Raw genomic sequence first — 57155 nt, 5'->3', positions numbered from 1 at the left:
TCCTCCAAGGCTAAATACTACTGACTGACCGATAGTGAACCAGTACCGTGAGGGAAAGGCGAAAAGAACCCCGGAGAGGGGAGTGAAATAGAACCTGAAACCGTATGCGTACAAGCAGTGGGAGCCTACTTTGTTAGGTGACTGCGTACCTTTTGTATAATGGGTCAGCGACTTATATTCAGTGGCGAGCTTAACCGAATAGGGGAGGCGTAGCGAAAGCGAGTCTTAATAGGGCGTTTAGTCGCTGGGTATAGACCCGAAACCGGGCGATCTATCCATGGGCAGGTTGAAGGTTAGGTAACACTGACTGGAGGACCGAACCGACTACCGTTGAAAAGTTAGCGGATGACCTGTGGATCGGAGTGAAAGGCTAATCAAGCTCGGAGATAGCTGGTTCTCCTCGAAAGCTATTTAGGTAGCGCCTCATGTATCACTGTAGGGGGTAGAGCACTGTTTCGGCTAGGGGGTCATCCCGACTTACCAAACCGATGCAAACTCCGAATACCTACAAGTGCCGAGCATGGGAGACACACGGCGGGTGCTAACGTCCGTCGTGAAAAGGGAAACAACCCAGACCGTCAGCTAAGGTCCCAAAGTCATGGTTAAGTGGGAAACGATGTGGGAAGGCTTAGACAGCTAGGAGGTTGGCTTAGAAGCAGCCACCCTTTAAAGAAAGCGTAATAGCTCACTAGTCGAGTCGGCCTGCGCGGAAGATGTAACGGGGCTCAAACCATGCACCGAAGCTACGGGTATCATCTTATGATGATGCGGTAGAGGAGCGTTCTGTAAGCCTGTGAAGGTGAGTTGAGAAGCTTGCTGGAGGTATCAGAAGTGCGAATGCTGACATGAGTAACGACAATGCGAGTGAAAAACTCGCACGCCGAAAGACCAAGGTTTCCTGCGCAACGTTAATCGACGCAGGGTTAGTCGGTCCCTAAGGCGAGGCTGAAAAGCGTAGTCGATGGAAAACAGGTTAATATTCCTGTACTTCCAGTTATTGCGATGGAGGGACGGAGAAGGTTAGGCCAGCCTGGCGTTGGTTGTCCAGGTTTAAGGTGGTAGGCTGAAATCTTAGGCAAATCCGGGATTTCAAGGCCGAGAGCTGATGACGAGTTGCCTTCAGGCGACGAAGTGGTTGATACCATGCTTCCAAGAAAAGCTCCTAAGCTTCAGATAACTGGGAACCGTACCCCAAACCGACACAGGTGGTTAGGTAGAGAATACCAAGGCGCTTGAGAGAACTCGGGTGAAGGAACTAGGCAAAATGGCACCGTAACTTCGGGAGAAGGTGCGCCGGCGAGGGTGAAGGACTTGCTCCGTAAGCCCATGCCGGTCGAAGATACCAGGCCGCTGCGACTGTTTATTAAAAACACAGCACTCTGCAAACACGAAAGTGGACGTATAGGGTGTGACGCCTGCCCGGTGCCGGAAGGTTAATTGATGGGGTTAGCGCAAGCGAAGCTCTTGATCGAAGCCCCGGTAAACGGCGGCCGTAACTATAACGGTCCTAAGGTAGCGAAATTCCTTGTCGGGTAAGTTCCGACCTGCACGAATGGCGTAACGATGGCGGCGCTGTCTCCACCCGAGACTCAGTGAAATTGAAATCGCTGTGAAGATGCAGTGTATCCGCGGCTAGACGGAAAGACCCCGTGAACCTTTACTATAGCTTTGCACTGGACTTTGAATTTGCTTGTGTAGGATAGGTGGGAGGCTTTGAAGTGGGGACGCCAGTTCTCATGGAGCCATCCTTGAAATACCACCCTGGCAACTTTGAGGTTCTAACTCAGGTCCGTTATCCGGATCGAGGACAGTGTATGGTGGGTAGTTTGACTGGGGCGGTCTCCTCCCAAAGAGTAACGGAGGAGTACGAAGGTGCGCTCAGACCGGTCGGAAATCGGTCGTAGAGTATAAAGGCAAAAGCGCGCTTGACTGCGAGACAAACACGTCGAGCAGGTACGAAAGTAGGTCTTAGTGATCCGGTGGTTCTGTATGGAAGGGCCATCGCTCAACGGATAAAAGGTACTCCGGGGATAACAGGCTGATACCGCCCAAGAGTTCATATCGACGGCGGTGTTTGGCACCTCGATGTCGGCTCATCACATCCTGGGGCTGAAGCCGGTCCCAAGGGTATGGCTGTTCGCCATTTAAAGTGGTACGCGAGCTGGGTTTAGAACGTCGTGAGACAGTTCGGTCCCTATCTGCCGTGGACGTTTGAGATTTGAGAGGGGCTGCTCCTAGTACGAGAGGACCGGAGTGGACGAACCTCTGGTGTTCCGGTTGTCACGCCAGTGGCATTGCCGGGTAGCTATGTTCGGAAGAGATAACCGCTGAAAGCATCTAAGCGGGAAACTTGCCTCAAGATGAGATCTCACTGGGATCTTGAATCCCCTAAAGGGCCGTCGAAGACTACGACGTTGATAGGTTGGGTGTGTAAGCGCTGTGAGGCGTTGAGCTAACCAATACTAATTGCCCGTGAGGCTTGACCATATAACACCCAAGCAATCTGCTACGCAGATTGTGGTGGTGAAGACGAAAGACCCGAAAATTCGTGCTTTACACAAGAGCTTCGCAAATATCGCATATCCGAATTCGCTGGGCTGTCCATCTGGACATTCTGGCAACAGAATTTCTTGACGACCATAGAGCATTGGAACCACCTGATCCCATCCCGAACTCAGTAGTGAAACGATGCATCGCCGATGGTAGTGTGGGGTTTCCCCATGTGAGAGTAGGTCATCGTCAAGATTCATTTCGCAAAACCCCTATCTGCGCATGCAGGTAGGGGTTTTGTCTTTGGTGGGCAAAAAAACTGGAACTGCTCGAATCACTGCGGGAGCGGAGATGGCACCGGCGTTGCCGGTGTTCGCGGGTAAACCCGCTCCTACAAATCATGAAATGTGCGTCATTTATACCTGACGAATGACAGCGTAATGCTACGCTCGCGGAAATACTCAGCACGGATACTTACCATGGAAATGAACTGGCATCAGGCCCTGCAAGAGAGCCTAAGCTGGCTGGCAATCGCCTCGTTCATCACCCTTGTCAGCTTCACTGCAGCCGCAACTCTGGCCGTGCGTTTTACACGCTGGGGCAGCCAGTTCTGGCAGCTTGCCGGGCCCTATTTCAGTTTCAGGCGCAGTTGGCGGCCGTTGCTGGTGTTTGCCCTGCTGCTGGTCCTGACGCTGTTTTCGGTTCGCCTGAACGTGCTGTTTTCGTTTTGGTACAACGGCTTCTACAGCGCCTTGCAGGGCCTTGACCAGGCGGCGTTCTGGTACCTGCTCGGCGTCTTCGCGGTACTGGCCACCATCCATGTGCTGCGCTCGCTGTTCACCTTCTATGTCAGCCAGGCATTCAGTATCAAGTGGCGGGTCTGGCTGACCGAGCGCCTGACCCACGACTGGATGCAGGGCGATGCCTATTACCGTGGCCAGTTCCTTGCCGAGCCAGTGGACAACCCTGACCAGCGTATCGAACTGGACGTTAACGCTTTCGTCACCAACTCAGTCAGCCTTGCCCTGGGCGCAGTCAGTGCGCTGGTTTCACTGGTGGCGTTCACCGGCATCCTCTGGGGGCTGTCAGCACCGTTGACGGTGGCCGGCGTGGAGATCCCTCGGGCGATGGTATTTGCCGTTTACCTGTATGTCATCATCGCCACCTGGGTCGCCTTCCGCCTCGGGCGCCCACTGATCCGGCTTAACTTCCTCAACGAGAAACTCACCGCCAACTTCCGTTACGCGTTGATGCGCCTGCGTGAGAACGCTGAGAACATCGCCTTCTACCAAGGTGCGCAAGTCGAGCGGGGCACGTTGCTCGGCCGTTTTGCTGCCTTGATCGTGAATGTCTGGGCATTGGTGTACCGGAACCTGAAGTTCAGTGGCTTCAACTTGGGTGTCAGTCAGGTTGCTGTTGTGTTTCCGTTCATTCTTCAGGCGCCGCGCTTCTTCAGTGGGGCGATCAAGCTGGGCGACGTCATGCAAACTTCCCAGGCCTTTGGGCAGGTGCAGGATTCTCTGTCGTTCTTCCGTGAGTCGTACGATGCGTTCGCGCAGTACCGCGCGACCCTTGACCGTCTCACCGGCTTTCTCGATGCCAACCAGCAGGCAAGTGCGTTGCCGCGCGTCACCACCGAAGACCAGGCGCATGCGCTGCAGATCACGGGATTGCAGGTGCTGCGCCCGGACGGACATGCCCTTATCGCCGACCTGGACCTGAGCCTGCATGCCGGCCAGGCGTTGTTGATCAAAGGGCCATCGGGCAGTGGTAAAACCACGCTGCTGCGTGCCCTGGCGGGCCTTTGGCCGTATGCCGAAGGCAAGGTCAGGCGGCCAACGGGCCATCAGGCACTGTTCCTGTCGCAACGCCCGTACCTGCCGCTAGGTGACTTGCGTACCGTCATTGCCTACCCGGCAGCCAGCAACCCCAAGGATGAACTGCTCATGCAGCAGGCGTTGCGCCAGGTCAACCTGGCCCATCTCGCCGAGCGTCTGGACGTCAGCTGTGACTGGTCACACATCCTCTCGGTGGGCGAGCAGCAGCGCCTGGCGTTCGCCCGGGTGCTGTTCAACCGGCCACAGGTGGTGTTCCTCGACGAGTCCACCTCGGCAATGGATGAAGGGCTCGAGCATGCCCTGTATGCGTTGTTGCGTTCGGAGATGCCGAGTGCATTGCTGGTCAGTGTCGGCCACCGCAGCACACTGGCAGCGTTCCACACCCACCGGCTTGAGGTGGATGGGCATGGCGGTTGGTCGTTACTGGAGCAGGAGGCTGTGCTGGCCTAGTTCGGCTTGGGGGTGAGATCGCCATCCGGCATCGCGATTAGCTTGGCCCCTTCACTGCGTGCATTGCCGACATCCTTACTCGAACGCCTTCACCGGCAGGCGGCGCTCCCTGTCCAGACGTTCGGCCTCTGCGGCGGGGGCGTCCGGGTTACAGGATGGAACTGTTCAACCTGCATACGCGGCAGTCGCGAACCGCCAGGTTAGCCAGGTTCAGCGCAGCAGCGTCAGTCCTGCAAGGGTGGTGACGGCAAAACCCGCACCCACCAGGAAGGTGGCCTGGAACCCTGCACGCTCCCACAGCAATCCGGCTACCACGCTGGCTATCAGCAGCGCCGCACCGGTCAGCAGGTTGAACAGGCCGAAGGCGGTACCGCGCAAGTTGGCGGGGGCGCTGTCGGCGATCATGGCAGAGAAGATGCCCTGGCTGAAGCCCAGGTGCAGGCCCCAGGCCGTTACCCCAAAGGCAAGCCCGACCCATCCTGGCAAAAGGGCCAGCAGCAGGTCGGCAGTGATCAGCAGGCCTAGCCCGCCCATCAGCACGTCACGGCGCCCCACTCGGTCCGACAACACGCCGGCAGGGTAGGCCGACAGTGAGTAGGCCATCGCCATCAATACCAGTACCGCCGGCGCCCACAGCGGTGTCAGGCCTATGTTCTGAGCCCGCAGCAGCAAGAACGCCTCGCTGAAACGGGCGAGGGTGAACAACGTGGCCAGACCGATCAGGCGCCAATAGACCGGCCCGAGGCGCCGCAGCTCGTGCAGTGCCAACGGTGAGCGCACCGGATGCCCCATCGCTGGGGCCGCAGGTTCGTGAACGAAGGCAATCAGGATATACACCGCCACGAACGCCGGGATAACAGCTACCCAGAACACGGTCTGGAAATGGCTCGCTGTCAACCACATCAATACGATCGCCAGCAATGGCCCGAGGATAGCGCCTACGGTATCGAGCGCCTGACGCAGGCCGAACGCCGCGCCGCGCAGCTCGACCGGCGTAACATCGGCCACCAGCGCATCGCGTGGGCCCCCCCGAATACCCTTGCCGACGCGGTCGACGAAGCGTGCCGCAGTCAGCCACTCAAGTCCGGAAGCCATGGGAAATACCGGCTTCATCAGCGCACTGAGGCCGTAGCCGAGGACTGTCAGCAGCTTGCGTTTACCCAGTCGGTCGCTGAGGGCACCAGAGAACACCTTGGTGAACGATGCGGTCGACTCGGCGATTCCTTCGACAAGCCCCACCGCTATCACCGAAGCGCCGAGCACACTGACCATGTACAGGGGCAGTAGGGCGTGGATCATCTCCGAGGAAATGTCCATCAACATCGACACGAAGCCCAGCGCCCAGATACTGCGGGGCATCTTCGGCGGGCTTTTGGCAGTGTTCGCGCAGCTGTTGTCATCGCCACGCATCTGGTCTCTCCGCAGCGTTGTACGTCGAAACTGTAGATGCCTGCACACAGGATGCAAACTGGATAGGTGGATAGCAGCAACAGCCTGTGGAGATGACGAAACTTTCCATAAATGCAGGGGTGGTTATTCCGTCAGAGAGTGTCTTCGCCCGTTTCGCGGGTAAACCCGCTCCTACAGGCGACCGCGAAGGCTTATCAAATTTAGGGGGCAGTCCGGCGTGGCTCACAAGCTTCGCTGTGTGAGGAGGTGTTCTGTTTGGCACTAAGAGAAAACAGGCGGGAAGAAGCGGGAAGAAAGCGGAAAAGCCTGGATTCATTGGGCGAGAAGAAAAGAAGCGAGGCCAAAACGGGGCCAAATAGCCGCTAAATGAAAATGATCAGAAAATAGACAAATCGCTGAGCTCTGGCGATTTCGAGCGCGGTCTTTGGCACCAGCCTGGGAGGGGCGGTAAAGCTCCAAGGCCCGATCTTCCTAGGAGGCACCATCCGTAGCGGGTTCGTTTCGCCTCAAGAGAAAACGAAACTCTACAAAGGTACGTTTCGTTTCCCCTACAAGCCTTGATCTATAAGGCTTTCAGGCACTTTTGAAGTGGTGATCGATTGCCTTGGAAAAGAAACCAACACTCCGCTTTAGATCATCCAGCCCCCTGCCCAGACCACCCGGCCGATAACCTGAAGCGAGCTGAGTTGGCTCTGTGGAACGGTGATGACGCGATAAGCTGGATTCGCGCTGATGACTAGGATGCTGCCATCAATCTCGCGCTGTAAACGCTTCGCGTAAAGCAGGTCATCAATACGGATTACGTAAAACGCCTCCCCTTGAAGCACGTTCCGGCTCAAATCCACCATAACGGTGTCGCCATCGCACAAGATGGGCTCGTTTGAGTCTCCGTCAACGCGCACAGCAGCCAGCTTTGCTGGGTCTAAGCCCTTTTTGCGCAGGCTGTAGCGAGTGAACGCAAGCTTTGTGAGTACCTTGAGCCCATCATTCCAGGCGCCGTGCCCCTGGCTCACTCGGGCGTCGTACAAAGGTATGTACGCATAGATGTCATCGTCAATCTGGGGCTGTGCGCCTTCCGATTCATCACCAGTCATCAGCCAATTGAGGCTGACGCCCCCGGCCTTGGCCAAGCTGATCAGATTTGGCCGAGTAGGCTCCCCACCCTTCATGTAGCGCTGCAGCCCTCCCTGGGAAAGCCCGGATGCACGCGCTAAAGCATTAACGCTCCCCACCTTTGCGGCGATATGGCGCAGCCTTTCGATGAATGCTGGATCACTTTCAGCTTTCCCTGGGGAGGCTGAAAGCTGATTTTCGGGCAAATCGTCTTTTTTCATCTTCTGTAAGTCATTGAATTCATTGAGTTTTTCTCTTTAGCACTAACAAATAGCGCTAAGAGAAGCTGAAAATGCTTCTATAGGGGTTGCCTTTCAACTTCTATGGCACTAGCCTATGACGTACATCACGTTAGCTTTCAAAAAAAACGACCCAAAGGCCGTCAGATGAAAACCAAAACTCCGCCCCCTGAAATACCAAGCGATCCCGAGCTCCGGTGGGAATGGATCAAATTCCAGTTGCGCGCTAAGGGTACGTCCTTGGCGAAGGTCGCCCGGAAGATGAACGTATCTATCTCGGCGGTTCTGAACGTTAAGCGCTTGCCTTATCCACGCATGGAAAGGGCTATCGCTAAAGCACTAGGGCTTGAGCCTAACGAACTCTGGCCTGATCGCTGGAATGCCAACGGCACACCGCAGCGGCAACGCCCGAAACGACCTGAGAGTTCGACAAACCCTGAGTCTAACGTTTTATGAGCAAGCACACACCCGATATGACCAGCCCCAAGCTTACCGGCTGGTACACCGCACAGGAGTTGAGCGGACTGCCCGGGCTTCCTGGGACTGTCCAGGGAGTTAACTATCGAGCCCGCCAAGAGGGCTGGTCTTGGCAACCTCGGAAAGCGCAGGGTGGTGGTCGCGAGTTCCTGTTTTCCTGCCTTCCATCAGAAACCCAAGCCGCATTACTAACCCGACTTTCAAGCGAAGGGAATCAGTTGACGGTTCAATCTGATGTCCAGGTCAGTATCAGCACTGCGGCGCTGAATGATAGGCAGCGGACAGTCATGAGTGCTCGTTTAGCGTTTTGCCGTGAGATCGAGCGCATGATGCAGCTCGTCTCTCAAAAGGCGGCAATCGATGCTCTAGTGAAGCATGCTCAGGCCGGAACCCTATCGCCCTACTTGCAAGATCGGGTGGAAATCGCGAATGACCGCAAGACGGCAGATAGGGGCTTATCTGAGCGGACTTTGAAGCGTTGGTTGGCAACCTGGCGGGCGGCTGATCGGAACGAAGCGTCGTTGGCGCCACTTCGTCAGAGAGCAAACCTAGGAATGCCGGAGTGGGCTCCTGCCTTTCTTCGCTGCTACCAGCGCCCGACTAAGCCGAGCGTTGCTGCAAGCTATGCGGAATTCTCGTCAAACTGGACTGGCGACCTGCCCAGTATTCATGCGGTGCAACGCTTCCTGAAAAAGCTTTCACCCGACGTGCTCAATCGGGGTCGTATGAGTCCCCAGGAGCTGAAGGCTCTACAGCCTTTCCGTCGACGTTCGACCAAGAATCTATTGCCTGGTGATGTTTATACAGCGGACGGTCACAAGTTTGATGCGGAAGTAATCAACCCGCTGACCGGAAAACCCTATCGGCCAGAGATCACCACGGTTCTGGATGTGGCAAGTCGGCGAGTAGTAGGGATATCCGTAGGTGAGGCCGAGTCGGCAATCGGGGTTCTGGATGCGCTACGTGGTGCGATCCAGGAATGCATGTTCTCGATTTTCTATGTCGATAACGGTTCGGGCTTCGCGAATGACACTGTTCGCGAGGTGGTGGATCGGCTTGGCGGCACCATGACGCATTCCTTGCCATATAACAGCCAAGCGCGTGGCCTATCCGAACGGGGGCATCAGACGATTTGGGTTCGTGCTGCGAAGAAGCTCACGTCTTATATCGGGGCTGATATGGATAAGCACGCTGGGACCAAAGTGCATCGCCTCGGCCGGAAAGAATTGAGAGAACTCGGAAAGTCTCGCGTGATTCCAGAGTTTGGTGTGTTTATGGCCGGCGTAGAGCATGAAATCGCCAACTACAACAGCACTCCACACCGGGGCCTAGACAAGATCCGCGACCCTGAAACAGGGAAGCTCAGAAACATGAGTCCTGATGAGGCGTGGCAGGCAGCCATCGAAGCGGGATGGGAGCCGATGATTGCTCCAGGGGCGCTAGTGGAGTCCCTGATACGGCCGCAAGTAACGCGAACAACGCGTCGTGGCGAGATTGCTTGGGGCGGCAACAACTATTTCATGGAAGATCTAACGGCCTTACATGGGCAGGAAATACGCGTTGCTTATGACGTTAGAGATGCTAGCCAGGTCTGGGCGTACACGTTAGAAGGCGAATTGATCGGTGCCGCTCAGCTCGACGGAAATAGCACGGATTATATGCCGCGCTCGATGGTTGAAATGGCGCGGGAAAAGCGGCAGCAAGGGCAATTCAGCAGGGCTGTAAACAAGCTGGAAACGCTGACAGGTCATCGAGTGGAAATGATCGCGCCCAGCATTGCGCAGTCTGCGAATTTGTCAACTGAGGCTCTGGAAGAGGCGCGAGAGTACGCGAAAGCGCTTGAATTGCAACAGCCCCAGTTTGTAGTACCAGGCGACGATGTTGCGAGGTATCGGCTGTGGGTTCGGCTGGATCAGCGCAAGAACGCTGGAGAAGGGCTCACCGCAGACGAAGCCAGGTGGCATGAGCGTTATCCAAACCACCCAGACTTCGTTGCGATGAAACAGGTATTTCAACAGCAAGCGGGCTAAGAACGGCCCGTTTTAGGAAGCAGTCGGCGTGCTGCAACACGCCAGACCAACAGGAGAAACACAGTGAGTGTAACCAAAATCGTTCCGTTGACAAATGTCGGTTTGCTGTCAGGTGCAATGAGCCGGGCTCAGGCACGCCCTGCTGGCCTGCCTGGTTTGGTGGCCATGTATGGCCCGAGTGGGTACGGCAAAAGCGCTGCCGCTGCTTTCGCAGCGAATCAGCATCGCTGCTATTACACAGAGTGCCGTGACACTTGGAGCAAAAAAGCCTTCCTCACGGCCATTCTGCGCGACATGAGTATTTTGCCCGAGCGCACTCTCTCAGACATGGTAGACCAAATTGCAGTTCAGCTGTCGACTTCGCGCCGTCCCCTGATTGTTGATGATGTGCAGTATCTCCTTGAGAAGGCCACGGCCAACGTATTGACCGACATCTACAACGCCAGTGAAGGGACTATTGTTCTGATCGGTGAAGAGCGTGTGCCTTCTTCATTGCAGCGCCTTGAACGCTTGCACAACCGTGTTCTGGAGTGGGTGCCCGCCCAGCCAGCCACTATCGAGGATGTGCGCCAGCTCGCAATTGAGAGCTATCCGGAACTTAAGTTCGGCGAGGATCTTCTGGAAGACCTTGTGCGTGTAACAAAAGGGTGTCTGCGCCGAATCGCAGTAAACCTATACAAGGTTCGGTCTGAGGCCGCTGCGATGATGCTAGATCACGTCGGTATGGCTGAATGGGGTAAGCGTTCCTGGTTCACCGGTGAAGCTCCAACCCGGAGGGCTTCCTAATGTCTAAGGTTTCGACTCTCATCGTCACTGGAAAAAAAGAGCCGCGTCAGAAAATGTGGGAAGCCATGCGCCTTCTACGCCCAGGCTTTACAGTGAATGATATTGTTCGGCGGACGGCTGGGCGTTCCGCCGATGTCAGCCGATACATCCAGGCGCTGACAAAGGCTGGTGTTGTCAAATTAGTGGAGACTCCCGAAGGTGAGACCACAAGCCGAGGTAAAGTCTTCGCGCTAATTCGGGACGAAGGCGCAGATCATCCGCGCTTGAACAAAAACGGCGAGCGTACTTTTGAGCATCTGGCCACTGAGAATATCTGGCGGACATTGCGCATCCTCGGCGGTCACTTGACTGTTCAAGATATAGCGAAGACTGCTTCGGCAGGTGGTGTATCCGTCTCAGTGGTAAAAACGCGGCAGTATCTCAACGCCCTCGCTGACGCCGGTTATGTGGAGAAGATCGAGAACGCACCTCAAAATTTTGAAACCTTCTGCTTGGTTGGCAGCAAATACTCCGGGCCGCGTCCACCTGAGATCCGGAAGTTGGATAACCTCCAGGTCTATGACCCCAATTTGAACAAGTTGGTATTTACCAAAACAATCGGTTCGTTTGGTGCTGATCGCAGCTTGGTAGAGCCTGGAGTCGCGCTGTTGCGAACTCGGGACTTGCTTAGTGAGTGGCTAGATCTGGCTCGAGGCGGAAAAACAGTCCAGCCGTCGACTGATCTTGTGCAGCGAACCCAGCTGGAACTTGCTTCCACTGGGGAGTCCGGAGGTCTGCAATGAAACGGGCGGTGAACTTATCGAACTGGGGAGCCGAGCCGCCGCTGTTCGTGCGGCTCCTGGCCAAAGAGGTAGCGGCCACTAGCCGTGCGCAAGCTGCGATCCGTATCAACATGAGTCGAACGGCGGTAAGTCTGGTGCTTGATAACAAGTATCCAAGCCCTACTACCGCAGGTGTTGAGCGCCGAGTGATGGATGTTCTTGGTCGTATTGAGTGCATTGCCATCGGCGACACGCTGACTGTTGAACAGTGCCAGGGGTTCTATCAGCGCCCAGCACCGACTCACAACCCGCAAGCAATGCAGCACTGGCGTGTGTGCCAGCAATGCCACTTCAACCCGAACTGCTCTGGAGGTCGAAATGTCTCTGTGCATTAAAGATAACCAGGTGGAAATCCGCGCCCCGGCTAAAGGGATGGTGCGGCTGTATTGCGAAGGTAAATGCGTTGGTTTCGCTGCGACCCTTGCACGGGCGGTGACGAAGGCTGGCGATCTGCGGGCTCTTTTTAAGCTTCGTGAAAGTTCGGGCGAAAAATTGGCAGTGGAGCAGATTACCAAAGCGACCGCTTATTCCGTAGTGGATGAATCCCCAGTGGTGGCGTCTAGCCCGCAGGTAACGGCATGGGTGATCGACGCATATTGCTGGAATGGGACCAAGTACGCCCCGGTCACAGTAGCGGCCAAGTTTGGTGAGGAAGGCATCAAAGCATTGTTGCTGGGGCTGGAGACATACCACCAGTACAAACCCGAGATCACCAAGCCTGACGAGCTGATGAACTGGCGCGACAAGCATCCACTCGGGGGCAAAGCAGTGCACGCGAAGTACTTCCGTGCTCGGGAAATCCCAATCCTTTCGGGGGTGCACTGATGCGCACACGTTGCCCTAACTGCGGCACCACGCTTTCGCTGGACGCGCTGATCGCACACGACGGCGCATCGCTATGGACGCAAGCATAAACCCCACCACAGGCGACTTGACTGGCCAGCGCATTACGACGCTGGCCAACGCCGTCTACCTCCGTTTGATGACTCCCCTTGGCAGCTACTGGGCCGATCCTGAGTTGGGCTCCCGTCTGCATGAGCTGAAACGAGAGAAGGACAAGGCCCGAGTCAGCACGCTAGCCATTCAGTACGCGCAACAAGCCCTGAAGGGGCTGATTGACGACGGCCGTGCAACTTCGGTGGATGTGACTGCTGAGCAACCTCACAACGGCTGGTTGAGGCTCCTGATCGAGGTCTATGCCCCGGCCGGCCGCCAGACTTTCGAGCACCTGGTGAGCGTGATCTGATGCCATACCAAGCCCCCCCATTTGATGCAATCCGTTCGCGGATGCTGCGTGACATTCGTTCCCAGTTGCCAGACGCTGACATCACCTCTGACAGCGATAACCATGTCCGGGCCAGCTCGGTGTCCGCCATAGCCGAGGGCATCCACCAGCAGGCCGCCTGGACGGCTCGCCAGATCTTCCCCGACAGCGCGGATTTCGAAGAACTCAAGCGGGATGCCGCTACCCGCGATGTTTATCCCAAGCTGGCCACCTCTTCTGGTAGCGGTTTAACCGTAACCGGCAAAGCGGGTGCTGAAGTTCTGGCGGGTTTGCAGGTCAGGCATACATCCACGGGTCGGTTGTTCAGCACTTCCTCGACAGTGATCATTCCCCACGCGGGGGAAATCAGCATTCCCGTAGCATCTGTAGAAGCGGGATCGGCCCTTAATGGCCTAGAGGGCGCCTGTACGTTCATCACTCCGCCGCTTGATGTCGACAGCGCTTGCGTGCTGGCCGAAACAGTTGGCGGCACCGATGACGAAAGCCCCGAGAGCCTTCTTGCTCGCCTCCTGGACGTTATGCGCAACCCACCAAGCGGGGGGAATATTGCCGACTAGGCGCCAAGATCTTTAGATCGATTACGCCGCCTAGGGCGCTGATCGCAGCAGTCAGTCGAATCAGGTAAAGCGTTTCCAGCGGAACGACTGGAGCGATAACTTGCCTGCAAGCGCCCTCCACGGGCTCCTGTAGAGTCTCCAGCGTGTAGCCAGGTGCTGGCTTGACCTTGGCGCTAATGTCCACCGCAACGATCTCGGGCGTAAACACCCAGATGTCGGCACCGGCCGGTGCCACACCTTCGATAAAGCTCTGGCATGCTGCAATAACCGCCGCAGACGACGGTCCGCCTGACGAAGTGATCACCACATCTACAGAGTTTCCGCCACGCCGTTTCGGGATGATCAGAGCCGTTGAAACACCGTTGACCGACATTGCCCAGCGACGATACGGGCAACGTCGTGACAGGCGCAGATCCATCAATAGTTAAATGGGCGCGCTTAGGGTCGGTCCAGCTCCAGTTGCTGGAGGATCAAGCGTGAGCCCCAACTTGTTCGAGCAGTTGCAATCACTGCTTCCACCAGTCTCCTATGACCCATCCGGCACCGTGCTGTCTGCGCAGATGACTGCTGAGGCTAATGCTCTTCAGGCGGCATTGACGCAACTAGAAGGTGTTGAAGCCGCGATTTTTCCCGAGTCTGCTGGCACTTACATATCTGATTGGGAGCGGGTCTATGCCATAACGCCCGCTCCTGGTGCAACTCAGGATCAAAGAGTCCAGGTCGTTTTGGCGGCCATGGCGGATATGGGCGGCCAGTCGATTCCTTACTTTATCGCTTTAGCCAGGCGTCTTGGGATTACAGCAACTGTTGACGTAAACCGCCCGGCGCTTACCCAGATTGCTTCTGTTGGTGATCCAGTTCCGGATGGCGACAAATTAACGGAGTGGCGGGTAAACGCGCCCCTGTCTGCTTATCGCACCGCCTCGCTTGAATCCCTGATTCAGATCCGCCGCCCAGCTAATACCGAAGTAACCGTCGGCTATGGAAAGGCAGTCGCCGTCCGTTTAGCCACTACTGCTGATCGGCTTTTTAACTCAGCTCAATATGTGATACCGGAGTCTATCAATGGCTGAAATTCCAGTCTCGGCCTTAGAGGCGTATGCAGAACTGCTAGAAGCTGCTTCGCGCCGTTCAGACCTAGCGTCAATCCTGCTGCATCTATATGTGAATGGCGGAATTGATACTGACGTAAATACCGAGTCCGGGCCTGTAGCGTCTATTGCCAAACAGGCTCATCTTTATCACCAGGTACTGCCGAACGCTGCCGCCGATCTGAGCAAGCTTGTTGCCAATGGGCGAGTATACGAAACAGTAGCCGAAGCGCTAGCCGACCCTTCTATTATTGATGGCCGTCAGTTTTGGGCGCGGCAGGTCGCCCCAAAGACGGGACAAGATCTATATCGCCGAGCGGGAAGTGTGGCTGTGTACCAGGGCGTCAGTATTGCCGGTACCGCCGAAGTGGATGCTGCGGTACAGCGCCTGACCAGTACGGGCATTACGCAGGTTCCGATGGGGCCTCGTGGAGACCGTTGGGGGTTGCAAATGGGATCGAGTGTTCCATTCCGTGTTGATGGTAAGGGGATTAGCCAGTTGCGACTCGGCGTAGATGAAATGCAGCGAAAAGTACCGTTATCGCCAAAATCCGCGTATGGACAAGCGGAGCTAGGGTTGGCGATGGGAAACATCTTACTCGCCAACCCGGCGCATATTGCTCGTTCAATTAACCGTCCTTTAGGTCCGCGCCTTAAAGAGCCCCTGTTGATGGTTGTTGGCGATGACGTAATTTCACGGATTGACCCGGAGGCCGATGCGAGCCGTGAGGATGCCGCTGCTACTACGTCAACCCAGGTTCAAATTGCCAATAAAGAGTTGCGCGCTTGGGACGAGGTTTCGTGGATCACCAGGGAGACATTGGCGGGCGGAAAAAGTCGCGTTGAAGTGCATGATGGCTTGGTGTGGCGCGCATTGTTCCCTATTACTGACGACTTTACCGATACCGCCCCGCAGGCTACTGGTAGCACCGTTCGATTCCTCAGCGACCGTACCAGTGGAGTTGGCGGTGCATTGACTCCGCATGCCAAACTTAAAACCGGCGAACTGATTGCTGAAGCCCCGGTACTGTGGCACCGCCAAGGTACGGGCCAGTCGCTTTCTTTAGGTAGTCGAGGTTTCGTTATTGGCGCAGATGGCATGCCGCGCTTTGTTGAAGGCGTCTATGGTGAAGTATTCAGCAAGACGCCGTCGCCATTCAAGAACCGTTGCTTGGCATTCAAAGGTTTCGGTGCCCGTGGCTATTACGGTGTTGGCGGCGCAGTCCCGGCCTCGGCCTATACCGACTTTGAACCACTTCAAGAGCGGTATGAGGGTGATGTGCTGGGTGAAACCAACATGTCAGGCTTCGCCAATGGCATGAACCGCTACTTGAATGAGCGCGGGACTGGCATTCGTTACTTGTGCTCGATCTCTGGTGTTGGCGGGCGAGCCTATTCGGGTTTGAAAAAAGGGACTGCCGCATTCACCACGTTGGTGAACATGATGACCGCCGCCCGGCAATTGGCTCAGTCGCAAGGTATGCTTTATCGCGTAGCCCCTTTGAGTATTACGCACGGGGAGTCCGAACCAGCAGGTACATCCCAAGCGACGTATGCCGGCTACCTACGGGAATGGTTGGATGACTATCAAGCGGCGGTGAAGGCGCTTGATTCAACACTGCCCATGCCTTGGGCGTATTTGTCCCAGATGAATCGGGGCGGTGCGGATCTGAACTTTGTTTCCTTGGCTCAATTGCAACTACATGAAAGCGATCCGCAGTTTGTATTGGTCGCGCCTAAGTACACGTACCGCTACCATGATGCTTGGCATCCTTATGCGGAGGCCTATTTTAAAGTTGGCGAATACGAGATGCGTGCGGAGCGCTTCCGTCTTCGCGGCCAGAAGCTGGATTGCTTGCGTCCGCTGTCTGTAACCAGCACTGGCACCACTGTGACCGTCAGTTTCAGCAATACACCATATGGTGATGAGCTGACTCCTGGTCCTGTCGGCAAGCTTCAGGTTAATCCGCTGGCCGCTGATCCTGGTCATTACGGCTTCGCGCTGACCGATTCGGCTGTGTCGATCACCTCCGTAGTGCTTCTGGGCAGCGGTAATCAAATCCAACTCAATCTGAGCGGTATCCCTGCTGCTGGCTCAGCTTTGAATTATGCGTTGGCGAACACTTCGGCTAGCCGGGGCTGCATCAGTGACACCGATATTCGCGATATCTCGGCGTTTGATGGACAACCGCTTCATAACTGGCTTGTTGCGTTCAGCAAGCCAATCACTTTCGTCTAAGGAAAAACCATGGCAACTAATCAGATCATCCAACTGGCCGGCACACTCGATATCCCTGGTATGACCAAGCTTGATGTCACCCCAGACGAAATTGTAATCGCCAACCTGGCATCATTGAAGTTGTGGGCGGCCACAGCTCCATGGGGTGTCCATAGCGACGGTCTCGGCTTTGTTCACCGCGTAACCCGTGAAAAGATCCCGCTCAACGGTGCATCGGTCGCCAGTCGACTTGCGAACGCCTTTGATGGCCAGCCTGCACTGTCGCTGGGTACTTCATCTTCGGTAATCAAGGACTCGACTTTCAACACATCGGGTTCCTTTACAGTGGCTTTCACTCTCTGCCCGCTAAATGATGACCTGGCAGCCGTGGGCGCGAGTAGCGCAGAGTTGGCGGGTGCCGGCCAAAGCTATTGGTTCATTGCATCGAGCGGCGGTAAGTTCCGTATCGGCACCAGCAGCTTGTCCACACAGTTCGCAGACTATGTTGGTCCGGTGCTTAGTAAAACCGCGTGGTTGCGTTTGATCCTCCGCTTTGACCGTGCTACTGGGACCATGACGCTCTATGTAAACGGTGTGCAACAAGCCAAGATCACTAACGATGCTATTAAGACGCTGAATCTTGCGCCTGGCGTGGTATTCGGCGGGTTGGTCACCGGGTCGAGTACACCTGCATCCGCGCCATGCCTGATGCGTTCGCCGATGGCATTTAATGCTGCCATTTCGGACACCGAGCTGGCTCTGGTCGATAAGTACCTTTCGGCCACGTACTACTAGGGGGCGCCTATGGACCGCGTGTCTGCATGGACTAGCTTGTGCACTCCTGACGGTCTTTTCCGTCAGGGTGCGCAGGCGGGAGGGGTGCCAGCCACCCCGCTTACTGCTGGTTGGCTGAACATGCTGCAGGAAGAGCTGGTCGCCGTTGTGCTTGCCTACCAGGGAGAGCTAGACCCGGAGGACTCCCGGCAACTGCTGAAGTCCTTGCAAGCGATGATTGCCAACTTCGCGGTCAAGGCTACTAGCCTGTCTGGCTACGGGATTCTTGACGCGTACACCAAAATTCAAGTCGATGAAATGCTTCGGCAGATCAACGAAGCCTTGGGCACAAAGGTCCCGACAGCCAACTCTTTGGCGGGGTATGGGATTCTAGATGCCTATACCAAAACCCAAGTTGACCAACTGTTCATCACCGCGAGGGAGGAAATTGAGGTTGACCTGGTACAGCGCCTTGCCCTCAAGCAAGACAAGAACACTGCCGCGTTCGGTAGCACGGCGTCCTGGGTTCGAGACGGCGCTACCGGCGCAATTGAGCAGTACGGCTTGTTCTCTTTGAATTCTGGTCCCAGCGAGCAAACCATCACGTTCCCTACTGCTTTCCCCACCGCTTGCAGATCAGTGGTGCTGACCAACTTTGAAGATGCAGCAGCCGAAGGCAACATCGTTCGGGTCCTTCGATGGGACAACAACGGCGTCACCATCCTGAACTCAGGTGGTAATACCTTCACATCCTACAGCTGGGTCGCCAAGGGGAACTGAGCATGCCTTACCTTTTTAGCCCATCGGAGTTGGCGTTTTACCATACCGGCATTCCGTACCCGACGCTGCCAGAGGACGTCAGAGAGATTGCTGATGAAGAGCATGAGGCGATCATGGAGGGCTTGCTGCGTCACGGCAAAGTCCTCCGTGCAAGCCATCAGGGGGCGCCAATGGCGGTTGAGCGCGATGTGGTTGGCAGTGATCAGATCGCGGTGCCAAATACAGCGCAACATGAACACGGCTAGCGAGTGCCAAATCCGGCGCTTCGCGGTGCCAAATCCGGCGCGCGCCTACAAGATCACGGTTCAGCAAAGTTCAGTAACAAACATGTAAACTTCGTAAATAAGATTTACTCGCATTTGCGATTCTCTATATTTACCACCCCTGTTGGCCGCCAAACTGAGTGCGGGGCCGGTGGGCGAGGGCTCCCGGTTTCCGACAAGGATGTGCCTTTTCGCTCATGAATCGCAGGAGATGTACCCATGCAGTGCAGAACTTCACCCAACAGCCTGGCCCTGGCGTTCGTTGCGCTGGCGTCGCCGTCCATGCTGGCGACCGCGGCAGAGTCCGAGGAGCGGCGTGCGGGTGAGGTCCTGGAAGTGCCCGTCGCCGACAACGCTCTGGTGATCCAGGACACCCTGATCACCGCCGAGCGCGAGGCGCGACAGGCCCTGGGCACGTCGATCATCACGGCCGAAGACATCAAGCGCCACCCGCCGGCCAATGACCTGTCCGACATCATCCGCCGCGAGCCCGGGGTTAACCTGACCGGCAACAGTGCCAGTGGGGCACGCGGAAACAACCGGCAGATCGACCTGCGCGGCATGGGCCCGGAAAACACCTTGATCCTCATCGACGGCAAGCCATCCAGCGCGCGCAACGCCGTACGCTATGGCTGGAACGGTGACCGTGATACTCGGGGTGAAACCAACTGGGTGCCGGCCGAAGCGGTCGAGCGCATCGAAATCCTGCGTGGCCCGGCCGCCGCACGCTATGGCTCTGGCGCCATGGGCGGGGTGGTCAACATCATCACCAAGCGCCCTTCCGACGAGCTGAAAGGCAGCGTCAGCCTGTACACGCAGCTGCCGGAAGACAGCGCAGAGGGCGCCAGCCGCCGAGCCAACTTCAACCTCGGTGGCGGCCTGACCGATAACCTGGGTTTCCGCCTGTACGGCGGCCTGGCCAAGACTGACGCCGACGATCTGGACATCAACGCCGGGCATGCCACCAGCGCCCTGGTAGCGGGGCGGGAAGGCGTTCGCAACAAGGACATCAACGGCCTGCTGAGCTGGAAACTGAACGACGAGCACCGCCTCGAAGCCAGTGCCGGCTACAGCCGTCAGGGCAACATTTTTGCCGGCGACACCATGAACAGCAACGGCGGCGGAGATGTCGACTTCGTCTCCAGCCTCTACGGCCACGAAACCAACGTGATGCAGCGCAGTACTTATGACCTGACCCACCTCGGTGATTTCACCTGGGGTACCAGCAAGACCACGCTGGCCTACGAATACGTACGCAACTGGCGGCTTAACGAGGGCTTGGCTGGCCGCACCGAAGGTGCCCCAAGCAACGAAGGGGGAGCCATGTCACGTTTACGCAACACACGCCTGAGCAGTGAGGTGAACCTGCCGTTCGCCATGGGCAGCACAGACCATGTGCTTACCTTGGGCGGCGAGTACCTGTACGAAACCCTCAACGACCAAGGTTCGTTGCGCCCGCAAAGCTCCGACCCCACCAACAATGACGGTCTTGTCGGCTTCGATCGCAGCAGCTCGAAGATGACCGCACGCAGCTATGCGCTGTTTGTCGAAGACAACATCATCGTTGGCGACACCACCCTTACGCCGGGCCTGCGTTTCGACCACCACGAAACCTTCGGCGACAACTTCAGCCCCAGCCTGAACCTGTCGCACAAGCTCACCGAAGCACTGTCGGTAAAAGGCGGCATCGCCCGTGCCTACAAGGTTCCGAACCTGTACCAGTCCAACCCCAACTACCTGCTGTACAGCCGCGGTAATGGCTGCAGCGTGCAACAGACCAACAATGGTGGCTGTTACCTGCAGGGCAACGCCGACCTCAAGCCCGAGATCAGCGTCAACAAGGAAATCGGCCTGCTGTACGACCGTGGTACCTGGCGCACCAGTGCCACCTACTTCCGCAACGACTACAAGAACAAGATCATCGGTGATACCGATGTGCTTTACACCATTGGTACCGGCAGCCGCGTGACGCAGTGGGACAACGCCGGCAAGGCGCGGGTGGAAGGTGTCGAAGGCAACTTCTTCATCGAGTTGGCCCCGAACCTGGACTGGAACACCAACCTGACCTGGATGCTCGATAACGATAATCGCGAAACGGGCGAGCCGCTGTCGGTGATCCCGGAATACACCGTCAACACCAGCCTCGACTGGCGCGCCACCGAGCAACTGTCATTCCAGCTGGCGGGTACATACTTCGGCAAGCAGAAATCGCCGACCTACGACTACCGCACCCAGCAGGACTACGACAAGACCGCCCAGCAGGACGTCGAGGCCTATGGCCTGGTGGACGTGAGTGCCGGGTACAAGTTCAATGCCAACTACGACGTGCGGGTAGGCGTGAACAACGTCTTCGACAAGCAGATCCTGCGCGGCGGCAACGCCAGCAGCTCGGGGGCAAACACGTATAACCAGCCGGGCAGGGCGGTGTTTGCTGCGCTGAATATCAACTTCTGATCCCAAGGGCCGCCCTGCGGCCCAATCGCGGTTCAATCGGGTCGCGAATGGCCGACGACATTCTTGCAGCCAAACGTCTCGCAGCGTGCTAAACCATGCACCCCAGCCCGCTGCGAGAAATGCCTGGTGAAAGCCATCCGCCTGACCCTGATCTGCCATGCCCTGACCCAGGCCCAGAAGAACGGGCGCCTGCACCATACGGATGACGGCATCCTGCCGCTAGCCCATCAGTCAGACGCCGACCGTTCAGGCGTGCAACTGCTGAGTGCGCCAGAGCGGCGGGCTTGCGAGACGGCAGCGTGGTTAACGGGGGCAGTACAGATCGAGCCAGGTTTGGCCGATTGCGACCTTGGGCGTTGGCAAGGTGTGTCGTTGAAGCAACTACAAGCCGAGCAACCGCAGGCGTTGGCCGAATGGCTGCAGGATCCGGCCAGTGCCGTGCATGGTGGTGAGTCGTTCGCTGCGCTATGCCAGCGCCAGGCCGCCTGGCTGGCGGCCTTCGACAGGCCGGGTGACTGGCTGGCGGTGACCCACCCGATGGTCATGCGCGCCATGCTGGTACAGGTGCTTGGGTGTCCGATGAGTGCCGGGCAGTGTATCGACGTGCTGCCGCTGTCACGTCTGCAATTGAGCTTTACCGGGCAGTGGCGGTTGCGCCTGGGCTAAGGCTCAGAACGCCAGCTTGTAACCGATCAGCAGCAGCATCGTTGCCAGGCAAGGGCGCAGCACGCGGTCGGAGATCCGCCCGGTGAGGTGGCTACCCAGGTAGATGCCTGGCAGCGAGCCCAGCAGCAGGTAGCCCAGCAGCGACCAATCCATGTTGCCCATGCCCGCGTGGCCGAGGCCCGCTACCAAGGTCAGTGGCACGGCGTGGGCAATTTCGGTACCGACCAGGCGACGGGTGACCAGGAACGGGTACAGCAGGAACAGCGCCACCGTACCCAGGGCGCCAGCACCGATGGAGGTGAGGGTGACCATTATTCCAAGCACCACGCCGGTCAGCACTGTGAGGATGTTCAGGCTGCGGTCGCTGAGGTGATAGTGATCACCGGCATGGCGGCTGGCGAAGGCCTGCAGGCGCGATTTGAACAGGATGGCCAGGGCGGTCAGGATCAGCACCACCGCCAGGCCTTGCTTGATGATGGCGTTGAGCGCCGAGGTATCGGTGTGCAGGGTGCTGAGGAACCACAGGGTCAGCGCCGCTGCGGGCACGCTGCCCAGGCTGAGCAGGCCGGTGATCTTCCAGTCGATGTTCTTGTTGCGCGCATGCACCCAGACGCCACTGGCCTTGGTGATCGCTGCATACAGCAGGTCGGTGCCGACAGCGGTCGCCGGGTGGATGCCAAACCACAAAAGGATCGGGGTCATCAGCGAGCCGCCACCGACGCCGGTCATACCGACGATGAAGCCCACGACCAGGCCAGCAATGGTGAAACCGAAAGAACCTACATCCATACGCTACTCGACTGCCCAACTTTGCCCGTTATCGGATGCCAGTCAGCATATAGATTTTTTTATAGCCAAATAGACTTGTTCGTTATTAGGTTATAACCAGGCTTGCCTCGGCAGGCGCAGCGGATCAACGATCGGTCATCACTACCATGACATGGGCATCACCACCGTCATCGCTTTCCGACAGGTAGATGTGCCCCACCTGGCTGTCGAAATACGCAGTCTCCTGCGGCCCGATGCTGACCGCTTCTCCGGTCTCGAACTCGATGCGCACGCGCCCGCTCAGCACCAGCGCGAACTCTTGCCCGGGGTGGCGGATAAAATCGTCGAACTGGCCGCGTTCCCGGGCAATGATGCGGGCATAGGCCGGTGTCATGCGTCGTGCGGGGAAATCCCCGGCAATCGGATAATAGTCGTAGGTGCCGGTCGAATAACCCGCCGCTGCGGGCAGTGAGTCGACCACCACGGTCACCGGCACCGGGGCACTGACCGTGCCGCTGGCGCGGAACAGCTGGGCAATATCGACATTCAGCGCCCGCGCAGCAGCGGCCAGTTTTTCATAGCTGACCGACACCTGTGCCAGTTCCATCTTCGACAACGTGGACAGCGGCACGCCACTGGCTTCGGACAATTGCTTGAGGGTCATCTGGCGCGCCTTGCGCACCTGGCGCAGGCGCTGGCCGACGACGGCACGGTCAAGCTGGGGAAGAGCTGCGGGCATTCAGGGATCTCGGCATGCGGCGGTGGTCGGGCATCTTACCTTGGACCCTTGCGCATTTCTAAATTCTCATATATTAGAATTCTCATAAATGATAATTGCCTGGCAGGAGCGTGCATGACCCCGACCTACGACACCCTGATCATCGGTGCTGGCATCGCCGGCGCCTCGCTGGGCTACCGCCTGGCCGGCCAGCAGCGTGTGCTGCTGGTCGAGCGTGAATCGCAGCCTGGCTACCATTCCACCGGGCGTTCGGCGGCCATGTTCATGGAGGCTTACGGCACCCCACAGATCCAGGCACTGACCCGCGCCAGCCGGGCCTTCTACGAAGCGCCACCGCAGGGCTTCTGCGAGCACCCGCTGCTGGAGCCGCGAGGCTGTCTGTATGTGGCCAGCCTGGAGCAGCGGGAACTGCTTGAGCAAACTTTCGCGCAGAACCTGGCCAATGGCACAGAAGTCACCCTGCTGGACCGGGACGCGGCCTTGGCACTGATACCCAGCCTGCGTGGCGAAACCCTGGCCGGCGCGGTGCTTGAGCCAGGTGCGATGGACCTTGACGTACATGCCTTGCACCAAGGCTTCTTGCGTGGTTATCGCACTGCCGGCGGTGAACTGCGCTGCAACGCCGAGCTGATCCAGGCCTGCTACCTGGACGACGTGTGGCAGGTGGAGTTGGCTGATGGCAGCCGCCTGCAGGCCCGATGTCTGGTCAATGCTGCAGGTGCCTGGGCGGACCGTGTGGCCGAGCAGTGCGGGGTGGCGCGCATCGGTTTGCAACCGTGCCGTCGTAGCGCCTTCACCTTCCCTGGTCCGGCAGAGCAGGACTTTACTCGCTGGCCTGCGGTGATTGGTGTCGATGAAAGCTTCTACTTCAAGCCTGATGCCGGCCAACTGTTGGGGTCGCCAGCCAATGCCGACCCGGTTGAGCCCCAGGATGCCGCGCCCGAGGAGTTCGACGTGGCCTTGGGTATTTACAACATTGAAGCCATGACCACCCTGGCGATCCGCCGCCCGAGCCACACCTGGGCCGGGTTGCGTTCGTTCGTTGCCGACGGCGACCTGGTGATCGGTTTCGATGCGCATGCCCCCGCGTTTTTCTGGCTGGCGGCCCAGGGGGGCTATGGCATCCAGTCGGCAGCGGGCGCCTCGCGCCTGGCCGCCGACCTGCTACTGGGCCAGCCGTTGTGTGCCAGCCTTGTCAGCCAGGGCGTGGCGCCCGAGCGCCTGTCCCCGGCCCGTTTCCAGCAACCCTGAAAGGAGCATCCCATGAGCAATGACATTCAGCGTTTCCCCAGCAGCCTGCCGTTCCCGTTTTCCCGCGCGGTAAAGGCCGGTGGCTTTCTGTTCCTCTCCGGGCAGGTGCCGATGAGCGCCGGCGGCGAAGTGGTGCGCGGTGATATCCAGACCCAGACCCGTGCTGCCTGCGAGCGTATCGCCGAAAGCCTGGCGGCCTGTGGCGCGCGTTTCGACCAGGTGGTGAAGGTCACGGTCTGGCTGTCGGACATGCGCCATTTCGCCGGCTTCAACGAGGTGTACAAGGCGTTCTTCGGCGCGGCGCTACCGGTGCGTTCCACCGTGGCCTCGGCGTTGGCCCTGGGCGTGGATGTGGAGATCGAAGTGCAGGCGTTCGTCGGCGACGCCTGACCGGGCAAAGAGCCCGTGTAGAGGCGACCTTGTGTCGCGATGGGCTGCAAGGCCGCCCCTACGACCGGTATGCGACGGCGATGACAAAACAACAATAAATCCAGAGGTTCACATGCAAGAGCAGCTGAAGATCGCCGGCGCATTTGTCGGCGTGATCGTGGGGGCGGGGTTCGCTTCAGGGCGGGAACTGTTGTTGTTCTTTGTCGATTTCGGTGTGTGGGGCTTGGCTGGCGCGCTGGTCAGCGCCGCCTTGTTCACCTTTCTCGGCATGGCGCTGGCGGGGCTGGGCAATCGTCAGCAGGCCACCTCGCACAAGGATGTGATTTTGGCCATCTGCGGCCGTCACCTGGGCATGTTCGTCGACTGGTTGATCACCTTTTTCATGTTCGCCGTCACCGTGGTCATGCTGGCTGGCGGTGGAGCATTGCTGGAGCAGCAGTTCGGCATCCCGGCCTTGACCGGCAGCGTGCTGGTGACGCTGGTGGTGGTCGGTATCGTGTGCCTGGACGTGCGCAAGATGATGCTTGCAATTGGCGCCATCACACCCTTGCTGATCCTGGTGGCTTCGGCGATAGCGCTGTATGCCGTGATCACCCGCGAGCAGAGCTTTGCTGCGCTCGATCAGGTGGCCAGCCAGCAACAGGCCGGCACCCGCCATTGGCTGCTGGGTGCGTTCTTGTATGTGTCGTATAACATCGTCGCGGGTGCGCCGATCCTGGCTATTCTGGGCGGTTCGGCCAAGGGTGAGAAAGCCGCGGTGTGGGGAGGCCTGCTCGGTGGCGCTGCGCTAGGCGGCCTGATGCTGGTGATGAGTGCCGGGCTGCTGTCGCGCCTGGACAGTGTGGCCGACCAGCCGATGCCGATGCTGTCGATTGCCAACGAAGTGTCACCACTGCTGGGGCTGGTGATGTGCCTGATCATCTTCGGCATGATCGTCAACACCGCGGTGGGCACGCTGTTTTCCTTCCTCTCGCGGCTGTTGCCGGCGGGCACGACGAAGTTCCGCTGGGGCTCGGTGGTGACCGGGGTGGTGGCGCTCGGCTGTAGCCTGGTGGGGTTCATCAGCCTGGTGGGTGAGGTGTACCCGTTCTTCGGTTACCTGGGCTTTGTGCTGATGACGGCGGTATTGCTGGCCTGGGTACGGCGGGGCAGGGCTGCGAAGGCGGTGGCGGCATAAGGGGCTGGTACAGGCGACAACAGGCATAGGCCGTTGCCGCCTGAACCCGGCGTTTAAATCCTGAAGCTGCCCACCAACTGCTTCAAACGCCCAGCCTGCTGGGCCAGCTGGTCGCAATGGCGCAGGGTCTCGTTGAGGTTCTCCACCCCCTGCTGGTTCAGGGCGTTGATCTGGGTGATGTCCAGGTTGAGGCTCTCGACCACGGCGGTCTGTTCTTCGGTCGCTGTCGCCACCGACTGGTTCATGCCATCGATTTCGCCAATGCGCTGGGTCACGCTGGCCAGGCGTTCGCCGGCCTGGTTGGCCACCTGCACGGTCTGTTCGCTGGAAACCTGGCTGGTGTTCATGGTATGCACCGCTTCGCGCGAGCCCACCTGCAGGCTGGTGATCATGCGGTGGATTTCTTCCGCCGACTCCTGGGTACGGTGCGCCAGGTTGCGCACCTCGTCGGCCACCACGGCAAAGCCACGGCCGGCTTCACCGGCACGGGCCGCTTCGATGGCGGCGTTCAGTGCCAGCAGGTTGGTCTGCTGAGAAATGCCCTTGATCACGTCGAGGATCTTGCCGATTTCGTCGGTGCTGGCGTTGAGCGTTTCGATCTGCGCGCACGACTCGCTGATCCGTTGCGACAGGGCAGTCATGGCGCTGATGGCTTCTTCAACCACTTCACGGCCACCGTGCGCCTGTTCGCTGGCACCGCTGGCATGTTGTGAAGCATCTGCGGCGTTGCGGGCGATTTCCTGGGTGGCGGCGCCCAGTTCGTTGATGGCCGCAGCGACGCTGTTGGTGCGCATGCTCTGTTCTTCAGACCCGATGATCGACGCATTGGACGCGCTGACCACTTTCTCCGAAAGGTCATGCACCAGGCGGGTGGCCGAGGACACTTCGCTGATCGAGGCATGGATACGTTCGACAAAACGGTTGAACGAGGTAGCCAGTTCGCCGAACTCGTCCTTGTTCTGCACGGCCAGGCGGCGGGTAAGGTCACCTTCACCCTCGGCGATGTCGCGCATGGCGCGGCCCATGGTGGTCAGCGGGCTCATCAGCACCGGAATCAGCAGGCCGAGCAGGCCGGCGATGGCGGCCACGGCAATCAGCATGGCAATGATCGCCGAGGTGCGGAACTGGCTGAGCGCGGCATAGGCCTTGTCCCTGTCGATCGACAGCCCGATGTACCACTGCGCCGAAGGCAGGCCGGCCACCGGGGCGAACGAGATGATGCGGTCCTGGCCGTCGAGGGTGACATCCTGCATGCCGGCGGCCACCCGCAGGTTGCTGCCTGGGTAGATGTCCTTGAGGTTCTTCATCACCTGGTCTTTATTGGGGCTGACGATCACCTGGCCATTGGCGTCGGCCAGGAAGGCGTGACCGATGCCGCCGAAGTCGACCGAGTTGATGATCTCGACGAGGGTGTCGAGGGTCACGTCACCGCCGACTACACCGATCAGTTCGCCATTGCGCTTGCTCTTCACCGGCGTGGCGATGGTCACCATCAGGCCACCGACTGCACCCTGGTACGGGGCGGTCAGCACGGTCTGCCCGGCGTTGGCGGCGGCGCCATACCAAGGGCGCTGGCGCGGGTCGTAACCGGCGGGCATCTGGGCATCCGGGCGCTGGGTGAATTCGCCGTTGGCCTGGCCCAGGTAGGTGAACAGGAAATTACGCGTGTAGGACGGCTGCTCGATCAGCCCTGCCAGGGTGTCGCCGGCGCCTTGCTGGCCGATGTCCTGGGCCAGGTTCTCCAGCACCAGAATGCGCCCGCTCATCCAGTTCTGCACACTGCTGGCGGTCAGTGCACCGGACTGCTGCACCGAGGCTTCGATATTCTGGCGGATGGTATTGCGTTGCAGGTAGTCGTTGTAGAGCGTGAACAGGGCAAATGCCAAAACCACGACGCCGCAGGCGCTGAGCAGGATCTTGTGGCGAAATTTCAGGTTCATGTTTCGAGACCTTGAGCCAATGAGGGGAGGGCGCAGCGCGCTCATGACGCGGTGCGGGGCCTATCGACCGAGATATCGGCTTGAGGGGTAAAAGATTGAAGTGCTTAGGGAAAATTCTTACAGACGTTTCGACGGACGGCAGTCACGGATCAGCCAGCTGCTCGATCAGCAGACGTGCAGCCTGCTGCAGCGGCTGTTGTTTGCGCCACAGGATATGCACGGGCAGTTGCAATTCGTTGCGTGTATTACGGAATTCCAGGCGCACCAGACGCCCGCTGGCCAGCAGCGGGGCGACCCGCGACAACGGCAGATCTCCCCAGCCCAAGCCAGCTTCAACCATCTGCAGCGCCAGGTCGAAGCTGTCGGTGGACCAGTGTGTGGCGCCGATCAGTGGGCGAGGGTCAGCCAGAGGCAGATCGCGGCTGCGCACCAGAATCTGACGCACCTGGGTCAGGTCCTCAAGGTCGTGGATACGCCCCTCACGCAGGGCCGGGTGGGCCGGCGACAGGGTGGCTACCAGCGACTCCATGCCGATGTGCTGGAAGCCGCGGCGGGCATCGACCTGCAGGCCGGCAAAGGCTACGCAGAGGTCGGCACGGCCGCTGTCCAGCAAGTGCAGGGCTTCTTCCTGCGGGGCGCTGAGCAGGGCAATATCCAGCAATGGGTGGCGCTTACCTAGGTTGGCGATGGCCGCCAGCAGCGGGCGGTGATCGATGTCGGGTGCCACTGCCAGGGTCAGGCTGCTCTCCAGCCCTTGGGACAGCTCCAGAGCATGAACCTGCAGCAGCCCCAGTTGTTCGGCAATCAGCCTGGCGTGTGGCTCCAGGGCCAAGGCCTGTGCGGTTGGGCGAACTTCACGCGGGCCACGTTCGAACAGGCTGTAGCCAAGTTCTGCTTCAAGGTTGCCAATGGCCATGCTCACGGCTGAAGGCACGCGCTTGAGGGCGCGCGCTGCGGCGGAAAACGAACCGTGGTCGAGCACGGCCAGAAACAGCTGGATGTTGTCGCTGGAAAAGTTCATGGCAGCCTCCTGTCAGTTGATCTGACAGCTGCTGACTTTTGCTGTCAAGTGCGTTGAAGCATGATCGCCCCCATCGCTTTTTGTCTTTGGAGGTAACCCCGGGTGCAGGGATTGAAACGCAAGTTGGTCTACGTGACGTTCTATGAACTGATCGGGCTGTGCATGTCGACCCTCGGGCTGGCCTACCTGTCAGATACGCAGGCGTCGCATACCGGGCCGCTGGCGGTGATGATCACCACCATCGCCATGCTCTGGAACCTGATCTACAACACCCTGTTCGAGTACTGGGAGAGCGGCCAGGCCAAGCGTGGGCGCAGCGTGGCGCGGCGGGTGGTGCATGCCATCGGCTTCCAGTTGACCCTGGTGGTGTACCTGATTCCGCTGATTGCCTGGTGGCTGGACATGACATTGCTGGAAGCGCTGCTGGTGGATATGGCGTTCATCATCCTGGTGCCGTGCTACACCTTTGCCTACAACTGGGCGTTTGATCGTGTGTTTGGCTTGCCAAGCTCTGCCCTTGCCACAGCTTGATACAGCCTTGCGCTGCGAAAACGCCGGCACAGGCCGCCACTAAGGTGGCAGGCGAATGATCAAAGGCGCCTGCTGCTGCTCGACCTGCTGCTCCACCGGCCGCGGCGCACTGGCCAGCAAGCTGTCCTCAACCTGCCCCGACAGGTAATAGACCCCCGCCATGGCCCCGCTCTGGCGGTTCTCCATCAACTCCTGCCATTCCTGGTTCAACGCCACGTTCAGGATCACCCGCAGTTGTTCGACCATCTGCGGGTGGTCACGGTCATGGGTCATCACCCCGTAACCGGCTGCGGCAATCGAAATCATCGCCCCTGCCACCTTGCCCACTGCCGATGCCACGGCACTGGCGATCCCGCGTGGGGCCAGGGTGGCGCCAAGCTTTTCGCTGGCCTGGGTGGCCACCGAGTTGAGCCCGACATCGGTCCGGCCAGGGCCTTTGCTGGCCTGCTGATGCAAGTGCTGGCGCATGGCTTGCCAGGCCGGCTGCTGGTCCAGTGACTTGGCCCGCAGCAGCTGATACAGGCTGGCATTGCGCGCATCCGGTGGCCCCAGGGCGATGGCGGGGATACGGTTGAGGCGCTGGCTGAACTGCTCGGGCGGCGCGTTGTACCGGCTGATGATCGCCGGCAGTTGCTGGACGAGCAGTTGCAGGTACAGTTCGCAGGCGCGGTCGCGGATGCCCTCGGGGTTGATCTGCTCGGCCACCGGCTCGATCACCCGCGCGCGATACTGCTCCTGCAGGTACAGGGCCAGGCGTTTTTCTGCCGGTTCCCGCCCCTCGCCGCTGTCGAGCTTGTACCAGGCCACCTTGAGGGTGAGCCATTGCTGGGTCCAGTAACCCGTGAACCAGGGGATGAAGTCGCGCTCGGTGCGTTGTTGCACCTGCTCCTTCCACACCCGCATGGAGCGCCGGGCATAGTCGTTGGCCGAGCCGGCGGCACCGACCGAGGCATCGATCAGTTCCTGGTCGATGCGTTGCCAGGCCGCGGGGGTGAGTATTGTGGGCGGCGGCGGGGCAGGGGGGCGCTTGCTCGCACAACCGCCGAGGGCCAGCAGAAGGCAGAGCAACAGGAGGACTCGAGAACTCACGCGACCGCCTCCCTGGTAGAGGCTGGGGGGGTTCTCGAAGTATAGGGTGGGGCTGTTGGGGCTGCTGTGCAGCCCATCGCCCGCTCAGCAGCGCTGCAAATGGTTGCGTGAGCGCGGCCTGCGTCAGAGCGATCGCGTCAGCCTGGTCGGGTTATTCCAGGTCCAGCTTTTCTTCCAGGCGGTCAAGGTGCCTGTGCATCAACTCCAGGGCCGCTTCGGCATCACCTTGCTCCACGGCATCGATGATTGCCGCATGCTCTTCCCACGCGCAGTGATCGCAGCAAGGCGATTCGTAGCGAGCGATGATCAGCGAGGTCATCGGCACCAGTCCATTGAGAAATCGCGCCAGTGGCGCATTGGCCGCCACCTGCGCCAGTTTCAGATGGAACTCGCCGCCCAGGCGGATCGCCGCGCAGCGTTCGCCACGCTCATGGTGCTGGCGCTCGCGCTCTACCAGTTGCCGTAACTGGCGTACCTGCGCCGGCCGGGCGCGTTGCGCGGCCAGGGTGATCAGCGTGGTTTCGGCCAGACGCCGGGCACTGAGCACCTGACGTGCCTGGTCCGGGTCAGGCGCAGCCAGATGCGCGGTGTGGCTGGGGCGCTGTACCACCACCTGCTGGTCGGACAGGCGCCCGAGCACACGGCGGATCACCGTGCGGCTGACACCAAAGGCATGGCCCAGCGCCTGTTCGGGCAACAGACTGCCCGGTGGCAGGCGCTGTTCGAGAATGGCGTCGAACAGCCTTGGATAAATCTGCTCGGCCGACAGGCGGGTTTCGCCGGCCGCGAGCAGGGTAGGCAAGTGGGGGACGGCGTTCATGGGCACTCTCCTGAGGTCATGGATGCGGATGTTCGTCCGGGATATTCAGCGCGATACCCATGCGCAGCCCTTCGGCCACGATGTGCTGACGCATCTGGGCACTGGCCTGGGCGCTGCTGCGTTCGCGAATGGCGCGCACCACCGCTTCGTTTTCCTTCAGCCGCGCGGCCAGGTGCTCGGGCGAGTTGCGCAGCATGTCGGCGCTTTGCTTCAGGGCATTGCCGGTCTGCTGCACCACGCTCTGGAAAATCGGGTTGGTGGTCAGGGCGAACAGCGCCTCATGGAAGGCAATGTAGGCTTTGACCCCGGCCTCGCTGTCATCGGCCTCCAGCGCTTCGCGCATGTCCATCAGGGTCAGGCGCAACTGGCCGATGTCCTGGCTGTTGGCCGACTGCGCCACCAGGCCGACGATGAACGGTTCGAGTGTGTAGCGCAGTTCCAGCACGTCGGCCAGGCTGGCCGCAGCACTGGTTTCCACGCCCGACGGCTGGGCATCGGCATCGAGCACCAACACGCCCTTGCCGGGTAACGAGCGCACCAGGCCCAGTGTTTCCAGCACGGTTACCGCTTCGCGCAGGCTGGGGCGGCTGATGCCCAGTTGTTCGGCCAGTTCGCGCTGGCCTGGCAGCATGTCGCCGGTGCGCCATTGGCCGCGGGCCAGGGCCTGGCGGAGTTTTTCCACCACTGAGTTGACGACGGTTGATGAGCTGATCACGGTTCGCTCCTGGAAGGGCCGGCGTCATGCCGGCCACGTTCGCTCAGAATTCCTGTTGATGGGCGCTGGGTTGCTTGCGTGGCGTGGGGGCAAAGCCAGGCTTGCCGTCGAGCACGTTCTGCGCACGTTCCAGGTCAATGTCCTTCTCCCAACGGGCAATGGCCACGGTGGCCACGCAGTTGCCGATCAGGTTGGTCAACGCCCGGCCGATACCCATGAACCAGTCCACCGCCAGCACCAGTACCAGGCCAACCACAGGGATCGCCGGTACCGCAGTCAGGGTGGCGGCAAGAATCACCAGTGCCGAGCCTGGGATGCCGTGAGCCCCCTTGGAAGTCACCAGCGACACCAGCAGGATGGTCAGCAGGTCGGTCATTTCCAGTGGCGTGCCGGTGGCGTTGGCGATGAACACGATCGCCAGGGTGAGGTAGATGGAAAAACCATCGAGGTTGAACGAGTAGCCGGTAGGGATCACCAGGCCGACCGTGGAACTGCCGATGCCCAGGTGCTCAAGCTTGCGCATGATCTGTGGCAGCACGGCGTCGGAAGAGGCGGTGCCCAGGACGATGGTCAGCTCTTCGCGCAGGTACTTGATCAACGGCAGCAGTTTCAAGCCCGACAGGCGCATGACGGTGCCCAGCACGATCAGCACGAAGCCGGCACAGGTGAGGTAGAACAGCGCCACCAGCCCGCCCAGGTGCTGCAGCGACGCCAGGCCGTACTTGCTGGTGGTGAAGGCGATGGCACCGAACACGCCGATCGGCGCCAGGCGCACGATCATGCCCATGATGCGGAAGATCACATGGCTCAGTTCGTTGATCAGTCGCGAAATGCCGGCGGCCGAGTCACCCACCAGGTTCAGGGCGCTGCCGAACAGCACCGAGAACAGCAGCACCTGAAGAATGTTGTTGTCGGCGAAGGCACCGATCACCGAGGTGGGGATCAGGTCCATGAAGAACGCCGTGGCGCCATGGATGTGCTGGCCGCGCTCGGCCAAGCCGTTGGCATCGGCGGCGGACAGTTGATCCAGGTGAATATTGGCACCGCTGCCAATGCCACTGGTGAAGGCGAACACCAGGCCGATCACCAGCGCCAGGGTAGTCAGCACTTCGAAGTAGATCACCGACTTCAGGCCGATACGCCCGACCTTTTTCAGGTCGCCCGCACCCGAAATGCCGCTGACCACCACGCAGAACACGATCAGGCCGATGAGCATCTTGATCAGCTTGATGAAGCCGTCGCCGAGGGGTTTGAGTTGCAGGGAGAGGTCGGGGAAGCTCAGACCGCAGGCGATGCCGAGGGCAAGGCCGAGTACGACTTGCAGGAAAATCGAACGCGAGCACCATTTGAGCATGGGAGGAGTCTCTGATCGGTGTCCTTGCTTCGGTAGCCGCACGGGGCGAAAGAGCGCAGGACTTAATTATTGTGGTCTTACCGGTTTGTTCAGCGCGAGGCCATAAAAGCGCGAAAAATCCCTGATTGCAAGGATTTTTGGCCTTACCGGTCTGACCAGTTGTGGGGCAATCCGGCCTGCCATGCTCTAGTTCGGTGCGTGCCGTGAAAGCTGGCGCGTGAAATAGCTCAGGGCTTGGCCAGTGCCTGGTCCACTGCTGCAATCAGCTTGCCAAGATCTTTGGGTGGGGCGTTGTGGATGACGCCGAACAGGTAGGCGCGCTGCTCCTCTTCGTCGTCCGGTTCAGCGAAGAAGTCCTTGGTCTTGACGCCCAGCACCTGGGCAAACGCCATGATTGCATCGATGCTGGGGGTGTAGGTGCTGGTTTCGAAACGGCTGATGGTCTTGGGGTCGAAGCCGGTCCGTTCGGCCAGTTGTGCCTGGGTCAGGCCCGCCAGCTTGCGGTAGCGGCGCAGGGCGATACCCAAAGCTGATCTCGTCATCGCTTAATTCCCATTTAGAATCAAGAACTTAACGATATCTATCAATGTGGCGCAACGCCATGATCGATCACCTTTGTTTTATTTATGTGATGAATTTCGTAGAATTCATGGCTTGACCGGTCAGTCATCGTCACCTTCCTTGTACCGTTCGGCCTCGTGCCGCAACGGCAGGAAGCGCTTTTGCCCATTGGAACGGATCCTCATGATTCGGTTCCGATGGCCGTCGATGAACTGGGTGCCGGCTTGTCATTGAATGGAGTCTCATCGTGCGCCTCAACTTGCCGGTAACCCCGGTCGAGCAACGTTTTCCCCCCCATCAGCGGCTGATTTCTGCTACCGATACCGCCAGCCTGATCACCTACTGCAACCCAGAGTTTGCCGCCATCAGTGGCTACAGCGAGGCCGAACTGATCGGCAGCCCGCACAACCTGGTGCGCCACCCGGACATGCCGCCGGCGGTGTACGAGTTGATGTGGCGCTACCTGAAAGCCGGCAAGAGCTGGATGGGTATCGTCAAGAACCGCTGCCGTAACGGCGACTACTACTGGGTCAATGCCTACGTCACGCCCATCCTCGAAGGTGGGCGGGTAGTGGGTTACGAGTCGGTGCGCGTATGCCCTACGCGCGAGCAAGTAGCCCGTGCCGAAGCCCTGTATGCGCGGCTGCGCAACGGCCAGGCGGCATTGTCGGCGCCGCGCCGGCTGAGCTTGCTGGCGCAGGCCTTGGCCTTGCCACTGGCCGGTGGGCTGCTGGCGGTGGGGGCCAACCATCTGTGGCCTGGCCTGGTGGGGCAGGGGCTGACCCTGGGGCTGTTCGTGGCCTGCGGCCTGTGGGTGCGCAATGCCCTCGGGCGGCAGCTGCAGCAGATTGTGCAGGGTGCCGAAGGTGCCTTCGCCGACCCGATTGCAGCCTTGACCTACAGCGACCTGTCGGGTGCTGCCGGGCAGTTGCAACTGATGCTGATCAGCGAAGAGGCACGCCTGAAAACCGCCTTGACGCGGCTAAGCGACCTGGCCGGGCAAATGGCCGTGGCCGCTCGCGATGCCGGGCAGTTGTCGCGCAGCACCGAGGCGGCATTGCTGGAGCAGCGTGCCGAAACCGATCTGAGCGCCACTGCAATGAACCAGATGGCCGCCTCCATTGGCGAAGTGGCCAACCACGTGCAGTTGACCGCCGCCGAGGCACACACGGCGCACTTGCTGGCCGAGCAAGGTAGCCAGGTGGCCGATGCCAGCGGTGCGGCCATTCGTAACCTGGCCAGCACCGTGACGCAGATCAACCAGGCGGTCAGCCACCTGGCGGGTCAGACCGGCGCCATCGCCGAGGCCGCCGGGATGATCCGCGGCATTGCCGAGCAAACCAACCTGCTGGCCCTCAACGCCGCCATCGAGGCTGCCCGTGCGGGCGAGCAGGGCCGGGGCTTTGCCGTGGTCGCCGACGAGGTGCGGGCACTGGCCGACAAGACCCGCCAGTCCACCCTGCACATCCAGGCCATCATCGATGCCCTGCGCAGTGGCGCCGAGGAAGCCGTGGCGATCGCCAGCCGAGGCATCGACGGTGCCGAGCAGGGCGTTGCCCAGGTGCAGGAAGCTCGGCAGGCGCTGCATGGCATTCGTGACGCGGTACAGCGCATCAGCGATATGAGCCAGCAGATGGCCACCGCCTCGCAGCAGCAGTCGGCGGTGGCAGAAGACGTTTCGCGGCAGATCAACGGCGTAGCCGGTATTGCCCAGCACAGCGCCCATAGCGCCAACGCCGCCGCCTCGCGCGGTACCGAACTGGAACACGTGTGCGCCGGATTGCGCGCCCTGGTGGAGCGCTTCAACCGCTAAGGCAGGATGCTTTATGGATGATAACTATCGCGCGGCCGTGGACGCGGCCGCGATCTTTTCGGAAACCGACCTGCGTGGGAACATCACCTACGTCAATCAGCAGTTCTGCAGCATCTCGGGCTACAGCCGTGAGGAACTGCTGGGGGCCAACCACCGCATCCTCAATTCCGGGCTGCATGAACCGACGTTTTTTGTCGGCATGTGGCGGGCTTTGGTCGCCGGGCGGGTGTGGAAGGGCGAAATCTGCAACCGGTCCAAGGACGGTTCGTTGTACTGGGTCGACAGCACCATGGTGCCACTGGTCGATCCGCTGACAGGCCAGGTGCGCAAGTATGTGTCGATCCGCTTTGACGTCACGGAGAAGCGCCAGCTGCTGCATACCTTGCAGTGGCGGGTGGGCCACGATGTGCTCACCGGCCTGCCTAACCGCGCCTACCTGTCCGACCTGCTGAACCAGGCCCTGGCCTACTCGCGCTGCGAAGGCATCTCGCTGGCGGTGTGCATGCTCGACCTGGATGGTTTCAAGGCGGTCAACGACGGCTACGGGCATGCCGTGGGTGACCTGCTGCTGGTGGAAGTGGCGCAGCGCTTGAAGAGCATCCTGCGCGGTGGTGATGCCGTGGCCCGGCTGTCGGGCGACGAATTCGTGCTGATCCTGCGCGACGTCGACGATGAGCACCAGCTGCATGCAGCCCTGCAGCGGGTATTGCGTGCCTTGGCAGCGCCCTGTGTAGTGCGTGAGCATACGCTGTCGCTCAGCGCCAGTATCGGCGTGACCCTGTACCCGCAGGATGACGAAGATGCCGACACCCTGGTGCGCCACGCCGACCAGGCCATGTATGTGGCCAAGCAGCGCGGGCGCAACCGTTACCACCTGTTCGACGTGTCGCAGGAACAGGAACTCAAGGCCACCCACCAGACCGTGGCGCGCGTGCGCCGGGCGCTGCGCAACGGTGAGCTGTGCCTTTACTACCAGCCCAAGGTCAACCTGCGCACTGGCAAGGTACTGGGCTTCGAGGGCTTATTGCGCTGGCAGCGGCCAGGCCGTGGTGTGGTGCCGCCAGGCGATTTCCTGCCCTGGGTAGAGCAGACCGACCTGATCGTCGAAATCGGCGAGTGGGTGATCGGGCAGGCGTTGAGCCAGTTGCAGGCCTGGCAGCGCCAAGGGCAGCCCTGGTCGCTGAGCGTGAATATTGCCGCGCGGCATTTGCAGCGCAGTGACTTTGCCGAGCGCCTGCAGCAGCTGCTGGCAGCGTACCCGGCGGTGGACCCGGCGCTGCTGGACCTGGAAATCGTCGAGTCGGTGGCCATCGACAACCTGCAGCATGTCAGCCGCTGCCTGGATGCCTGCCGTGCGCTGGGTGTGCGTTTCTCGCTGGACGATTTCGGCACCGGTTATTCGTCCTTGAGTTACCTGAAACGCTTGCCGACCCAGACGATCAAGATCGACCAGTCGTTCGTGCGTGACATCCTTCATGACCAGGACGACCTGGCGCTGACGGAGGCAGTGATCGGCCTGGCGCGAGCGTTTGGCCGCGAGGTGATTGCCGAGGGGCTGGAGAGTGTCGAGCACGGTCGGGTACTGATGGGCCTGGGCTGCGAGCTGGCGCAGGGTTACTGCATCGCCCGGCCGATGCCCGCCAGTGACGTGCAAGCCTGGGCACAGGCCTACCAGCAGCCAGTGCAGTGGCGTGACCCTTGAAGGTCATCAGCGGGCCGTGGTCTTGACCTGCACGGGGGGCGCCACCTGCTTGTCGATCAGGGGTGGCTTCGAAAACCTGCTGTGCGGCGCTTCAGGGCCAATCGATTCATCGCCCACGCAACCGCTTGTACAGTGTGGTGCGGCTGATACCAAGTCGGCGGGCCACCGCCGACAGGTTGCCATTGGCTTGCTCGACCAGGCTCTGCAGGTCCGTCTCTTCAGTCGCTATCGGCACCGGTGTTTTCGACTCGGCCAGAAAGCCCGCTGGAAGGTGCTCGACGCCGACCGGCCCGTTGGCCGCCAGGGCCAACGCGACCTGTAGCACGCTCACCAGTTCGCGCAGGTTGCCCGGCCAGGGGTGTTGATCGAACAGGTCGATAATGGCCGGCGGCAGCCGCGCAGGTTGCCCGGGCTCGCGGTAGCGGGCATGCACCTGCTCAATCAGCTGGCGCCGGTCAGCGCGTTCGCGCAGGGGAGGCAGCACCAGCGTCAGGCCGGCGATGCGGTAGTACAGGTCCTGGCGAAAGCGCCCGGCGCGCACTTCGTCGGCCAGGTTGCGATTGCTCGCCGACACCACGCGGATATCCACCGGCACCGGTTCGCCACTGCCCAGCGGCTGGATGCTGCGCGACTGCAGTACGCGCAGCAGGCGGGCCTGGGTGGGCAGTGGCATGTCGCCAATCTCATCCAGAAACAGGATGCCGTGGTCGGCCTTGCGGATCAGTCCCGGGTTGCCCTTGTGGTGGGCGCCGGTGAACGCGCCTTTGTCATAGCCGAACAGTTCCGACTCCACCAGTTCGGCCGGGATCGCCGCACAGTTTACGGCGACCAGCGGCTGCCTGGCGCGGCTGCTGGCCCGGTGCAGGGCGTCGACGAACACTTCTTTGCCTACGCCTGTTTCGCCCTCGACCAACACCGGGATGTCCTTTTCCAATAGCAGGCCGGCTTGTATCAAGGCTTTTTCCAGGCGCGGCTCGGCACTGCCGGCTTCGGGGCGGCGAGTGGTTTCGCGTGGGGGGTGCCACTGGCAGTGAAAGCGGTTGCGCCCGGTGGCCTGCAGAGCGAAGGGCTGTTGTCGGGGATGGCTGAGCAGCTGTTGCAGGGGTAACTGGAACAGTTGCTCGATGTTTTGCTGCAGCGGGTTTACGCCAAGCAGGCTATCGGCCCGGTGGTTGGCGGCCAAAACCTGCCCGCGTTCATCGAACACCAGCAAGCCGGCCCAAGGGCTGTCGAGGTTGTCGGAGGCGCTGTTGAAGATCAGTTGTGCATGCTGGTCAGCATGTTCGGCGAGGATCAGGCGGTTTTCCAGGCTCTGGCCCATCATGCGCACCAGCCCAAGCGTCTGGCTGGCCGGCAGGTAGCCGTCGCTGGCTACGTCGAGCGCCCCGACCAGCTGCCGTGCGGCGTCGAACAGGGGGGCGGCGGCGCTGGACATGTAGCGGTTCTGGCGCAGGAAGTGTTCGTCCTGGCCGACGTGAACCGCTTCGGCGCAAATCAGTGTGGTGCCCAGGGCATTGGTGCCGACGCCACGTTCGTGCCAATGGGCGCCGGCGCTGAAACCATGGTGCTGGCGCGGTTCGATGAAACGCCGCGAGCCCCAGCTGTCGAGCAGGCAGCCGCTGGCATCGGCCAGCATTACCAGGTAGCTGGCGTTACCCAAGAGGTGCGCATAGTGCGGTAGCACTTCCTCGCGGGTCAGGCGCAGCAGGTTTTGGCGCCGCTCCAGCAGGGCACTGAGCTCGGCGCGGGACAGGCAGTCAAAGTCTGGCGCATGCTGCGGCTGCAGGCCGTGGGCGCGGCAGCGGTCCCAGGACGCCTGGATCAGTTGGGTGTGGGTCGAAGCGGATGCGGCCATGGGCCTGTCCTGTGTGATTGTTGTCATGGGTCGACCGCCGTTCAGTGTTGTTCACGGCTGTTCATTGTCAAACTGGCCAGTGTCCAGTTGTGCAGTGATTGTGTTCACGTGCGAGCCCGCGATTTGCCAGCGCTGCCACCCAGGCCCCGAACCAGAGCATCGGGCAAGGACTGGCACGGAACTGGCTGTACCCGGCAGACAACAATCACAAAAAGGCCACGCCATGTCCCTGGTGCTGGAGCAGGTCAGCCGTAGCGTCGACAACCAGCCGTGGATCGTCGATGCGTCACTGCGTTTCGAGCCCGGCTCGTTCAATGTGCTGCTGGGGCGCACCCTGGCCGGCAAGACCAGCCTGATGCGCCTGATGGCCGGGCTGGACCGTCCGGACCGAGGGCGGGTGCTGATGGATGGCCAGGACGTCACCGGTGTGCCGGTGCGCCAGCGCAATGTGTCGATGGTGTATCAGCAATTCATCAATTACCCGACCTTGAGCGTGTACGAAAACATCGCCTCGCCGCTGCGCCAGGCGCGCATGGCCGAGGACCAGATCCGGCGGCGGGTGCAGGAAACTGCCGAGATGCTGCGCATCGAAACCTACCTGCAACGCCTGCCACTGGAGCTCTCCGGTGGCCAGCAGCAACGCACGGCGATGGCCAGGGCACTGGTCAAGGATGCCTCGTTGATCCTCTTCGACGAGCCATTGGTCAACCTCGACTACAAGTTGCGCGAAGGCCTGCGCCAGGAGCTGCGCGAGCTGTTCGCGGCGCGCCATTGCATTGCTGTGTACGCCACCACCGAGCCCAACGAGGCGCTGGCGCTGGGCGGCACCACCACCCTTGTGCACGAAGGCCGTATCGTGCAGAGCGGGCCCACCGCCGAGGTCTATCAGCGACCCAGCAGCGTGCTGGCTGCCGAGCTGTTTTCCGAGCCGCCGATCAACCTGGTGTCTGGCCGTATCACGGGTAACGAGGTAAGCCTGGCCCAGACCGTGCACTTTGCCCGCAATGCCGACCTGGAGCCGCTGGCCGAGGGTGACTACCGCTTCGGCGTGCGCCCCAGCCATATCGCGCTGGTGCCTGCCCACGACGATGACCTGGAGCTGGCGGTACTGGTGGAGTTGGCCGAGATCAGTGGGTCAGAAACATTTCTGCATGTGCGCAACGAATACTGGCGCATGGTGCTGCACCTTCCCGGGGTTCACGAGTACCAGGTGGACACGCCGATACGCGTGTTCATCCCCACGCACAAGCTGTTCGTTTTCGACAGCGCCGGGCTGTTGGTGCAGGCCCCGGGGCTGCGCCAGGCGAGGAGAGGGTGATGGCCGAAATCCGCCTGCGCCAGCTGGCGCACAGTTACAGCCGCCAGCCCGCCAGCGAGGCAGACTATGCCCTGCACGCACTCGAACATGTGTGGGAACAGGGCGGTGCCTATGCGTTGCTCGGGCCGTCGGGCTGCGGCAAGTCGACCTTGCTCAATATCATTTCCGGGCTGCTGACGCCGTCTCATGGCGAGGTGCTGTTCGACGGCAAGCCGGTCAACCAGCTGTCCCCGCAGGCGCGCAATATCGCCCAGGTGTTTCAGTTCCCGGTGGTGTACGACACCATGACGGTGTTCGACAACCTGGCCTTCCCCTTGCGCAACCAGGGGCTCGATGAAGCCCGGGTGCGTGCCCGGGTGGAAGAAATTGCCGAAGTGCTCGAACTGACTGCCGTGTTGCGCAAGAAGGCACGCAACCTCACCGCCGATGAAAAGCAGAAAGTCTCCATGGGGCGTGGCCTGGTGCGCGATGACGTGTCGGCGATCCTGTTCGACGAGCCGCTGACGGTGATCGACCCGCATCTGAAGTGGAAGCTGCGGCGCAAGCTGAAGCAGATCCATGAGCAGTTCAACATCACCATGATCTACGTCACCCACGACCAGTTGGAGGCCTCGACCTTCGCCGACAAGATCGCGGTGATGCACGGCGGACGCATCGTCCAGTTCGGCACACCGCGCGAGCTGTTCGAGCGACCGCGGCATACGTTCGTTGGTTATTTCATCGGTAGCCCGGGCATGAACTTGATCGACGTGCGTGCCGAGGCGGGCGCAGTGGTGTTCGGCGATGTCCAGCTGGTGCTGCCCGATGGCCTGTGCGAGCGCCTGGCCTCACTGGCGGGCGGGCGGCTGCAGGTGGGCATTCGCCCGGAGTTCGTGCAGCTATGGGACAGCCCGTTCGAGGGGGCCTACCCGGCGCGGGTGCTGGACGTCGAAGACCTGGGTACCTATCGCATCGTCACCCTCGAACTGGGCGGTGTCGCGCTCAAGGCGCGGCTGGGCGAGGACCGCCCGTTGCCTGTGGACCAGACCTGGGTCAGCCTGCCGGCGCAGTGGCTGATGCTGTATGTCGACGATGTGCTGCTGGAGACCGGGCCATGAACAACAAGGTGTCGAACAACAAGGCCTGGTGGCTGGTGCTGCCGGTGTTCCTGCTGGTCGCGTTCAGCGCGGTGGTGCCGATGATGACGGTGGTCAACTACTCGGTGCAGGACATCTTCGACCAGTCCAGCCGCTACTTCGTCGGTGCCGACTGGTACCGCCAGGTGCTGCGCGACCCGGCGCTGCACGACGCATTGCTGCGCCAGTTCATTTACTCGGCCTGCGTCCTGCTGATCGAAATTCCATTGGGTATAGGCATCGCTCTGGCCATGCCAACCAAAGGCCGCATGGCCTCGGTGTGCCTGATCGTCATGGCTATCCCGTTGCTGATCCCGTGGAACGTGGTCGGCACTATCTGGCAGATTTTCGGCCGTGCCGATATCGGCCTGCTCGGCGCTTCCCTGGCCAAGCTCGGGGTCAGCTACAACTACGCCGGTGACCCGTTCGACGCCTGGCTCACCGTGCTGGTGATGGATGTGTGGCACTGGACTTCGTTGGTGGCTTTGCTGTGCTATTCGGGGCTGCGTGCGATCCCCGACGTGTACTACCAGGCCGCGCGCATCGATCGGGCCTCGGGCTGGGCGGTGTTTCGCCATATCCAGCTGCCCAAGCTCAAGAACGTGCTGGTGATCGCGTTGATGCTGCGCTTCATGGACAGTTTCATGATCTACACCGAACCGTTCGTGCTGACCGGCGGCGGGCCAGGCAATGCGACCACGTTCCTCAGCCAGACCCTCACGCGTATGGCTGTAGGGCAGTTCGACCTGGGGCCGGCGGCAGCGTTTTCACTGGTGTACTTCCTGATCATCCTGCTGGTGTCGTGGCTGTTCTACACAGCCATGACCCATGCCGACAAGGACTAGGCCATGAGCACACGCAAATCAATGGCCCTGCTGCTGTACTTCTTCTTCCTGCTGGTGCCGATCTACTGGTTGCTGAACATGTCGTTCAAGAGCAACGCCGAGATCCTTGGCGGCCTGACCCTGTGGCCGCAGGCGTTCACGCTCGACAACTACCGAGTGATCTTCACCGACGCCAGCTGGTACAGCGGCTACATCAACTCGCTGTACTATGTGTGCCTGAACACGCTGATTTCACTGCTCGTGGCGTTGCCCGCGGCCTATGCGTTCTCGCGCTACCGCTTTCTCGGCGACCGCCACCTGTTCTTCTGGCTGCTGACCAACCGCATGGCGCCACCGGCGGTGTTCCTGCTGCCGTTCTTCCAGTTGTACTCGTCGATCGGGCTGTTCGATACCCACATTGCCGTGGCGCTGGCCCATTGCCTGTTCAACGTACCGCTGGCGGTGTGGATCCTGGAGGGTTTCATGTCGGGCGTGCCAAGGGAAATCGACGAAACCGCCTACATCGACGGCTACAGTTTTCCGCGCTTCTTCGTGAAGATCTTCATACCGCTGATTGGCTCCGGCATCGGCGTCACGGCGTTTTTCTGTTTCATGTTCTCCTGGGTCGAACTGCTGCTGGCGCGCACCCTGACCTCGGTGAATGCCAAGCCGATTGCCGCGGTGATGACCCGCACGGTGTCGGCATCGGGCATCGACTGGGGTGTGCTGGCGGCGGCGGGGGTGCTGACCATCTTGCCGGGCATGCTGGTGATCTGGTTCGTGCGCAATCATGTGGCCAAGGGCTTCGCCCTGGGCCGGGTGTGAGGAGGGCAGCGCATGGAGTGGATGGCCTGGACCCTGCCGACAGCGCTGTTCTTCGCCGCTGTGGGCCTGTTGCTGCTGGGCATGACCCTGCTTGAACTGCGTCGCCCCTGCGTAGAGCGACGGGGCTTTTTGCCGCTGGTCACCAGCCGTGGTGACCGTTTGTTTATCGGCCTGCTGGCCAGCGCCTACCTGCACCTGCTGGTGGTCGGTGTCAGCGACTGGCCATTGTGGGTGGCCTCGCTGCTGTCGCTGGCGTGGCTGGCGGTGGTGTTGCGCTGGGGCTGAGCGAGCGGCCCTGTGGGATAACTGAAACGGGAGATCACAATGTTCGACAACAAACACAACAGGCGACATTTGACCCTGGCCGCGTTGCTGGTACTGGCCAGCGTGCAAGGCACAGCCTGGGCCGACCAGTACGAAGAGGCGGCAAAGAAATGGATCGGCAGCGAGTTCAAGCCTTCGACCCTTACCCCCGAACAGCAGTTGGCCGAATTGCAGTGGTTCATCAAGGCAGCCGAGCCGTTTCGCGGGATGAAGATCAATGTTGTGTCGGAAACCATCACCACCCATGAATACGAATCCAAGGTGCTGGCCAAGGCTTTCAGTGAGATCACCGGCATCCAGCTGACCCACGACCTGCTGCAGGAAGGCGACGTGGTGGAAAAACTGCAGACGCAGATGCAGTCGGACAAGAACATCTATGACGGCTGGGTCAACGACTCCGACCTGATCGGTACGCACTTTCGCTACGGCAAAGTGGAATCGATCACCGACCTGATGGCCAACGAGGGCAAAGCCTATACTTCGCCGACCCTCGACCTGAAGGACTTCATCGGTATTTCCTTCACCACCGCGCCTGATGGCAAGGTCTACCAACTGCCCGACCAGCAGTTCGCCAACCTGTACTGGTTCCGCGCCGACTGGTTCGAGCGGCCGGAGTTGAAGGCCAGGTTCAAAGAGAAGTACGGCTATGAACTGGGGGTGCCAGTGAACTGGTCGGCGTACGAGGACATTGCCAAGTTCTTCACCGAAGACGTCAAGGAGATCGACGGCAAGCGCGTCTACGGGCACATGGACTACGGAAAGAAAGACCCGTCACTGGGCTGGCGCTTCACCGATGCCTGGTTCTCGATGGCCGGCGGCGGCGACAAGGGCCTGCCCAATGGTTTGCCGGTCGATGAATGGGGCATTCGCGTGGAGGACTGCCATCCGGTGGGTTCCAGCGTGACCCGCGGCGGCGATACCAATGGGCCGGCCGCCGTCTATGCCACGCAGAAGTACGTGGACTGGATGCGTGCTTACGCGCCCAAGGAAGCGCAGGGCATGACATTCTCCGAAGCCGGCCCTGTGCCGGCGCAAGGCAACATTGCCCAGCAGATATTCTGGTACACCGCATTCACCGCCGACATGACAAAGCCCGGCTTGCCGGTCGTGAATGCCGACGGCACGCCGAAGTGGCGCATGGCGCCTTCACCGAAGGGGCCTTACTGGGAAGAGGGGATGAAACTCGGCTACCAGGACACTGGCTCGTGGACCTTCTTCAAGTCCACCCCCGAGAAGCAACGCTTGGCGGCGTGGCTGTACGCCCAGTTCGTCACCTCAAAGACCGTATCGCTGAAAAAGACCATCGTCGGCCTGACGCCGATTCGTGAGTCGGACATCAACTCCCAGGCCATGACCGAGTTGGCGCCCAAGCTCGGTGGGCTGGTGGAGTTCTATCGCAGCCCTGCACGGGTGCAGTGGACGCCGACCGGCACCAACGTGCCGGACTACCCGCGGCTGGCGCAGCTGTGGTGGAGCCATATCGCCGAAGTCGCCAGTGGCGAAAAGACCCCGCAGGAAGCCCTGGATGGGCTGGCCCGCGACCAGGACCGCATGATGGAGCGCCTGCAACGCTCCAATGCCCAGGCGACGTGTGCACCCAAGTTGAATCCGGAGAAGGACGCCCAGTACTGGTTCGACCAGCCGGGTGCGCCGAAAGCCAAGCTGGCCAACGAAAAGCCCATGGGCGAGACAGTCAGCTACAACGAACTGCTGAAGTCCTGGGAGGCGGCCAGGAAGTGATCGGCTGAACGCCGGGGTGGTTTCACCGACCGCGGGGGCCGTGCAACCGCTCGCTCGCGAAGTGGCCACTAGTCACGGGCAAAAAAAACGGCACCTGCAAAGGTGCCGTTTTCGCATCACGCAGTATTACTTGTGCAGCTCTTCTGCCGCATACAGCGTGTTCTCCAGCAGGCACGCCCGGGTCATCGGCCCGACGCCGCCCGGCACCGGTGTGATCCAGCCGGCGCGGGGCAGGGCAGTCTCGTAGACCACGTCGCCGACCAGCTTGCCGTCTTCCTGGCGGTTGATGCCCACGTCGATGACGATGGCGCCTTCCTTGACCCACTCACCCTTGACCAGGCCCGGCTTGCCGGCAGCCACGACCACCAGGTCGGCACGCCCGACGTGGCCGGCCAGGTCCTTGGTGAAGCGGTGGCAGACGGTCACGGTGCAGCCGGCCAGCAGCAGTTCCATGGCCATCGGGCGGCCAACGATGTTGGACGCGCCGACGATCACCGCGTTCATGCCGTACAGGTCCTGGCCGGTGCTTTCCAGCAGGGTCATGATGCCTTTCGGTGTGCACGGGCGCAGCAGTGGAATACGCTGGGCCAGGCGGCCGATGTTGTACGGGTGGAAGCCGTCCACATCCTTGTCCGGGCGAATGCGCTCGAGCAGCAACGAGGCGTCCAGGTGTGCCGGCAGCGGCAGTTGCAACAGGATGCCGTCGACGGCCGGGTCGTCATTGAGACGGTCGATCAGCTCGGTCAGGGCTTGTTGCGTGGTCTCGCTGGGCAGGTCGAAAGCCTGCGAAATGAAGCCGACCTCTTCGCAGTCCTTGCGCTTGTGCGAGACATAGACTTGGGAGGCGGGGTCGGTGCCGACCAGGATCACTGCCAGGCCCGGCGTACGCAGGCCTTGCTGGCGACGCTCCACGACACGTTGAGCGATCTGCTGGCGCAGGCTGGCGGCGATAGCCTTGCCATCGATTAGGTGTGCAGTCATAGACGCGTGATTAACCATCGAGAAGGAACAATAAAGAACGTGCATTCTCGCACGACATGGGCCAAGGGCAAAGGCGGGTGGTCGGGCAAATCCTCTAACCCCTTAAATAATTTAAATTTTTTCGAAAAAGGTGTTGACGACTTTCGGGGTCGACTATAAGATTCGCCGCACTTGTCGGGCACAGCCTAGCACTGGTTGGCTAAGTCGGGCAGAATGAGTGGTTTAACAGTTTCTTGTTAGCGTCTCGTTCGGTTAGGCTTCAAGCTTAAGCGCCCGTAGCTCAGCTGGATAGAGCATCCGCCTTCTAAGCGGATGGTCGCAGGTTCGAGTCCTGCCGGGTGCGCCATTAGGCAGCTTTGGCAAGCAAGTAGGCTGTAATGCAATATGGTGGGCGTAGCTCAGTTGGTAGAGCGCTGGATTGTGATTCCAGTTGTCATGGGTTCGATTCCCATCGTCCACCCCATATTTTTCAAGGGCGCCTCGATAGCATCTGGCGCCTTTGTTTTAAGCGTTACGCGGACGTGGTGAAATTGGTAGACACACTGGATTTAGGTTCCAGCGGCGCAAGCTGTAAGAGTTCGAGTCTCTTCGTCCGCACCATGCTTCTGTAAGGTTGTACCGCAAGACCGCAATATGGTGGGCGTAGCTCAGTTGGTAGAGCGCTGGATTGTGATTCCAGTTGTCGTGGGTTCGATTCCCATCGTCCACCCCATATTCCTGAAAGGCGCCTTGATCGTGAGATCGGGCGCCTTTTTGTTTTGGGTCTGCGTAGCGGTGATGAGCCGCGCCCCAGCCAAAACACCTCCTGCCCCTTGTAATCCACTGGTGGCACCCCAATAAAAGCTGTTAGATTTCAGCCGGTTGAAACACCGGCCCGTTTGGCCGGCAAAGGACACCACGATGATTGCAAAAGAAGCCCGTCAGGCCCTGGCGCTGCAGCGCTTTGCCGAAGCCAATCCGCAGTTGCTCGAGGAGATCCGCGAGCTGGATGCGCGTGAGCAGGCCCAGCAAATCGAGTGGGCGTTCGAGGATGCCGCCGAGGAACAGGGTATTGAGCCTTGGGAGCTGGCGCTGCAATTGATTGCCGAATCCCCGGAGCAGCTGCAGGCCATGCGCCTGGAAACGCACCGTGAAGTGGCCGAGGCGCTGGGGCTGGAATGGGAGGAGTACTGCCAGTTCAACGACATTGATCCTGAATAAAGGAAGCGAATGCGTTGCGGGTAGTTGTTTGACAAAGTATTTCGGCTGCAGGCCGCCCCCGGCGCCGCGCAGCCCCTGTTGGAAGCAGGCCTGGCGCTGTGCCGTGCGGGCCTTGAAAGTTAATCGACCGGCGTTGTTTTCAGTCGTCCCGTGTGGGGTGACTTCTGCTGCGTGACTCACTAGAATGTTTGCCCTTGATTCTGGAGTCGGGCTAACGCCGGCTAACGTCTGTGCAACGAGGAATATCCATGCAAGTTTCTGTTGAAAACACTTCCGCTCTCGAGCGCCGCATGACCATCGCCGTTCCGGCCGAGCGCGTCGAGAACGAAGTCAACAAGCGTCTGCAGCAGACTGCCAAGCGCGCCAAGATTGCGGGCTTCCGTCCTGGTAAAGTACCGATGACCGTGATCCGTCAGCGTTTCGAGGCGGACGCCCGTCAAGAGGCTTTCGGTGACCTGGTCCAGGCCTCCTTCTACGAAGCCATCGTCGAGCAGAAGCTGAACCCGGCTGGCGCCCCGGCTGTAGAGCCCAAGTCCTTCGAAAAGGGCAAGGATCTGGAATTCGTCGCCATCTTCGAAGTGTTCCCTGAGTTCACTGTTGCGGGCCTCGAGTCGATCAAGGTCGAGCGCCTGAGCGCCGAAGTGGCTGACAGTGACCTGGACAACATGCTGGAAGTGCTGCGCAAGCAGAACACCCGCTTCGAGGCCGTCGAGCGCGCTGCGCAGAACGACGACCAGGTCAACATCGACTTCGTCGGCAAGGTCGACGGTGAAGCGTTTGCCGGTGGTTCGGCCAAGGGCACCCTGCTGGTGCTGGGTTCCGGCCGCATGATCCCAGGCTTCGAAGAAGGTCTGGTAGGCGCCAAGGCTGGCGAAGAGCGCGTGGTCAACGTGACCTTCCCAGAGGACTACCAGAACCTGGACCTGGCTGGCAAAGCCGCTGAGTTCACCATCACCGTCAACAGCGTTTCGGCACCTGTACTGCCAGAACTGAACGAAGAGTTCTTCGCCCAGTTCGGCATCAAGGAATCGACGCTGGAAGGCTTCCGCGCCGAAGTTCGCAAGAACATGGAGCGTGAGCTGCGTCAGGCGATCAAGACCAAGGTCAAGAACCAGGTCATGGACGGTCTGCTGGCCGCCAACCCAATCGAAGTGCCAAAAGCCCTGCTGGAAAACGAAGTCAACCGTCTGCGCGTGCAGGCTGTTCAGCAGTTTGGTGGCAACATCAAGCCTGAGCAACTGCCAGTCGAGCTGTTCGAAGAGCAAGCCAAGCGCCGCGTCGTGCTGGGCCTGATCGTGGCCGAAGTGGTCAAGCAGTTCGAGCTGAAGCCGGACGACGCCAAGGTTCGCGAGATGATCGAAGAAATGGCTTCGGCTTACCAGGAGCCTGAGCAGGTCATCGCTTGGTACTACAAGAACGACCAGCAACTGAACGAAGTGCGTTCGGTTGTGCTGGAAGAACAAGTTGTAGATACTGTTCTGCAGAAAGCGACTGTGACCGACAAGTCGGTCTCGTACGAAGAAGCCGTTAAACCAGCCGAGGCGCCTGCCGCTGCTGAGTAACGGTCTTCTCTCGTAGGAAACCTCCACAAGCCAGCCTTCGAGCTGGCTTGTGCGTATTCAAGCCATGACTATTTGGGAGTGAGCGCAGGACATGTCCCGCAATTCTTATATTCAGCAGAGCTCTGACATCCAGGCCGCAGGCGGCCTGGTCCCGATGGTTATCGAGCAGTCCGCCCGTGGCGAACGCGCTTACGACATCTACTCGCGCCTGTTGAAGGAGCGTGTGATCTTCCTGGTTGGCCCGGTAGAGGACTACATGGCCAACCTCGTCGTTGCGCAACTGCTGTTCCTTGAGGCGGAAAACCCGGACAAGGATATCCATCTGTACATCAACTCGCCGGGCGGTTCCGTCACCGCCGGCATGTCGATCTACGACACCATGCAGTTCATCAAGCCGGACGTTTCGACCATCTGCATCGGCCAGGCCTGCAGCATGGGCGCCTTCCTGCTGGCGGCAGGTGCCAAGGGCAAGCGTCATTGCCTGCCTAACTCGCGCGTGATGATCCACCAGCCGCTGGGCGGCTTCCAGGGTCAGGCCACCGATATCGAGATCCACGCCCAGGAAATTCTCAATATCAAGGCCCGTCTGAACGAGCTGCTGGCCTATCACACCGGCCAGGACCTCGAGACCATCAAGCGTGACACCGAGCGTGACAACTTCATGAGCGCCTCGCGCGCAGCCGAGTACGGCCTGATCGACTCGGTCTACGACAAGCGGCAACTGGCCTCCTGAACCGGGGGGTCAGAGCAGGTGGGCGTCGAAAGCGCCTACCTGCGGACTTGAAAAAGCCCGCAATTGCCTTCATCTTGTGTTGCAAGCCTACCGGATTGGATCGATCGAATGACTGACACCCGTAACGGCGAGGACAGCGGCAAATTGCTTTATTGCTCCTTCTGCGGCAAAAGCCAGCACGAAGTGCGCAAACTGATTGCCGGGCCCTCGGTATTTATCTGCGACGAGTGCGTCGACCTGTGCAACGACATCATCCGTGAGGAGGTGCAGGAAGCCCAGGCCGAGAGCAGCGCGCACAAATTGCCTTCGCCGAAAGAAATCAGCGGCATCCTGGACCAGTACGTGATTGGTCAGGAGCGCGCGAAGAAGGTGCTGGCCGTAGCGGTGTACAACCACTACAAGCGCCTGAACCAGCGTGACAAGAAGGGTGACGAAGTCGAACTGGGCAAGAGCAACATCCTGCTCATCGGGCCAACTGGCTCGGGCAAGACCCTGCTCGCCGAAACCCTGGCACGCCTGTTGAACGTACCGTTCACCATTGCTGACGCCACCACCCTGACCGAAGCCGGTTATGTGGGTGAGGACGTCGAGAACATCATCCAGAAGCTGTTGCAGAAGTGCGACTACGACGTGGAAAAGGCCCAGATGGGCATTGTCTACATCGACGAAATCGACAAGATTTCGCGCAAGTCGGACAACCCGTCCATTACCCGTGATGTCTCGGGCGAGGGCGTGCAGCAGGCACTGCTGAAACTGATCGAGGGCACCGTGGCCTCGGTTCCGCCGCAGGGCGGCCGCAAGCACCCGCAACAGGAATTCCTGCAGGTTGATACCCGCAACATCCTGTTCATCTGTGGTGGTGCGTTCTCGGGCCTGGAAAAGGTCATCCAGAACCGTTCCACCAAAGGTGGCATCGGTTTTGGTGCCGAAGTGCGCAGCAAGGAAGAGGGCAAGAAGGTTGGTGAGTCCCTGCGTGAGGTCGAGCCGGACGATCTGGTCAAGTTTGGCCTGATTCCGGAGTTCGTCGGCCGTCTGCCGGTACTGGCTACCCTTGACGAGCTGGATGAGGCTGCGTTGATGCAGATCCTCACCGAGCCGAAGAATGCGCTGACCAAGCAGTATGCCAAGCTGTTCGAGATGGAAAGCGTCGACCTCGAGTTCCGCAGCGATGCGCTCAAGGCCGTTGCACGCAAGGCCCTGGAGCGCAAGACTGGCGCTCGTGGCCTGCGTTCGATCCTCGAAGGCGTGTTGCTCGATACCATGTATGAGATCCCTTCGAAAAAGGATGTCAGCAAGGTGGTTATCGACGAGAGCGTCATTGAGGGCACCTCGCAGCCGCTGATGATCTACGAAAACAGCGAACCGCAAGCCAAGGCCGCGCCAGACGCCTGATTCAGGCAATGGCCGGTTCTCGGTTGCAAGCAAGAGGGGGCCTACGGGCCCCTTTCTGCTTTTCCTGTGCAAGCGCTTGTAATTTCCCAAGCGTGCCCCCACATTAGGTCCAAGCATCATTTCCACCGGTTTCCGGCCATAAGGCCGCTGTAGAGGCGAAATCATGAAGACCACCCTCGACTTGCCTCTTTTGCCATTGCGCGATGTCGTTGTTTACCCGCACATGGTTATCCCGCTGTTCGTGGGGCGCGAAAAGTCCATCGAAGCCCTCGAGGCGGCGATGACGGGCGAAAAGCAGATCCTACTGCTGGCCCAGAAGAATCCAGCCGACGACGATCCGGGCGAGGACGCCCTGTACCGCGTCGGTACCGTTGCCACCGTGCTGCAACTGCTGAAGCTGCCTGATGGCACCGTCAAGGTGCTGGTCGAGGGCGAGCAGCGGGGTGCGGTCGAGCGCTTCTCCGAAGTTGAAGGGCACATCCGTGCCGAAGTCTCCCTGATCGACGAAACCGATACTGCCGAGCGCGAGTCGGAAGTGTTCGTGCGCACGCTGCTGTCGCAGTTCGAACAGTACGTTCAGCTGGGCAAGAAGGTGCCAGCCGAAGTGCTGTCTTCGCTGAACAGCATCGACGAGCCAGGGCGCCTGGTCGACACCATGGCCGCGCACATGGCCCTGAAGATCGAGCAGAAGCAGGAAATTCTTGAAATCGTCGACTTGACTACCCGTGTCGAGCACGTGCTGGCGCTGCTGGATGCCGAAATCGACCTCCTGCAGGTCGAAAAGCGCATTCGCGGCCGGGTCAAGAAGCAGATGGAGCGCAGCCAGCGCGAGTACTACCTGAATGAGCAGATGAAGGCCATTCAGAAAGAACTTGGCGATGGTGACGAAGGCCACAATGAAGTCGAAGAGCTGAAAAAGCGCATCGAAGCCGCAGGTCTCCCTAAGGATGCCTTGGCCAAGGCTCAGGCGGAGCTGAACAAGCTCAAGCAAATGTCTCCGATGTCGGCCGAAGCTACCGTGGTGCGCTCGTACCTCGACTGGTTGGTGCAGGTGCCGTGGAAGGCTCAGAGCAAGGTGCGTCTGGACCTGGCCAAGGCCGAGGAAATCCTCGATGCCGACCACTATGGCCTGGAAGAGGTCAAGGAACGCATCCTCGAGTACCTTGCCGTGCAGAAGCGCGTCAAGAAGATCCGCGGTCCGGTGCTGTGCCTGGTCGGGCCACCCGGCGTCGGCAAGACCTCGCTGGCCGAGTCGATCGCTGCCGCCACCAACCGCAAGTTCGTGCGCATGGCCCTGGGTGGCGTGCGTGACGAGGCCGAGATCCGTGGCCACCGCCGTACCTACATTGGCTCCATGCCGGGTCGCCTGATCCAGAAGATGACCAAGGTGGGTGTGCGCAACCCGTTGTTCCTGCTGGACGAAATCGACAAGATGGGCAGCGACATGCGCGGCGACCCAGCCTCGGCACTGCTGGAAGTGCTCGACCCTGAGCAGAACCACAACTTCAACGACCACTACCTGGAGGTCGACTACGACCTCTCGGACGTGATGTTCCTGTGCACCTCGAACTCGATGAACATCCCGCCGGCGCTGCTGGACCGGATGGAAGTCATCCGTCTGCCTGGCTACACCGAGGACGAAAAGATCAACATCGCGGTCAAGTACCTGGTGCCCAAGCAGGTCAAGGCCAACGGCTTGAAGAAAGAAGAGCTGGAAGTCGACGTCTCGGCGATTCGCGACATCATCCGCTACTACACCCGTGAAGCCGGTGTGCGGGGTCTGGAGCGGCAAATTGCCAAGGTCTGCCGCAAGGTGGTCAAGGAACATACCGGGCAGAAGCAGGTCAAGGTCAAGGTGGCCAGCGAGCAGCTGGAGCACCTGCTGGGCGTGCGCAAGTTCCGCTATGGCCTGGCCGAGCAGCAGGACCAGATCGGCCAGGTAACCGGCCTGGCCTGGACCCAGGTGGGCGGCGAGTTGCTGACCATCGAGGCCGTGGTCATCCCCGGCAAGGGCCAGTTGATCAAGACCGGCTCGCTGGGCGATGTCATGGTCGAGTCGATTACCGCCGCGCAGACCGTGGTGCGCAGCCGCGCCCGCAGCCTGGGGATTGCCGCCGACTTCCACGAGAAGCATGACGTGCACATTCACATGCCTGAGGGCGCCACGCCGAAGGACGGCCCAAGTGCCGGTATCGGAATGTGCACCGCACTGGTGTCGGCGCTGACGCAGATCCCGGTACGTGCCGATGTGGCCATGACCGGCGAAATCACCTTGCGTGGCCAGGTATTGGCCATTGGCGGGCTGAAGGAAAAACTGCTGGCGGCACACCGTGGCGGGATCAAGACGGTGATCATTCCCGAGGAAAATGTTCGCGATCTCAAGGAGATTCCTGAAAATATCAAACAGGATCTTCAGATCAAACCGGTCAAATGGATTGACGAAGTCCTGCAAATTGCGCTGCAATACGCCCCGGAGCCCTTGCCAGATGTGGCTCCGGAGATTGTCGCGAAAGACGAGAAGCGCGACGGCGATGCTAAGGAAAGAATCAGCACGCATTAGTAGTTTTTGGCTGGGGGGCTTTCCTTGACAGTATTTTCGGCGCCTTGCTATAAAGCGGCACGTTATTGTCGCCATGCCTCCCAGCACACGTTTCATAAGCTTTTCATTACATACTTAGAAACAAACTCAATAGAGAAATAAGGGGACTTAGAGTGAACAAGTCGGAACTGATTGACGCTATCGCCGCATCTGCAGACATCCCGAAAGCTGTAGCCGGCCGTGCGCTGGACGCAGTCATCGAATCCGTCACCGGCGCCCTGAAGCAAGGTGACGATGTGGTACTGGTTGGCTTTGGTACCTTCTCGGTCAAGGAGCGCGCCGAGCGTACTGGCCGCAACCCGCAAACCGGCAAGGCAATCAAGATCGAAGCCGCCAAGGTTCCAGGTTTCAAGGCCGGCAAAGGCCTGAAAGACGCCGTCAACTAAGTCGTCTTTCAGCCGGACCCGGCCTGGCCTGGTCCGAGCACGGTGATGGCGGGGCGCAAACGTTCCCGCCTGACACGTTTGCTAAGAAAAGGCGCATCCTCGGATGCGCCTTTCTTTTATCAGGATTCTACCCACGCTCCGCGGTTGTCGACGCAGTGGTACAGCCGTTTCTGGGGGACGCATGCTGCAAAATATCAGGGACAATTCACAAGGTTGGATTGCCAAGACCATCATCGGCCTTATCGTCGTGTTGATGGCATTGACCGGTTTCGAAGCCATTTTCCAGGCCGCCACTCATAGCCAGGACGCCGCCAAGGTGAACGGCCAGACCATCAGCCAGAACGAACTGAGCCAGGCGGCCGACATGCAGCGCCGTCAACTGATGCAACAGTTGGGCAAGGATTTCGACCCGGCGCTGTTGGATGACAAGTTGCTGCGAGAGGAGGCACTCAAGGGGCTGATCAGCCGCAAGCTGCTGCTGCAAGGTGCTGAGGATGCCAAGTTCGCATTCTCCGAGGCCGCGCTGGATCAGGTGATCCTGCAGACCCCTGAGTTCCAGGTGGACGGCAAGTTCAGCGCTGAGCGTTTCGACCAGGTGATCCGCCAGATGGGCTACGGTCGCATGCAGTTCCGCGAGATGCTCGGCGAGGAAATGCTCATCGGCCAACTGCGCACCGGCCTGGCCGGCAGCAGCTTCGTCACCGATCAACAGGTCGATGCCTTCGCTCGCCTGGAGAAGCAGACCCGCGACTTCGCCTCCCTGACGTTCAAGGCCGACCCGGCCGCAGTCAAGGTCAGCGACGAAGAGGTCAAGGCGCACTACGACCAGCACGCCAAGGAGTTCATGTCGCCTGACCAGGTCGTGATCGACTACATCGAGCTGAAGAAGTCGGCTTTCTTCGATCAGGTCAAAGTGACTGACGAAGAGCTCAAGGCCCAGTACGAGAAGGAAATCGCCAACCTGGCCGAGCAGCGCCATGCCGCGCACATCCTCATCGAGGTCAACGACAAGGTCACCGACGCCCAGGCCAAGGCCCGCGCCGAAGAGATCGAGCAGCGTCTGGCCAAGGGTGAGGACTTTGCCGCTTTGGCCAAGGAGTTCTCTCAGGACCCAGGCTCCGCCAACACCGGTGGTGACCTCGGCTTTGCCGGCCCGGGTGTATACGACCCGGCCTTCGAAGAGGCGCTGTACAAGCTGCAGGATGGGCAGGTATCTGCACCGGTGCGCACCGAGTTTGGCTACCATCTGATCAAGCTGCTGGGCGTCCAGGCGCCAGAAGTACCGAGCTTCGCCAGCCTGAAGGACAAACTGACCCGCGATCTGAAGATGCCGCTGGTCGAGCAGCGTTATGTCGACGCCAGCAAGCAACTGCAGGATGCTGCCTACGAGGCTTCCGACCTGGCCCAGCCGGCCCAGGACCTGAACCTCAAGGTGCACACCTCCGCCGCCTTCGGCCGCGAGGGCGGTGAAGGCATTACCGCCAACCGTGCGGTGGTGCAGGCTGCGTTCTCTGAAGAAGTGCTGGATGAGGGTGCCAACAGCACCGCCATCGAGCTCGACCCTGAGACCACTGTGGTGCTGCGCGTCAAGGAACACCGCAAGCCAGAGCAACTGCCGCTGGACGCTGTGGCCAAGAACATCAGGGAGCACCTGGCCAAAGAGAAGGCGACTGCCGAACTCAAGGCCAAGGCAGACAAGCTGATTGGCGGCCTGCGTGACGGTTCCATCGCAGCAGGCAGCGTGCACGAAGGCCAAGGCTGGAAAGCCTATGAAGCCGTCACCCGTGGTGAGGACGGTATTGACCCGGCCGAACTGCAGGCACTGTTCCGTCTGGGCAAGCCGCAAGCCAAGGACAAGCCAGTGTATGGCAGCGTCGTGCTGCGTGACGGTAGCCTGGTGGTGTTGCAGCTCAAGGGCGTGAACGAAGGCGCTGCCGCCACCGACGAAGAGAAGCAGCAGATTCGCCGCTACCTCGCGTCACGTGCTGGCCAGCAGGACTTTGCCGCTTACCGCAAGCAGCTGGAAGCCAATGCAGACATCACCCGTTACTAAGGTGTTCGTTGCATGAAGAAACAGGCCGCCTCGTGCGGCCTGTTTCGTTTTCGCCAGCCGCGAGCACGGTCATTGTCGAAGGTCACAGTGCCTTCAGGGGTGGCGCTAACCAGGTGCTACCGCTTCACCCCTTCATAACTGTCCAGCGTATCGCGTGCAATCTCTCGCCCCAGGGCGATGAGCTCCGGCGCCTTGTAGAACTCGAAAAACCGGCACACCCGCTTGGGTACGTTGATCAGCACATCCGGTGGATAGCCGGCAATCTTGTACTGTGCCAACGAAGTCTGCATGACCTCGAAGCTCTGGTTGATCAAATCCAGCAGCGAGGCTGGCCCCACGTTGTCGATGATGAAAGAGCCGGTGGCCGACTTCGGCGCGCCCTCGCGCTCCGGGGCCGCTGCCGGTTGCTGGCTTTCCGGGTCGGCGCTGTCGGCAAGCCACGGGCTTGGCGGTGCCAACCCCTCGGCGACGATTTCCTTTTCGATGCGGATCAGCTCTTCCGCCGGTTTGCGTCGGAATGGCAAACGTGAACCCAGCGAGCTCAACAAGGCGTCAAAGCGCATCTTGAACGCCGCCGGGCGCTCGATCACCGGCAACTGGTACTGCTTCTGGTTGGTGGCGTTGAGGTTGACCGC

Annotated in this window: 49 protein-coding genes, 4 tRNA genes, 2 rRNA genes and 3 pseudogenes (2 of these 58 running past the window's edge); 42 read left to right on the top strand and 16 right to left on the bottom strand. The window is 60.2% G+C overall.

The window, feature by feature from the left end; genetic code table 11:
* The 3 genes from LU682_RS19725 to LU682_RS19715 form a co-directional block, all read left to right on the top strand.
* Positions 1 to 2487: ribosomal RNA gene (locus LU682_RS19725) — 23S ribosomal RNA — on the top strand (it extends 406 nt beyond the left edge of the window).
* A 142-nt stretch (positions 2488 to 2629) separates the two neighbouring features.
* Positions 2630 to 2745, top strand: a 5S ribosomal RNA gene (gene rrf, locus LU682_RS19720).
* A 224-nt stretch (positions 2746 to 2969) separates the two neighbouring features.
* Complete coding sequence (locus tag LU682_RS19715) at positions 2970 to 4778, top strand: ABC transporter ATP-binding protein/permease (RefSeq protein WP_049587525.1); 1809 nt, start codon at positions 2970 to 2972, stop codon at positions 4776 to 4778.
* 210 nt (positions 4779 to 4988) lie between these two features.
* On the opposite strand, the gene LU682_RS19710 is transcribed toward LU682_RS19715, so the two are convergent.
* Complete coding sequence (locus tag LU682_RS19710) at positions 4989 to 6188, bottom strand: MFS transporter (protein WP_232857481.1); 1200 nt, start codon at positions 6186 to 6188, stop codon at positions 4989 to 4991.
* 629 nt (positions 6189 to 6817) lie between these two features.
* On the bottom strand, positions 6818 to 7522 hold the full coding sequence (locus LU682_RS19705) for an XRE family transcriptional regulator (RefSeq protein ID WP_082412245.1): 705 nt from the start codon (positions 7520 to 7522) through the stop codon (positions 6818 to 6820).
* 102 nt (positions 7523 to 7624) lie between these two features.
* Here LU682_RS19705 and LU682_RS19700 point away from each other — a divergent pair, with 102 nt between their 5' ends.
* The 8 genes from LU682_RS19700 (at position 7625) to LU682_RS19665 (ending at position 13496) form a co-directional block, all read left to right on the top strand.
* Complete coding sequence (locus LU682_RS19700) at positions 7625 to 7996, top strand: helix-turn-helix domain-containing protein (protein ID WP_348647968.1); 372 nt, start codon at positions 7625 to 7627, stop codon at positions 7994 to 7996.
* Positions 7993 to 10047: a DNA-binding protein gene (locus LU682_RS19695; protein ID WP_175442684.1), complete on the top strand. Its 2055-nt coding sequence runs from the start codon at positions 7993 to 7995 to the stop codon at positions 10045 to 10047. The genes LU682_RS19700 and LU682_RS19695 overlap by 4 nt, the downstream gene beginning before the upstream one ends.
* Before the next feature lie 63 nt (positions 10048 to 10110).
* On the top strand, positions 10111 to 10833 hold the full coding sequence (locus tag LU682_RS19690; protein ID WP_060489931.1) for an AAA family ATPase: 723 nt from the start codon (positions 10111 to 10113) through the stop codon (positions 10831 to 10833).
* Complete coding sequence (locus LU682_RS19685) at positions 10833 to 11615, top strand: hypothetical protein (RefSeq protein WP_232857483.1); 783 nt, start codon at positions 10833 to 10835, stop codon at positions 11613 to 11615. The genes LU682_RS19690 and LU682_RS19685 overlap by 1 nt, the downstream gene beginning before the upstream one ends.
* On the top strand, positions 11612 to 11989 hold the full coding sequence (locus LU682_RS19680; protein WP_082412247.1) for a hypothetical protein: 378 nt from the start codon (positions 11612 to 11614) through the stop codon (positions 11987 to 11989). Before LU682_RS19685 ends, LU682_RS19680 begins: the two co-directional genes overlap by 4 nt.
* Entirely contained in the window at positions 11973 to 12479 is a 507-nt protein-coding gene (locus tag LU682_RS19675) for a hypothetical protein (protein ID WP_060495485.1), read from the top strand. Before LU682_RS19680 ends, LU682_RS19675 begins: the two co-directional genes overlap by 17 nt.
* 73 nt (positions 12480 to 12552) lie before the next feature.
* Positions 12553 to 12900 carry a phage GP46 family protein gene (locus LU682_RS19670; RefSeq protein WP_060489690.1) on the top strand — a complete coding sequence of 116 codons (348 nt, stop codon included), beginning with the start codon at positions 12553 to 12555 and terminating at the stop codon, positions 12898 to 12900.
* Complete coding sequence (locus tag LU682_RS19665; protein WP_232857485.1) at positions 12900 to 13496, top strand: baseplate J/gp47 family protein; 597 nt, start codon at positions 12900 to 12902, stop codon at positions 13494 to 13496. Before LU682_RS19670 ends, LU682_RS19665 begins: the two co-directional genes overlap by 1 nt.
* On the opposite strand, the gene LU682_RS19660 is transcribed toward LU682_RS19665, so the two are convergent.
* On the bottom strand, positions 13456 to 13869 hold the full coding sequence (locus LU682_RS19660) for a baseplate J/gp47 family protein (protein ID WP_232857497.1): 414 nt from the start codon (positions 13867 to 13869) through the stop codon (positions 13456 to 13458). The genes LU682_RS19665 and LU682_RS19660 overlap by 41 nt on opposite strands.
* A 103-nt stretch (positions 13870 to 13972) precedes the next feature.
* Between LU682_RS19660 and LU682_RS19655 the strand changes: the two genes are divergently transcribed.
* From LU682_RS19655 to LU682_RS19625, 7 genes are all read left to right on the top strand, one after another.
* Positions 13973 to 14569 carry a putative phage tail protein gene (locus LU682_RS19655; protein ID WP_060489688.1) on the top strand — a complete coding sequence of 199 codons (597 nt, stop codon included), beginning with the start codon at positions 13973 to 13975 and terminating at the stop codon, positions 14567 to 14569.
* Positions 14562 to 16826 (top strand): hypothetical protein, encoded by a 2265-nt coding sequence (locus tag LU682_RS19650; protein ID WP_060489680.1) that lies wholly within the window; start codon positions 14562 to 14564, stop codon positions 16824 to 16826. The genes LU682_RS19655 and LU682_RS19650 overlap by 8 nt, the downstream gene beginning before the upstream one ends.
* A gap of 9 nt (positions 16827 to 16835) precedes the next feature.
* Positions 16836 to 17600, top strand: a complete 765-nt coding sequence (locus tag LU682_RS19645) for a LamG-like jellyroll fold domain-containing protein (protein WP_060489678.1) — start codon at positions 16836 to 16838, stop codon at positions 17598 to 17600.
* A gap of 120 nt (positions 17601 to 17720) precedes the next feature.
* Positions 17721 to 18359, top strand: coding sequence for a gp53-like domain-containing protein (locus LU682_RS19640; RefSeq protein ID WP_175442673.1), 639 nt, complete (start codon positions 17721 to 17723; stop codon positions 18357 to 18359).
* A 2-nt stretch (positions 18360 to 18361) separates the two neighbouring features.
* Complete coding sequence (locus tag LU682_RS19635) at positions 18362 to 18604, top strand: hypothetical protein (RefSeq protein ID WP_060489674.1); 243 nt, start codon at positions 18362 to 18364, stop codon at positions 18602 to 18604.
* A 237-nt stretch (positions 18605 to 18841) separates the two neighbouring features.
* A complete protein-coding gene (locus tag LU682_RS19630) occupies positions 18842 to 21076 on the top strand; it encodes a TonB-dependent siderophore receptor (RefSeq protein WP_010953218.1) in 2235 nt (744 codons plus the stop codon).
* A 126-nt stretch (positions 21077 to 21202) separates the two neighbouring features.
* Positions 21203 to 21742, top strand: a complete 540-nt coding sequence (locus LU682_RS19625; RefSeq protein WP_232885737.1) for a histidine phosphatase family protein — start codon at positions 21203 to 21205, stop codon at positions 21740 to 21742.
* A gap of 3 nt (positions 21743 to 21745) precedes the next feature.
* Here the strand turns inward: LU682_RS19625 and LU682_RS19620 are convergent, their stop codons facing one another.
* Positions 21746 to 22531 carry a sulfite exporter TauE/SafE family protein gene (locus LU682_RS19620; protein WP_010953220.1) on the bottom strand — a complete coding sequence of 262 codons (786 nt, stop codon included), beginning with the start codon at positions 22529 to 22531 and terminating at the stop codon, positions 21746 to 21748.
* A 124-nt stretch (positions 22532 to 22655) separates the two neighbouring features.
* Positions 22656 to 23249, bottom strand: coding sequence for a helix-turn-helix domain-containing protein (locus tag LU682_RS19615; protein ID WP_010953221.1), 594 nt, complete (start codon positions 23247 to 23249; stop codon positions 22656 to 22658).
* 114 nt (positions 23250 to 23363) lie between these two features.
* On the opposite strand from LU682_RS19615, the gene LU682_RS19610 reads away from it, so the two are divergent.
* From LU682_RS19610 to LU682_RS19600, 3 genes are all read left to right on the top strand, one after another.
* Complete coding sequence (locus LU682_RS19610) at positions 23364 to 24500, top strand: NAD(P)/FAD-dependent oxidoreductase (protein ID WP_010953222.1); 1137 nt, start codon at positions 23364 to 23366, stop codon at positions 24498 to 24500.
* A 12-nt stretch (positions 24501 to 24512) separates the two neighbouring features.
* On the top strand, positions 24513 to 24890 hold the full coding sequence (locus LU682_RS19605; protein WP_010953223.1) for a RidA family protein: 378 nt from the start codon (positions 24513 to 24515) through the stop codon (positions 24888 to 24890).
* A 112-nt stretch (positions 24891 to 25002) separates the two neighbouring features.
* Positions 25003 to 26067, top strand: a complete 1065-nt coding sequence (locus tag LU682_RS19600; RefSeq protein WP_010953224.1) for a YkvI family membrane protein — start codon at positions 25003 to 25005, stop codon at positions 26065 to 26067.
* 53 nt (positions 26068 to 26120) lie between these two features.
* On the opposite strand, the pseudogene mcpA (LU682_RS30040) reads toward LU682_RS19600, so the two are convergent.
* From mcpA (LU682_RS30040) to LU682_RS19590, 3 genes and pseudogenes are all read right to left on the bottom strand, one after another.
* Positions 26121 to 26717 (bottom strand): annotated as a pseudogene (gene mcpA, locus LU682_RS30040) (methyl-accepting chemotaxis protein McpA); the annotation flags it as partial.
* Between the two features lie 306 nt (positions 26718 to 27023).
* Positions 27024 to 28007, bottom strand: a pseudogene (gene mcpA / locus LU682_RS30035) (methyl-accepting chemotaxis protein McpA); the annotation flags it as partial.
* A gap of 142 nt (positions 28008 to 28149) precedes the next feature.
* Positions 28150 to 29028 carry a LysR family transcriptional regulator gene (locus tag LU682_RS19590; protein ID WP_010953226.1) on the bottom strand — a complete coding sequence of 293 codons (879 nt, stop codon included), beginning with the start codon at positions 29026 to 29028 and terminating at the stop codon, positions 28150 to 28152.
* Positions 29029 to 29130: 102 nt separating this feature from the next.
* Here LU682_RS19590 and LU682_RS19585 point away from each other — a divergent pair, with 102 nt between their 5' ends.
* Positions 29131 to 29559, top strand: a complete 429-nt coding sequence (locus tag LU682_RS19585; protein WP_010953227.1) for a PACE efflux transporter — start codon at positions 29131 to 29133, stop codon at positions 29557 to 29559.
* A gap of 39 nt (positions 29560 to 29598) precedes the next feature.
* Here the strand turns inward: LU682_RS19585 and LU682_RS19580 are convergent, their stop codons facing one another.
* The 5 genes from LU682_RS19580 to LU682_RS19560 form a co-directional block, all read right to left on the bottom strand.
* Positions 29599 to 30648: a hypothetical protein gene (locus tag LU682_RS19580; protein WP_010953228.1), complete on the bottom strand. Its 1050-nt coding sequence runs from the start codon at positions 30646 to 30648 to the stop codon at positions 29599 to 29601.
* 151 nt (positions 30649 to 30799) lie between these two features.
* A complete protein-coding gene (locus LU682_RS19575) occupies positions 30800 to 31468 on the bottom strand; it encodes a GntR family transcriptional regulator (RefSeq protein WP_010953229.1) in 669 nt (222 codons plus the stop codon).
* Positions 31469 to 31484: 16 nt separating this feature from the next.
* Positions 31485 to 32183 carry a FadR/GntR family transcriptional regulator gene (locus LU682_RS19570; protein ID WP_010953230.1) on the bottom strand — a complete coding sequence of 233 codons (699 nt, stop codon included), beginning with the start codon at positions 32181 to 32183 and terminating at the stop codon, positions 31485 to 31487.
* 43 nt (positions 32184 to 32226) lie between these two features.
* Positions 32227 to 33537, bottom strand: coding sequence for a C4-dicarboxylate transporter DctA (locus LU682_RS19565; protein ID WP_010953231.1), 1311 nt, complete (start codon positions 33535 to 33537; stop codon positions 32227 to 32229).
* Between the two features lie 227 nt (positions 33538 to 33764).
* Positions 33765 to 34079, bottom strand: a complete 315-nt coding sequence (locus LU682_RS19560; protein ID WP_010953232.1) for a helix-turn-helix domain-containing protein — start codon at positions 34077 to 34079, stop codon at positions 33765 to 33767.
* A 266-nt stretch (positions 34080 to 34345) separates the two neighbouring features.
* Here LU682_RS19560 and LU682_RS30030 point away from each other — a divergent pair.
* The 3 genes and pseudogenes from LU682_RS30030 to LU682_RS19550 form a co-directional block, all read left to right on the top strand.
* A pseudogene (locus tag LU682_RS30030) lies at positions 34346 to 34627 on the top strand (PAS domain-containing protein); the annotation flags it as partial.
* Positions 34628 to 35035: 408 nt separating this feature from the next.
* A complete protein-coding gene (locus LU682_RS30025; RefSeq protein ID WP_371264237.1) occupies positions 35036 to 35911 on the top strand; it encodes a methyl-accepting chemotaxis protein in 876 nt (291 codons plus the stop codon).
* 13 nt (positions 35912 to 35924) lie between these two features.
* Positions 35925 to 37613 carry a putative bifunctional diguanylate cyclase/phosphodiesterase gene (locus LU682_RS19550; protein ID WP_010953234.1) on the top strand — a complete coding sequence of 563 codons (1689 nt, stop codon included), beginning with the start codon at positions 35925 to 35927 and terminating at the stop codon, positions 37611 to 37613.
* Positions 37614 to 37719: 106 nt separating this feature from the next.
* Here LU682_RS19550 and LU682_RS19545 read toward each other — a convergent pair whose 3' ends face one another.
* Positions 37720 to 39468 carry a sigma-54-dependent Fis family transcriptional regulator gene (locus tag LU682_RS19545; protein ID WP_049587530.1) on the bottom strand — a complete coding sequence of 583 codons (1749 nt, stop codon included), beginning with the start codon at positions 39466 to 39468 and terminating at the stop codon, positions 37720 to 37722.
* A 223-nt stretch (positions 39469 to 39691) separates the two neighbouring features.
* On the opposite strand from LU682_RS19545, the gene LU682_RS19540 reads away from it, so the two are divergent.
* The 6 genes from LU682_RS19540 to LU682_RS19515 are packed head-to-tail and all read left to right on the top strand — an operon-like array spanning position 39692 to position 45614.
* On the top strand, positions 39692 to 40786 hold the full coding sequence (locus LU682_RS19540) for an ABC transporter ATP-binding protein (RefSeq protein WP_010953236.1): 1095 nt from the start codon (positions 39692 to 39694) through the stop codon (positions 40784 to 40786).
* The gene (locus LU682_RS19535) at positions 40786 to 41883 is read left to right on the top strand and encodes an ABC transporter ATP-binding protein (RefSeq protein ID WP_010953237.1); all 1098 of its coding nucleotides are present in this window, start codon (positions 40786 to 40788) and stop codon (positions 41881 to 41883) included. Before LU682_RS19540 ends, LU682_RS19535 begins: the two co-directional genes overlap by 1 nt.
* Positions 41880 to 42746: a carbohydrate ABC transporter permease gene (locus LU682_RS19530; RefSeq protein WP_049587533.1), complete on the top strand. Its 867-nt coding sequence runs from the start codon at positions 41880 to 41882 to the stop codon at positions 42744 to 42746. The genes LU682_RS19535 and LU682_RS19530 overlap by 4 nt, the downstream gene beginning before the upstream one ends.
* A gap of 3 nt (positions 42747 to 42749) precedes the next feature.
* Complete coding sequence (locus LU682_RS19525) at positions 42750 to 43550, top strand: carbohydrate ABC transporter permease (RefSeq protein ID WP_003250228.1); 801 nt, start codon at positions 42750 to 42752, stop codon at positions 43548 to 43550.
* A 12-nt stretch (positions 43551 to 43562) separates the two neighbouring features.
* Positions 43563 to 43835 carry a DUF2160 domain-containing protein gene (locus LU682_RS19520; protein WP_003250230.1) on the top strand — a complete coding sequence of 91 codons (273 nt, stop codon included), beginning with the start codon at positions 43563 to 43565 and terminating at the stop codon, positions 43833 to 43835.
* Positions 43836 to 43874: 39 nt separating this feature from the next.
* Positions 43875 to 45614, top strand: coding sequence for an ABC transporter substrate-binding protein (locus LU682_RS19515; protein WP_003250232.1), 1740 nt, complete (start codon positions 43875 to 43877; stop codon positions 45612 to 45614).
* A 126-nt stretch (positions 45615 to 45740) separates the two neighbouring features.
* Here the strand turns inward: LU682_RS19515 and folD are convergent, their stop codons facing one another.
* Complete coding sequence (gene folD / locus LU682_RS19510; RefSeq protein WP_003250234.1) at positions 45741 to 46595, bottom strand: bifunctional methylenetetrahydrofolate dehydrogenase/methenyltetrahydrofolate cyclohydrolase FolD; 855 nt, start codon at positions 46593 to 46595, stop codon at positions 45741 to 45743.
* Positions 46596 to 46864: 269 nt separating this feature from the next.
* Here folD and LU682_RS19505 point away from each other — a divergent pair.
* From LU682_RS19505 to LU682_RS19455, 11 genes are all read left to right on the top strand, one after another.
* A tRNA-Arg gene (locus LU682_RS19505) sits at positions 46865 to 46941 on the top strand.
* A gap of 41 nt (positions 46942 to 46982) precedes the next feature.
* Positions 46983 to 47058: transfer RNA gene (locus tag LU682_RS19500), tRNA-His, on the top strand.
* 52 nt (positions 47059 to 47110) lie between these two features.
* Positions 47111 to 47195 (top strand) — tRNA-Leu (locus tag LU682_RS19495).
* Positions 47196 to 47231: 36 nt separating this feature from the next.
* Positions 47232 to 47307: transfer RNA gene (locus LU682_RS19490), tRNA-His, on the top strand.
* A 188-nt stretch (positions 47308 to 47495) separates the two neighbouring features.
* Positions 47496 to 47795, top strand: coding sequence for a DUF6388 family protein (locus tag LU682_RS19485; RefSeq protein WP_020190960.1), 300 nt, complete (start codon positions 47496 to 47498; stop codon positions 47793 to 47795).
* A gap of 248 nt (positions 47796 to 48043) precedes the next feature.
* On the top strand, positions 48044 to 49357 hold the full coding sequence (gene tig / locus LU682_RS19480; RefSeq protein ID WP_014753846.1) for a trigger factor: 1314 nt from the start codon (positions 48044 to 48046) through the stop codon (positions 49355 to 49357).
* Positions 49358 to 49448: 91 nt separating this feature from the next.
* Positions 49449 to 50090 (top strand): ATP-dependent Clp endopeptidase proteolytic subunit ClpP, encoded by a 642-nt coding sequence (gene clpP / locus LU682_RS19475; protein WP_003259400.1) that lies wholly within the window; start codon positions 49449 to 49451, stop codon positions 50088 to 50090.
* 108 nt (positions 50091 to 50198) lie between these two features.
* Positions 50199 to 51482, top strand: coding sequence for an ATP-dependent Clp protease ATP-binding subunit ClpX (gene clpX / locus LU682_RS19470; RefSeq protein ID WP_003250242.1), 1284 nt, complete (start codon positions 50199 to 50201; stop codon positions 51480 to 51482).
* Positions 51483 to 51645: 163 nt separating this feature from the next.
* Positions 51646 to 54042 (top strand): endopeptidase La, encoded by a 2397-nt coding sequence (gene lon / locus LU682_RS19465; protein WP_010953272.1) that lies wholly within the window; start codon positions 51646 to 51648, stop codon positions 54040 to 54042.
* A 152-nt stretch (positions 54043 to 54194) separates the two neighbouring features.
* Positions 54195 to 54467, top strand: coding sequence for a nucleoid-associated protein HU-beta (gene hupB / locus LU682_RS19460; RefSeq protein WP_003250246.1), 273 nt, complete (start codon positions 54195 to 54197; stop codon positions 54465 to 54467).
* Positions 54468 to 54648: 181 nt separating this feature from the next.
* The gene (locus tag LU682_RS19455; protein WP_010953273.1) at positions 54649 to 56520 is read left to right on the top strand and encodes a SurA N-terminal domain-containing protein; all 1872 of its coding nucleotides are present in this window, start codon (positions 54649 to 54651) and stop codon (positions 56518 to 56520) included.
* 116 nt (positions 56521 to 56636) lie between these two features.
* Here the strand turns inward: LU682_RS19455 and LU682_RS19450 are convergent, their stop codons facing one another.
* Positions 56637 to 57155, bottom strand: the end of a protein-coding gene (locus tag LU682_RS19450) for a patatin-like phospholipase family protein (RefSeq protein WP_049587660.1). 522 nt of this gene lie beyond the right edge of the window; 519 of the gene's 1041 nt are visible here — the last part of the coding sequence; the start codon falls outside the window, past its right edge; it ends in the stop codon at positions 56637 to 56639.

This window comes from Pseudomonas alloputida (genome assembly GCF_021283545.2).
Lineage (GTDB): Bacteria > Pseudomonadota > Gammaproteobacteria > Pseudomonadales > Pseudomonadaceae > Aquipseudomonas > Aquipseudomonas alloputida.
The sequence above is the reverse complement of the archived record's forward strand: the minus strand, read 5'-3'. Positions and strand labels throughout refer to the sequence as shown.

Excerpts from the sequence above, each read along its gene's own strand:
- LU682_RS19715 (WP_049587525.1), top strand. The coding sequence starts at position 2,970 with ATGGAAATGAACTGGCATCAGGCCCTGCAAGAGAGCCTAAGCTGGCTG.
- LU682_RS19710 (WP_232857481.1), bottom strand. The coding sequence starts at position 6,188 with ATGCGTGGCGATGACAACAGCTGCGCGAACACTGCCAAAAGCCCGCCG.
- LU682_RS19705 (WP_082412245.1), bottom strand. The coding sequence starts at position 7,522 with ATGAAAAAAGACGATTTGCCCGAAAATCAGCTTTCAGCCTCCCCAGGG.
- LU682_RS19700 (WP_348647968.1), top strand. The coding sequence starts at position 7,625 with ATGGCACTAGCCTATGACGTACATCACGTTAGCTTTCAAAAAAAACGA.
- LU682_RS19695 (WP_175442684.1), top strand. The coding sequence starts at position 7,993 with ATGAGCAAGCACACACCCGATATGACCAGCCCCAAGCTTACCGGCTGG.
- LU682_RS19685 (WP_232857483.1), top strand. The coding sequence starts at position 10,833 with ATGTCTAAGGTTTCGACTCTCATCGTCACTGGAAAAAAAGAGCCGCGT.
- LU682_RS19680 (WP_082412247.1), top strand. The coding sequence starts at position 11,612 with ATGAAACGGGCGGTGAACTTATCGAACTGGGGAGCCGAGCCGCCGCTG.
- LU682_RS19675 (WP_060495485.1), top strand. The coding sequence starts at position 11,973 with ATGTCTCTGTGCATTAAAGATAACCAGGTGGAAATCCGCGCCCCGGCT.
- LU682_RS19670 (WP_060489690.1), top strand. The coding sequence starts at position 12,553 with ATGGACGCAAGCATAAACCCCACCACAGGCGACTTGACTGGCCAGCGC.
- LU682_RS19665 (WP_232857485.1), top strand. The coding sequence starts at position 12,900 with ATGCCATACCAAGCCCCCCCATTTGATGCAATCCGTTCGCGGATGCTG.
- LU682_RS19660 (WP_232857497.1), bottom strand. The coding sequence starts at position 13,869 with ATGTCGGTCAACGGTGTTTCAACGGCTCTGATCATCCCGAAACGGCGT.
- LU682_RS19650 (WP_060489680.1), top strand. The coding sequence starts at position 14,562 with ATGGCTGAAATTCCAGTCTCGGCCTTAGAGGCGTATGCAGAACTGCTA.
- LU682_RS19645 (WP_060489678.1), top strand. The coding sequence starts at position 16,836 with ATGGCAACTAATCAGATCATCCAACTGGCCGGCACACTCGATATCCCT.
- LU682_RS19640 (WP_175442673.1), top strand. The coding sequence starts at position 17,721 with ATGCTGCAGGAAGAGCTGGTCGCCGTTGTGCTTGCCTACCAGGGAGAG.
- LU682_RS19635 (WP_060489674.1), top strand. The coding sequence starts at position 18,362 with ATGCCTTACCTTTTTAGCCCATCGGAGTTGGCGTTTTACCATACCGGC.
- LU682_RS19630 (WP_010953218.1), top strand. The coding sequence starts at position 18,842 with ATGCAGTGCAGAACTTCACCCAACAGCCTGGCCCTGGCGTTCGTTGCG.
- LU682_RS19620 (WP_010953220.1), bottom strand. The coding sequence starts at position 22,531 with ATGGATGTAGGTTCTTTCGGTTTCACCATTGCTGGCCTGGTCGTGGGC.
- LU682_RS19615 (WP_010953221.1), bottom strand. The coding sequence starts at position 23,249 with ATGCCCGCAGCTCTTCCCCAGCTTGACCGTGCCGTCGTCGGCCAGCGC.
- LU682_RS19610 (WP_010953222.1), top strand. The coding sequence starts at position 23,364 with ATGACCCCGACCTACGACACCCTGATCATCGGTGCTGGCATCGCCGGC.
- LU682_RS19605 (WP_010953223.1), top strand. The coding sequence starts at position 24,513 with ATGAGCAATGACATTCAGCGTTTCCCCAGCAGCCTGCCGTTCCCGTTT.
- LU682_RS19600 (WP_010953224.1), top strand. The coding sequence starts at position 25,003 with ATGCAAGAGCAGCTGAAGATCGCCGGCGCATTTGTCGGCGTGATCGTG.
- LU682_RS19590 (WP_010953226.1), bottom strand. The coding sequence starts at position 29,028 with ATGAACTTTTCCAGCGACAACATCCAGCTGTTTCTGGCCGTGCTCGAC.
- LU682_RS19575 (WP_010953229.1), bottom strand. The coding sequence starts at position 31,468 with ATGAACGCCGTCCCCCACTTGCCTACCCTGCTCGCGGCCGGCGAAACC.
- LU682_RS19565 (WP_010953231.1), bottom strand. The coding sequence starts at position 33,537 with ATGCTCAAATGGTGCTCGCGTTCGATTTTCCTGCAAGTCGTACTCGGC.
- LU682_RS19560 (WP_010953232.1), bottom strand. The coding sequence starts at position 34,079 with ATGACGAGATCAGCTTTGGGTATCGCCCTGCGCCGCTACCGCAAGCTG.
- LU682_RS30025 (WP_371264237.1), top strand. The coding sequence starts at position 35,036 with ATGCTGATCAGCGAAGAGGCACGCCTGAAAACCGCCTTGACGCGGCTA.
- LU682_RS19550 (WP_010953234.1), top strand. The coding sequence starts at position 35,925 with ATGGATGATAACTATCGCGCGGCCGTGGACGCGGCCGCGATCTTTTCG.
- LU682_RS19545 (WP_049587530.1), bottom strand. The coding sequence starts at position 39,468 with ATGGCCGCATCCGCTTCGACCCACACCCAACTGATCCAGGCGTCCTGG.
- LU682_RS19540 (WP_010953236.1), top strand. The coding sequence starts at position 39,692 with ATGTCCCTGGTGCTGGAGCAGGTCAGCCGTAGCGTCGACAACCAGCCG.
- LU682_RS19535 (WP_010953237.1), top strand. The coding sequence starts at position 40,786 with ATGGCCGAAATCCGCCTGCGCCAGCTGGCGCACAGTTACAGCCGCCAG.
- LU682_RS19530 (WP_049587533.1), top strand. The coding sequence starts at position 41,880 with ATGAACAACAAGGTGTCGAACAACAAGGCCTGGTGGCTGGTGCTGCCG.
- LU682_RS19525 (WP_003250228.1), top strand. The coding sequence starts at position 42,750 with ATGAGCACACGCAAATCAATGGCCCTGCTGCTGTACTTCTTCTTCCTG.
- LU682_RS19520 (WP_003250230.1), top strand. The coding sequence starts at position 43,563 with ATGGAGTGGATGGCCTGGACCCTGCCGACAGCGCTGTTCTTCGCCGCT.
- LU682_RS19515 (WP_003250232.1), top strand. The coding sequence starts at position 43,875 with ATGTTCGACAACAAACACAACAGGCGACATTTGACCCTGGCCGCGTTG.
- folD (WP_003250234.1), bottom strand. The coding sequence starts at position 46,595 with ATGACTGCACACCTAATCGATGGCAAGGCTATCGCCGCCAGCCTGCGC.
- LU682_RS19485 (WP_020190960.1), top strand. The coding sequence starts at position 47,496 with ATGATTGCAAAAGAAGCCCGTCAGGCCCTGGCGCTGCAGCGCTTTGCC.
- tig (WP_014753846.1), top strand. The coding sequence starts at position 48,044 with ATGCAAGTTTCTGTTGAAAACACTTCCGCTCTCGAGCGCCGCATGACC.
- clpP (WP_003259400.1), top strand. The coding sequence starts at position 49,449 with ATGTCCCGCAATTCTTATATTCAGCAGAGCTCTGACATCCAGGCCGCA.
- clpX (WP_003250242.1), top strand. The coding sequence starts at position 50,199 with ATGACTGACACCCGTAACGGCGAGGACAGCGGCAAATTGCTTTATTGC.
- lon (WP_010953272.1), top strand. The coding sequence starts at position 51,646 with ATGAAGACCACCCTCGACTTGCCTCTTTTGCCATTGCGCGATGTCGTT.
- LU682_RS19455 (WP_010953273.1), top strand. The coding sequence starts at position 54,649 with ATGCTGCAAAATATCAGGGACAATTCACAAGGTTGGATTGCCAAGACC.